Annotated in this window: 47 protein-coding genes; 30 read left to right on the top strand and 17 right to left on the bottom strand. The window is 73.7% G+C overall.

What is annotated here, in order from left to right; translation table 11 throughout:
* A partial coding sequence (locus AC07DA_RS34855; RefSeq protein ID WP_479132254.1) for a thiamine pyrophosphate-dependent enzyme occupies positions 1–366 on the bottom strand: 366 nt, incomplete at its 3' end.
* A gap of 419 nt (positions 367–785) precedes the next feature.
* On the opposite strand from AC07DA_RS34855, the gene AC07DA_RS34850 reads away from it, so the two are divergent.
* From AC07DA_RS34850 to AC07DA_RS34835, 4 genes are all read left to right on the top strand, one after another.
* A complete protein-coding gene (locus tag AC07DA_RS34850) occupies positions 786–1,250 on the top strand; it encodes an FAS1-like dehydratase domain-containing protein (protein WP_479132253.1) in 465 nt (154 codons plus the stop codon).
* Complete coding sequence (locus AC07DA_RS34845; protein WP_479132252.1) at positions 1,247–1,759, top strand: MaoC/PaaZ C-terminal domain-containing protein; 513 nt, start codon at positions 1,247–1,249, stop codon at positions 1,757–1,759. The genes AC07DA_RS34850 and AC07DA_RS34845 overlap by 4 nt, the downstream gene beginning before the upstream one ends.
* Complete coding sequence (locus AC07DA_RS34840; protein WP_479132251.1) at positions 1,746–2,624, top strand: arylamine N-acetyltransferase family protein; 879 nt, start codon at positions 1,746–1,748, stop codon at positions 2,622–2,624. The genes AC07DA_RS34845 and AC07DA_RS34840 overlap by 14 nt, the downstream gene beginning before the upstream one ends.
* Positions 2,625–2,731: 107 nt before the next feature.
* Positions 2,732–3,409, top strand: coding sequence for a 4'-phosphopantetheinyl transferase family protein (locus tag AC07DA_RS34835; protein ID WP_479132250.1), 678 nt, complete (start codon positions 2,732–2,734; stop codon positions 3,407–3,409).
* A 167-nt stretch (positions 3,410–3,576) separates the two neighbouring features.
* On the opposite strand, the gene AC07DA_RS34830 is transcribed toward AC07DA_RS34835, so the two are convergent.
* Positions 3,577–4,245: a helix-turn-helix transcriptional regulator gene (locus AC07DA_RS34830; RefSeq protein ID WP_479132249.1), complete on the bottom strand. Its 669-nt coding sequence runs from the start codon at positions 4,243–4,245 to the stop codon at positions 3,577–3,579.
* Between the two features lie 252 nt (positions 4,246–4,497).
* Positions 4,498–5,712 carry an MFS transporter gene (locus AC07DA_RS34825; RefSeq protein ID WP_479132248.1) on the bottom strand — a complete coding sequence of 405 codons (1,215 nt, stop codon included), beginning with the start codon at positions 5,710–5,712 and terminating at the stop codon, positions 4,498–4,500.
* Between the two features lie 376 nt (positions 5,713–6,088).
* Here AC07DA_RS34825 and asnB point away from each other — a divergent pair, with 376 nt between their 5' ends.
* Positions 6,089–7,936 carry an asparagine synthase (glutamine-hydrolyzing) gene (asnB, locus tag AC07DA_RS34820; RefSeq protein ID WP_479132246.1) on the top strand — a complete coding sequence of 616 codons (1,848 nt, stop codon included), beginning with the start codon at positions 6,089–6,091 and terminating at the stop codon, positions 7,934–7,936.
* 239 nt (positions 7,937–8,175) lie between these two features.
* Here the strand turns inward: asnB and AC07DA_RS34815 are convergent, their stop codons facing one another.
* Both AC07DA_RS34815 and AC07DA_RS34810 read right to left on the bottom strand, forming a co-directional pair.
* Positions 8,176–9,459 carry an acyltransferase family protein gene (locus AC07DA_RS34815; protein ID WP_479132245.1) on the bottom strand — a complete coding sequence of 428 codons (1,284 nt, stop codon included), beginning with the start codon at positions 9,457–9,459 and terminating at the stop codon, positions 8,176–8,178.
* Positions 9,460–9,461: 2 nt separating this feature from the next.
* Positions 9,462–10,619, bottom strand: a complete 1,158-nt coding sequence (locus AC07DA_RS34810; RefSeq protein WP_479132243.1) for an LLM class flavin-dependent oxidoreductase — start codon at positions 10,617–10,619, stop codon at positions 9,462–9,464.
* 376 nt (positions 10,620–10,995) lie between these two features.
* On the opposite strand from AC07DA_RS34810, the gene AC07DA_RS34805 reads away from it, so the two are divergent.
* Both AC07DA_RS34805 and AC07DA_RS34800 read left to right on the top strand, forming a co-directional pair.
* Entirely contained in the window at positions 10,996–11,952 is a 957-nt protein-coding gene (locus AC07DA_RS34805) for a DsbA family protein (protein WP_479132242.1), read from the top strand.
* 76 nt (positions 11,953–12,028) lie between these two features.
* On the top strand, positions 12,029–12,670 hold the full coding sequence (locus AC07DA_RS34800; RefSeq protein WP_479132241.1) for a TetR family transcriptional regulator: 642 nt from the start codon (positions 12,029–12,031) through the stop codon (positions 12,668–12,670).
* Positions 12,671–13,062: 392 nt separating this feature from the next.
* Here the strand turns inward: AC07DA_RS34800 and AC07DA_RS34795 are convergent, their stop codons facing one another.
* From AC07DA_RS34795 to AC07DA_RS34785, 3 genes are all read right to left on the bottom strand, one after another.
* Positions 13,063–13,587, bottom strand: a complete 525-nt coding sequence (locus AC07DA_RS34795; protein WP_479132240.1) for a winged helix-turn-helix transcriptional regulator — start codon at positions 13,585–13,587, stop codon at positions 13,063–13,065.
* A 137-nt stretch (positions 13,588–13,724) separates the two neighbouring features.
* Positions 13,725–15,905: an FtsX-like permease family protein gene (locus AC07DA_RS34790; RefSeq protein ID WP_479132239.1), complete on the bottom strand. Its 2,181-nt coding sequence runs from the start codon at positions 15,903–15,905 to the stop codon at positions 13,725–13,727.
* The gene (locus tag AC07DA_RS34785) at positions 15,899–16,624 is read right to left on the bottom strand and encodes an ABC transporter ATP-binding protein (protein ID WP_479132238.1); all 726 of its coding nucleotides are present in this window, start codon (positions 16,622–16,624) and stop codon (positions 15,899–15,901) included. The genes AC07DA_RS34790 and AC07DA_RS34785 overlap by 7 nt, the downstream gene beginning before the upstream one ends.
* 224 nt (positions 16,625–16,848) lie before the next feature.
* Between AC07DA_RS34785 and AC07DA_RS34780 the strand changes: the two genes are divergently transcribed.
* The 4 genes from AC07DA_RS34780 to AC07DA_RS34765 all read left to right on the top strand — a co-directional run bounded on the left by AC07DA_RS34780 (position 16,849) and on the right by AC07DA_RS34765 (position 21,026).
* Positions 16,849–18,120 (top strand): sensor histidine kinase, encoded by a 1,272-nt coding sequence (locus AC07DA_RS34780; protein ID WP_479132237.1) that lies wholly within the window; start codon positions 16,849–16,851, stop codon positions 18,118–18,120.
* On the top strand, positions 18,110–18,769 hold the full coding sequence (locus AC07DA_RS34775) for a response regulator (protein ID WP_479132257.1): 660 nt from the start codon (positions 18,110–18,112) through the stop codon (positions 18,767–18,769). The genes AC07DA_RS34780 and AC07DA_RS34775 overlap by 11 nt, the downstream gene beginning before the upstream one ends.
* 99 nt (positions 18,770–18,868) lie before the next feature.
* On the top strand, positions 18,869–19,564 hold the full coding sequence (locus AC07DA_RS34770) for a ScbR family autoregulator-binding transcription factor (RefSeq protein WP_479132236.1): 696 nt from the start codon (positions 18,869–18,871) through the stop codon (positions 19,562–19,564).
* Positions 19,565–19,697: 133 nt separating this feature from the next.
* On the top strand, positions 19,698–21,026 hold the full coding sequence (locus tag AC07DA_RS34765; RefSeq protein WP_479132235.1) for a cytochrome P450 family protein: 1,329 nt from the start codon (positions 19,698–19,700) through the stop codon (positions 21,024–21,026).
* On the opposite strand, the gene AC07DA_RS34760 is transcribed toward AC07DA_RS34765, so the two are convergent.
* Both AC07DA_RS34760 and AC07DA_RS34755 read right to left on the bottom strand, forming a co-directional pair.
* Positions 20,971–21,894 carry an NAD-dependent epimerase/dehydratase family protein gene (locus AC07DA_RS34760; protein WP_479132234.1) on the bottom strand — a complete coding sequence of 308 codons (924 nt, stop codon included), beginning with the start codon at positions 21,892–21,894 and terminating at the stop codon, positions 20,971–20,973. The two genes, AC07DA_RS34765 and AC07DA_RS34760, sit on opposite strands and share 56 nt — an antisense overlap.
* Positions 21,891–22,889 (bottom strand): ScbA/BarX family gamma-butyrolactone biosynthesis protein, encoded by a 999-nt coding sequence (locus AC07DA_RS34755; RefSeq protein ID WP_479132233.1) that lies wholly within the window; start codon positions 22,887–22,889, stop codon positions 21,891–21,893. Before AC07DA_RS34755 ends, AC07DA_RS34760 begins: the two co-directional genes overlap by 4 nt.
* Before the next feature lie 159 nt (positions 22,890–23,048).
* Between AC07DA_RS34755 and AC07DA_RS34750 the strand changes: the two genes are divergently transcribed.
* From AC07DA_RS34750 to AC07DA_RS34735, 4 genes are all read left to right on the top strand, one after another.
* The gene (locus AC07DA_RS34750) at positions 23,049–23,807 is read left to right on the top strand and encodes a ScbR family autoregulator-binding transcription factor (RefSeq protein WP_479132231.1); all 759 of its coding nucleotides are present in this window, start codon (positions 23,049–23,051) and stop codon (positions 23,805–23,807) included.
* Positions 23,808–24,030: 223 nt separating this feature from the next.
* Positions 24,031–25,458 (top strand): DUF2252 domain-containing protein, encoded by a 1,428-nt coding sequence (locus AC07DA_RS34745; protein ID WP_479132230.1) that lies wholly within the window; start codon positions 24,031–24,033, stop codon positions 25,456–25,458.
* 53 nt (positions 25,459–25,511) lie between these two features.
* On the top strand, positions 25,512–26,366 hold the full coding sequence (locus AC07DA_RS34740) for a hypothetical protein (protein ID WP_479132229.1): 855 nt from the start codon (positions 25,512–25,514) through the stop codon (positions 26,364–26,366).
* 65 nt (positions 26,367–26,431) lie between these two features.
* Positions 26,432–26,761 carry a rhodanese-like domain-containing protein gene (locus AC07DA_RS34735; RefSeq protein WP_479132256.1) on the top strand — a complete coding sequence of 110 codons (330 nt, stop codon included), beginning with the start codon at positions 26,432–26,434 and terminating at the stop codon, positions 26,759–26,761.
* A 107-nt stretch (positions 26,762–26,868) separates the two neighbouring features.
* Here the strand turns inward: AC07DA_RS34735 and AC07DA_RS34730 are convergent, their stop codons facing one another.
* Positions 26,869–28,002, bottom strand: a complete 1,134-nt coding sequence (locus AC07DA_RS34730) for an acyl-CoA dehydrogenase family protein (protein WP_479132227.1) — start codon at positions 28,000–28,002, stop codon at positions 26,869–26,871.
* A gap of 672 nt (positions 28,003–28,674) precedes the next feature.
* Between AC07DA_RS34730 and AC07DA_RS34725 the strand changes: the two genes are divergently transcribed.
* Genes AC07DA_RS34725 through AC07DA_RS34715 form a run of 3 tightly spaced genes read left to right on the top strand, consistent with a single transcriptional unit; the run spans position 28,675 to position 31,504 of the window.
* On the top strand, positions 28,675–29,559 hold the full coding sequence (locus AC07DA_RS34725; RefSeq protein WP_479132226.1) for a DUF5819 family protein: 885 nt from the start codon (positions 28,675–28,677) through the stop codon (positions 29,557–29,559).
* Positions 29,556–30,767: an HTTM domain-containing protein gene (locus tag AC07DA_RS34720; RefSeq protein ID WP_479132225.1), complete on the top strand. Its 1,212-nt coding sequence runs from the start codon at positions 29,556–29,558 to the stop codon at positions 30,765–30,767. Before AC07DA_RS34725 ends, AC07DA_RS34720 begins: the two co-directional genes overlap by 4 nt.
* Positions 30,764–31,504 carry a TrmH family RNA methyltransferase gene (locus AC07DA_RS34715; protein WP_479132224.1) on the top strand — a complete coding sequence of 247 codons (741 nt, stop codon included), beginning with the start codon at positions 30,764–30,766 and terminating at the stop codon, positions 31,502–31,504. The genes AC07DA_RS34720 and AC07DA_RS34715 overlap by 4 nt, the downstream gene beginning before the upstream one ends.
* A 15-nt stretch (positions 31,505–31,519) precedes the next feature.
* Here AC07DA_RS34715 and paaN read toward each other — a convergent pair whose 3' ends face one another.
* Positions 31,520–33,211 (bottom strand): phenylacetic acid degradation protein PaaN, encoded by a 1,692-nt coding sequence (gene paaN, locus AC07DA_RS34710; protein ID WP_479132223.1) that lies wholly within the window; start codon positions 33,209–33,211, stop codon positions 31,520–31,522.
* 160 nt (positions 33,212–33,371) lie between these two features.
* On the opposite strand from paaN, the gene AC07DA_RS34705 reads away from it, so the two are divergent.
* Positions 33,372–34,889 carry a 3-hydroxyacyl-CoA dehydrogenase gene (locus tag AC07DA_RS34705; protein ID WP_479132222.1) on the top strand — a complete coding sequence of 506 codons (1,518 nt, stop codon included), beginning with the start codon at positions 33,372–33,374 and terminating at the stop codon, positions 34,887–34,889.
* Entirely contained in the window at positions 34,886–35,476 is a 591-nt protein-coding gene (locus AC07DA_RS34700) for a TetR/AcrR family transcriptional regulator (RefSeq protein WP_479132221.1), read from the top strand. The genes AC07DA_RS34705 and AC07DA_RS34700 overlap by 4 nt, the downstream gene beginning before the upstream one ends.
* 73 nt (positions 35,477–35,549) lie before the next feature.
* Here AC07DA_RS34700 and AC07DA_RS34695 read toward each other — a convergent pair whose 3' ends face one another.
* Complete coding sequence (locus AC07DA_RS34695; protein WP_479132255.1) at positions 35,550–36,035, bottom strand: Lrp/AsnC family transcriptional regulator; 486 nt, start codon at positions 36,033–36,035, stop codon at positions 35,550–35,552.
* 189 nt (positions 36,036–36,224) lie between these two features.
* Here AC07DA_RS34695 and pdhA point away from each other — a divergent pair, with 189 nt between their 5' ends.
* The 6 genes from pdhA to AC07DA_RS34665 all read left to right on the top strand — a co-directional run bounded on the left by pdhA (position 36,225) and on the right by AC07DA_RS34665 (position 43,610).
* Positions 36,225–37,364, top strand: coding sequence for a pyruvate dehydrogenase (acetyl-transferring) E1 component subunit alpha (pdhA, locus tag AC07DA_RS34690; protein WP_479132220.1), 1,140 nt, complete (start codon positions 36,225–36,227; stop codon positions 37,362–37,364).
* Positions 37,361–38,365, top strand: coding sequence for an alpha-ketoacid dehydrogenase subunit beta (locus tag AC07DA_RS34685; RefSeq protein WP_479132219.1), 1,005 nt, complete (start codon positions 37,361–37,363; stop codon positions 38,363–38,365). The genes pdhA and AC07DA_RS34685 overlap by 4 nt, the downstream gene beginning before the upstream one ends.
* Positions 38,365–40,014: a dihydrolipoamide acetyltransferase family protein gene (locus tag AC07DA_RS34680; protein WP_479132218.1), complete on the top strand. Its 1,650-nt coding sequence runs from the start codon at positions 38,365–38,367 to the stop codon at positions 40,012–40,014. Before AC07DA_RS34685 ends, AC07DA_RS34680 begins: the two co-directional genes overlap by 1 nt.
* An 85-nt stretch (positions 40,015–40,099) precedes the next feature.
* Positions 40,100–41,086: an NTP transferase domain-containing protein gene (locus AC07DA_RS34675; RefSeq protein ID WP_479132217.1), complete on the top strand. Its 987-nt coding sequence runs from the start codon at positions 40,100–40,102 to the stop codon at positions 41,084–41,086.
* Positions 41,083–42,513 (top strand): molybdopterin molybdotransferase MoeA, encoded by a 1,431-nt coding sequence (locus tag AC07DA_RS34670; RefSeq protein ID WP_479132215.1) that lies wholly within the window; start codon positions 41,083–41,085, stop codon positions 42,511–42,513. Before AC07DA_RS34675 ends, AC07DA_RS34670 begins: the two co-directional genes overlap by 4 nt.
* Complete coding sequence (locus tag AC07DA_RS34665) at positions 42,510–43,610, top strand: potassium channel family protein (protein ID WP_479132214.1); 1,101 nt, start codon at positions 42,510–42,512, stop codon at positions 43,608–43,610. The genes AC07DA_RS34670 and AC07DA_RS34665 overlap by 4 nt, the downstream gene beginning before the upstream one ends.
* 88 nt (positions 43,611–43,698) lie before the next feature.
* On the opposite strand, the gene AC07DA_RS34660 is transcribed toward AC07DA_RS34665, so the two are convergent.
* Both AC07DA_RS34660 and AC07DA_RS34655 read right to left on the bottom strand, forming a co-directional pair.
* Positions 43,699–44,547 carry an ABC transporter permease gene (locus AC07DA_RS34660; protein WP_479132213.1) on the bottom strand — a complete coding sequence of 283 codons (849 nt, stop codon included), beginning with the start codon at positions 44,545–44,547 and terminating at the stop codon, positions 43,699–43,701.
* Complete coding sequence (locus tag AC07DA_RS34655; protein ID WP_479132212.1) at positions 44,544–45,575, bottom strand: ATP-binding cassette domain-containing protein; 1,032 nt, start codon at positions 45,573–45,575, stop codon at positions 44,544–44,546. The genes AC07DA_RS34660 and AC07DA_RS34655 overlap by 4 nt, the downstream gene beginning before the upstream one ends.
* 170 nt (positions 45,576–45,745) lie before the next feature.
* Between AC07DA_RS34655 and AC07DA_RS34650 the strand changes: the two genes are divergently transcribed.
* Positions 45,746–46,735: an NAD(P)H-quinone oxidoreductase gene (locus tag AC07DA_RS34650; RefSeq protein ID WP_479132211.1), complete on the top strand. Its 990-nt coding sequence runs from the start codon at positions 45,746–45,748 to the stop codon at positions 46,733–46,735.
* Here AC07DA_RS34650 and AC07DA_RS34645 read toward each other — a convergent pair.
* Positions 46,732–47,187, bottom strand: coding sequence for a hypothetical protein (locus AC07DA_RS34645; RefSeq protein WP_479132210.1), 456 nt, complete (start codon positions 47,185–47,187; stop codon positions 46,732–46,734). The genes AC07DA_RS34650 and AC07DA_RS34645 overlap by 4 nt on opposite strands.
* 281 nt (positions 47,188–47,468) lie before the next feature.
* Here AC07DA_RS34645 and AC07DA_RS34640 point away from each other — a divergent pair, with 281 nt between their 5' ends.
* Positions 47,469–48,008, top strand: coding sequence for a bacterial proteasome activator family protein (locus AC07DA_RS34640; protein WP_479132209.1), 540 nt, complete (start codon positions 47,469–47,471; stop codon positions 48,006–48,008).
* Between the two features lie 79 nt (positions 48,009–48,087).
* Here the strand turns inward: AC07DA_RS34640 and AC07DA_RS34635 are convergent, their stop codons facing one another.
* On the bottom strand, positions 48,088–49,722 hold the full coding sequence (locus AC07DA_RS34635; protein WP_479132208.1) for a protein kinase domain-containing protein: 1,635 nt from the start codon (positions 49,720–49,722) through the stop codon (positions 48,088–48,090).
* Positions 49,723–50,067: 345 nt separating this feature from the next.
* Between AC07DA_RS34635 and AC07DA_RS34630 the strand changes: the two genes are divergently transcribed.
* Positions 50,068–51,666, top strand: coding sequence for a protein kinase domain-containing protein (locus tag AC07DA_RS34630; protein WP_479132207.1), 1,599 nt, complete (start codon positions 50,068–50,070; stop codon positions 51,664–51,666).
* Between the two features lie 394 nt (positions 51,667–52,060).
* A partial coding sequence (locus tag AC07DA_RS34625) for a thiamine pyrophosphate-dependent enzyme (RefSeq protein WP_479132206.1) occupies positions 52,061–52,522 on the top strand: 462 nt, incomplete at its 3' end.

Genomic DNA, 52,522 nt, shown 5'->3' with positions numbered 1-52,522 from the left:
ATGGTCGACCCCCCGGAACTGGGCCATCATCGCGGCCGGTTCGATGTTGCGGCACCAGGCCACGCCGTGCTCGCGGTAGGTCGGGAAGACGTAGTCGTCGTCGCGCAGCGCCCGGCCCGAGCCGATCTGCGCAGCCTCCTGGCCCAGCAGGGACGGCCACAGGCCCAGCTCGCCCTGGCGCTGCAGGGCGGTGGCCTCGGCGTCGAAGCGGCGGACGAGCACCATGTCGCGGTAGAGACCTCGCAGGTCAGCGGCGGTCACATCGGCCGTGAACCCGTCGTACTCCGCGTTTGGGACTCGTTCACCCTCCGGGGTGAGCAGTTGCACGGCCCGCGGCTCGGTTCCGGGGCACGCCGGTGGTGTCATCTCGTTGGCTCCTTCGGCTGTCGGTCACCACTGCGGCTGTAGGTCGCCGCTCGCGTGCGTTCTGCGCTGTCGGTGGCCGGCGCGTCCGTCCACGCAGTGGGTCGTGAAGGGCCCGGCCGACGTGTCGCTCGTGGCGATCCGGGTGTGAGCCGGCCGGGCCTTGCAGGTACGGGATCGCCGCCGTGCCATGCCTACCAAGGCGGCCGGTTGGTGCGGGAGGCCTGGATGGCCCGCCCGAGCGGGCCGGTCACCCGGTCACCGCTCGGGGGCAAGGGGGGCGCCGATGTGCCAGCCCGGTCGGCGTTGTCGGGACGCCCGGCCGCCCGTGACAGTGGGCACTTCGAGCCGGAACGCGGATCAGGGGGGAGTGCCCCGGTGGACGGAGCGGACCGGCACCGACGACGAGCGACGGAGGAACGATGCTCATCGCCGAGAGACTGGCCGGTCCCCTGCCTGCCTACCGGGTCGACATCGACCGGAACGCCGTCCGGCGTTTCGCCGACGCGATCGGCGCGACGGACAACGTGCACCACGACACGACGGCCGCGCGGGCCGCGGGCCACCGCGACATCCTGGCGCCGCCCACGTACCTGTTCGGCGTCGACCTCGAACGGGGCGATGTGCTGCGCCGGTTGGCCGAGGCGGGCGCCGATCCGGCGGCCTGCCTTCACGTGTCCCAGGAGTTCAGCTACGTGTCGTCCGTCTGCGCCGGTGACACGCTGCTCCTGTCGCCGTCCTTCGCCGTGCCGTCGCTGCCCGCCCGCGGCCCGAGGGAGTTCGTCGCCCGGGACACGCTGGTCCGGCGTCCCGACGGCAGCCGGGTGGCACTACTGCGCCAGGTCGTCGCGATACAGGCGCGGCGGACGGCCGGGATGGCGGCATGACGGCGTACAGCCGGGAGGGCGCCACAACGCGGGACGGCCGGGAGGGCAGCTCCGCACCGGCGTACGGCTTCTCGACGTGTCCCGGGGCTGAACTGCCCCCGCTGCGGCTGCCGGAGGTCACCCCCGAGGTGCTGGCCGGGTTCGCCCGCGCGTCCGGTGACACCAACCCGATCCATCTCGACCCAGAAGCCGCGCGCGCGGCGGGCCTTCCCGGTGTGATCGCCCACGGCATGCTGACGATGGCACTGCTGGGCCGGCTGGTGACGTCGTGGGCGCCCCAGGACCGGCTGCGGTCGCTGCGTACCTCGTTCGTGGCGCCCGTGCCGGGCGGGGAAGCGATCACCTGTTCCGGGACGGTGACCGAGGTGACGCGCACCGGTGGCGAGGGCTGCCGGGCGCTGGTCCGGCTCGTCGCCCGCCGTGCGGACGGTACGACGGTGGCGCGCGGTGTGGCAGAGGTGGACGTCGACGCTGGCCCCGGTGAGGAGGTGCCCGATGCGGCTGCCTGATGTCCGCCGCTACCTCGACCGCTTGCGGACCGACCACACCGGGCGCCCCAGCCCCGAGGGGCTGAAGGCGCTGCACCGCGCGCACGTCGAGCGCATCCCCTACGAGACGCTCGACTTCCAGTTGGGCCGCCGTACGTCGCTCGCTCCGGAGTGCTCGGTGGAACGTGTCCTCAGGGGCCGCGGCGGCTACTGCTTCCACCTCAACGGAGCGTTCGCTCAACTGCTGAGGGCGCTCGGCTACCAGGTGACGTGGCATCGCGGTGGCGTCCAGGCCGACCGGGACACCCCCGCACCCGGCGCGAACGGCAACCATCTGACCCTCACCGTGTCGGTGGGGGACGAGACGTGGCTCGCCGACGTCGGCCTGGGGGACGCCCTGCACGAGCCGTTGCCGCTGCGTGCGGGCGTGCATGAGCAGGGGCCGTTCCGGTACAGGCTCGGGCCGTCGGCGGCGGAACCGGGCGGATGGCGCCTCGACCACCATGCGCACGGCAAGTTCGCGGGCATGGACTTCTCGACTGGGTCGGCCGCCCTGCCGGACTTCCAGACGATGCACCGGGTGATGTCCATGTCGCCGGCCTCGATGTTCGTCCGGATCGCCTCGGTGTACCGGCGGGACGCGGACGGTGTCGACGGCCTGTGCGGGTGCGTACTGAGCCGCGTCGACGGCTCCGGCAGCCGTACGGTGTGCGAACTGACCTCCGCCGACGAGTGGTTCGGCACCGTCGCGGAGGTGTTCGGGCTGACCCTCGACGACCTGGACGCGGGCGATCGTGCACGCCTTTGGGACTGGCTGGCCCGCTCGCACGCGACCAGGATCCGGCTCCGGGCGCAGCGGGAACAGCTCCTGGTCGGCGCCCCATGACGGCCAGGGGGAGCACCGGGACGACGGATCCGTCCGGTCCCGCTGCCGGACGGGTTGCCGCCGGCCGCCCTGACGCCGGACAGGAGGTCGCCGGACGGGTCTACGACGTGGGCGGCACACCGGTCCGGGTCTGGCGGGGCCGACTGGCCGACGAGCCGGCCGACGAGGACCTGCGCCTGCTGTCCAAGGAGGAGTCCGTCCGTTACCGCTCCTTCCACGCCCCTGTCCCGGCCGCCCGGTACGCGGGGGCGCACGCCGCGCTGCGTCGTGCTCTGGCATCCGTGCTCGGCGCGGATCCCGCCGCGATCGAGTTCGGCCGTGACCCGTGTCCCGTCTGCGGTGGGCGGCGGCACGGTCGGCCGGTGATCACGTTCCCGGAGACCGGCCTGGAGTTCAGCCTGTCCCATTCGGGTGCCGCCTGGCTGTGTGCCGCGGCCGACGGCACCGCGGTAGGAGCGGACGTCGAGCGCTTGCGTCCCCAGGCGCCGCCCGGACTGCACGAGGCGGTGCTCAGCGCCGCCGAGCGGTCCTATCTGGCGAGCCGTCCCCATGAGACGTGGCCGGCCGAGTTCGCACGCTGCTGGGCCCGCAAGGAGGCGGTGGTGAAAGGCAGCGGCGTCGGGGTGGCGACCGATCTGCGCCGGGTGGAGGTGCGCCCGGACCGCGCGACAGCGGTGGTGGTGCACCGGGGTGCCGAGGGCGGGCCGGACACCTGGGCGGTGCGGGACCTCCCCGCGGGGCCCGGCCACCGTGCGGCGCTCGCGGTGGCCGTCGTACCGCGCTGAACGCCGTCGTACCGCGCTGAACGCCGTCGTACGGCGACGAACGACGCGGCGGACAACGCCGTACGACGATGAGCGACGCGGCGGACAACGCCGTACGACGATGAACGACGTCGTACGGCGCGGCGGCCGGGAGCTCGGCGCACCGGGTGCCGGCGGCGGGCCGTGGATCAGGCGGGCTCCGGCGCGAGTATGCCCTCCTGCATCGCCCTGACCACCGCCATGGTGCGGTTGGGGCAGTTCAGCTTGGCCAGGATGTTGCTCACCAGTCGCTTCACACCGTGCTCGGAGATGACCAGACGGCGGGCCACCTGCTTGTTGCTGAGCCCTTCGGCGAGCAACTGCAGGACCTCCAGCTCCCGGGGCGTCAGGGTGGAGCCGCGGAAGTCCTGGTCCATGGAGCGTCTCTGGCCGGCCCTGCCGAGCAGGGTCCTGGCCAGGGTGGAGGAGACGTACAGCCGGTCTTCCAGTACGTCGGTGACCGCGGCGGCCAGGGTTTTCGTGTCGAGGTCCTGCTGGTCCACGAAACCCTGCCCGTGGATCTTCGCGGCGCGCTCGACGTCCTGGTCGTCACCGCCGTCGACCAGGACCAGCAGCCGCGTACCGAGGCTGCGAAGCTCCTCGGCGCACTCCGGCCACTGCTCGCCGGCCTCCTTCGCGGCGAGGACGACCAGCTCCGGGGTGTCGGGAAGCCGGGCCAGGACGTCCTGACCGGTGGCGTGGCAGCGGACCGAGCCCTCGTCGACCACGGTCCGGATCATGGCCTCCAGGCCGTAGCGCTGGACCACGTCCTGCAGCACCACGGCGATATGGCGAGCGGTCGGGTACTCGGCGTTCATTTCTCTCCCCCTCGTGCCTGGATGCATGGGCCCGGGGATGTCCCGGCCTGGGCGAGGACGACGTCCCGGAGTCGGAAGGGAACACGGGCATCCAGTTTCCGTGTCCCCTCCAGCATAAAAAAACGAACGATTGGTTTTCAATATCCCAATCACTCGATGAGACGACCGCCACACACGCTGTGGCCGCCGGACCCGTAGGTCCGGCGGCCACAGCGGAGACAGCGCGATCAGTGCGGTCTGGCGACAGCGCGATCAGTGCGTCTGAGGGGCTGCCGCGTGCTCGGACGGCGCGGTGCCGGCATGGGCACCCTGCGGCTCGGGCGTGCCCCGGCCCGCAGTGGCGATCAGGAGGACGACGAGCACCGTCTCCACCACCGCCAGCACGGGCAGCGCTCCCGGGCCGGACAGGGCGAGCAGCAGGCCGCCCAGGACGCCGCCCAGGGACGTGCCGAGGTACATGACGCTGGCGTTGAGTGCCATCACCTCGTTGCCGGAGGCGCCGGCGCGGCTCAGCAGCCAGACGGCGAGCGGCGGGTTGAGCATGCCGATCGCGAAGGCCATGATCATGACCAGCAGGACCAGCAGCCAGAAGGGGGTCTCGCCCCACAGGACCGAGCCGGACAGGCCGGCCATCGCGACAACGAGTGTTCCGGCGCCGATGAGGACGGTGCGCAGGGGGCCCAGCTTGTCACTCGCCGTGCCACCGATCTGGGTCGCGACGAGACCGGCGAAGCCGGCCGCGACGAACAGCGCCGCGATGCCCTTGGTGCCGACGCCGCCCGAAGCCGAGGTGATGGGGGCGATGTACGTCATCATCATCATGCTGCCCGCGGACAGCATCATCATCGCGCTGAGCCCCCTCAGAACGGGGCCGCGGGTGACCGGGGCGAGCCTCTCGCGCAGGGTCATGGCCGGCGGCAGCTCCAGCGGCGGAAGCAGCGCGAGCATGCTAACGAAAACGACCGCGCCGAGCGCCACGCACATCCAGAAGGCGGCCTGCCAGCCCCATGTGCCGCCGAGCCAGGTGCCGATCGGCACGCCGAGGAGCTGGGCCAGCATGATGCCGCCGCTGAGCAGGCCGAGCGCCTTGCCGCGCTGCCCCTCAGGCGGGACGGTGCCAGCGGCGGCGAAGCACATCGGAGTCACCACGGCGGCGGCCACGGCGCTCAGCACGCGGGAAGCGAGCAGTACCTCGTAGGAACCCGCGGTCGCGGCGACGACATTGCCGAGGATGAACAGCGCGACCGCCCAGGCGGCGAGTGTGCGGCGGGGCACGCGGGCGGTGACCACGGCCGCGAGGGGCGCGCAGACCGCGTAGACGATCGAGTAGACGGTCACCAGCTGGCCCGTGGCCGACTCGCTCGTTCCGAGGCCCTCGGCCAGTTCGCGCAGGATGCCCGCGACGACGAAGTCGGCGGTGCCGAAGGTGAAGAGTGCCAGCACCAGTGGTGCGAGCCAGAGTCCCATGAGGTCCAACCTCTCGGTGTGCAGGGGGAGATGCGGGGGGAGGCCGCTGCCCGGGCCGTCAGGATAGCCAACAGGCGACTACTAAACAACGCGTGTCGATTAGAGGCCTCCATCGCGCAGGATCGGTGCCGCAGGTGGGCCACTCGCAGCGTTCCACGCACGGCGCCGAATCCGGATGCCCGAAGGGGCGGCACGAACGAAGGGCTCGTCGTGCGCCGTCCGGAGTGCTCGTTCGTGCAGGGCGTCAGGGCTCGGACGGACCGCCGTCGGGTTCGTACGATCCGGCGGATCCCCGTTTCTTCCGCGCCCCCGCCCCGATCCGCGCTGCCGCGCGCCCGGGCGGGCGTGCGGCCACTTCTCCGGAGGCAGAGAACCGATGTGCGGCATTACCGGCTGGGTGTCCTTCACCCAGGATCTGGCCCACCACGTGGACACCGTGGAAGCGATGAACGCCACCATGTCGTGCCGCGGTCCGGACGCCCATGGCGTCTGGACCGGCCGCCACGCCGCCCTGGCGCACAGCCGGCTCGCCATCATCGACCTCGAGGGCGGGCGGCAGCCCATGTCCGCGGCGCTCCCCGACAGCGAGGTCGTCATCACCTACAGCGGGGAGGTCTACAACTATCGGGAACTGCGCGAACTCCTCACCGGTCGCGGGCACACGTGGACGACCCGGAGCGACACCGAGGTGGTGCTGCGCGCCTACCTGGAGTGGGGCGAGGCGTGCGTCGAGAAGCTCGACGGGATGTTCGCCTTCGCGATCTGGGACTCCCGGTCGGAGCGGCTGCTCCTGGTCCGGGACCGTGCCGGGGTCAAGCCGCTGTTCTACCGGCCGACCGCCGACGGCGTCCTGTTCGGTTCGGAGCCCAAGGCCCTGCTCGCCCACCCGGACGCCGACCGGACCGTCGACGCCGACGGTCTGCGCGAGATGTTCCTGTTCACCCGGACTCCGGGACAGGCGATCTGGCGGGGCATGCGCGAAATGCGCCCCGGCACCCTGGTGACCGTCGACCGGACCGGTGTGCGCGAGCGCGTGTACTGGAAGCTGGAGGCGCGCGAGCACACCGACGACCTGGCGACCACGACGTCGCACATCCGGGAGCTCCTGGAGGACATCGCCGCCCGGCAGATGGTCTCGGACGTGCCCCGGTGCGTGCTGCTGTCCGGAGGACTCGACTCCAGCGCACTCACCGCGCTGGCCGCCGCCGGGCTGCGCCGCGACCGCGGGACCGAACGCGTCCGCACCTTCGCGGTGGACTTCGCCGACGGCGCCGAGACGTTCCGGGCGACGGAGTTGCGTGAGACCCAGGACGCGCCGTACATCCGCGAGGTCGTCGCCCACGTGGGCACCGACCACCACGACGTCGTCCTCGACTCGCGCGCCATGGCGGACCAGCAGGTGCGCCGGGCCACCGTCCGCGCCCGCGACCTGCCGGGTGTGCACGGTGACATGGACCTCTCGCTGTACCTGCTGTTCCGCGCCGTGCGGGAGCGATCGACCGTCGCCCTGTCCGGCGAGGCGGCCGACGAACTCTTCGGCGGTTACCTGTGGTTCCACCACCCCGCCGCCCAACAGGCCGAGACCTTCCCCTGGACGGCCATCTTCGGGGACGCCGAGCAGGAGGCGCTCAAGCTGCTGCGTCCCGAGGTCAGGGAGCGGCTGCGGCTGGTCGAGTACGCGCAGGACCGTTACGCGGACGCCGTCGCGGAGGTGCCACGGCTGCCCGGGGAGGACGGTCTGGAGGCGCGGATGCGCCGGATCAGCTATCTCAACCTCACGCGGTGGATGCCGTCGCTGCTCGAACGCAAGGACCGGATGAGCATGGCCAACGGCCTGGAGGTCCGGGTGCCCTTCTGCGATCACCGGCTGACCGAGTACGTGTTCAACACACCGTGGAGTCTCAAGACCTTCGACGGCCGGGAGAAGAGCCTGCTCAGGGCCGCTGTCCGGGACGTGCTGCCGGCGTCCGTGGCCGAGCGCAGGAAGAGCCCCTACCCGTCCACTCAGGACCCGTTCTACCAGCATGCGCTCCAGCAGCAGGCCAAGCAGGTGGCCGCGGAGTCGAACAGCACGCTCTTCTCGCTGGTGAGCGATGAGTGGCTGGCCCGCGCCGTGGCCACGGACCCTTCCCGGATGGACATTTCCGTCCGGCACGGTCTGGAGCGGGTGCTGGAACTGGCCACCTGGATCGACCTGTACGGACCCGACATCACGATCGACTGATTCCCGCCGAGCGCCACAGCGACGGGCCCGGTGCGCGAGAAGCGCACCGGGCCCGTCCGTGTCGGGGGGAGAGCAGGCTCCATGGGCCGGGAACGGAACCAGGACGCCCCGCACGCCCCGCCGCCCCGCCACCCGACCGTCTCGCGGCGAGTTGGCGAGTCGGCGAGTCGGCGGGGCGTGCGGGGCTGCGGAGCGTGCGGGGGCCAGGACGTACAGTGTGACCACGGCGGCCGTAGGGCTCAGCCGGAAGCGGCAGGCTCCGCGGTACGCGGGCGCAGGACTCGCATCATGGGGCGCTCGACGCCCCTGTACAGCGCCCAGGCCAGCACTGAGCACACCGCGAGGTAGAGCAGGAAGACCGCCAGCCCCAGCCACATAGGGGCGGCCGCCTCCGGCGACGGCAGCAGTCCCAGCTCGTGCAGCCAGCCGCGCAGATGGACACCGGTCCACATCAGGAACACCAGCTGCACCATGTACAGCGCGAACGAGATCTCCCCGAGGAACACCATCGCGCGGCCGCGCAGTGGCGTCCACCGGCCCGTGACGTCCGCCTGCGCCAGCGCCGCGATCAGCAGCGCGAAGGGTACGAAGGTGACCGCCACGCGCTGCAGCGGTTCGGGCGCGTACGTGCCCAGCCAGATGGAGCCGACGGCCAGGACGAGGGCCACCGGCACGCCGGGGCCCCGCCACAGGCCGCGGCGCACCAGGCAGGCGAGCGCGATGCCGCAGACGAACTCGGCGAGCCGCATGAGCGGGAAGACGTAGACGAACCAGTACATGAACGGTCCGCCGATGGACTCGGTGGAAATGCTCTCGGCACCGCCCGGGTGCTTGAGCGTGAAGACACTGGACGCCAGGTACGGCACCACGAACACGGCCACCGCGCACAGGCCGGCCACCCAGCGCAACGTGAGCGCCCGGGCCGATGCCATGGCGGCATACAGGGCCGGGAAGGCGAAGTAGAAGAAGGCTTCACAACTCAGCGACCACGCGACGGGGTTGAGCCCGTAGGACACGGACTGGTCCGGCACCCACGACTGGACCAGGAACAGATGGGTCAGGACCAGCTGCCAGCCGGGCAGCGCGTCCGTGGTGGTCGCGATCCACACGATCGCCAGGAGGGTGGTGGCGAAGAAGACGGGATAGATCTTGGCGAAGCGCCGCTGCCAGAACCTCCGGGCGGTGTCGGCCGGCTTGCGTGACCACGCGAGGACGAATCCGCTGAGGATGAAGAAGCAGCTCACGCCCACGAATCCGGTCCCGAACACCGCGTGCAGCGCGGTGTCCAGCGAGGAGAGGTCGGTAGAGCCCGCAGGTGTGCTCAGCATGAGCTTCCCGGCGTGCTCCCCGAACACCAGGAGTGCCGCCCACCACCGCAGCCCGGTCAGCGAGTCCAGTCTGGAGGGGCCGCCCGCGTCGGCCGTGGCGCCGGTGGGCCCCTGTTCCACGGTGGCGGTGGCGGCCGGTGCCGGGATCTCCGCCGGACGGGACGGGACGGGGGACGCCGTACTTGTCGCACCCATGCTCATATCCCGGATCCGGACGTCGCCTGCTGGAAGGCCGCGACGGCCTTGCCCACGAAGGCGGAACGGTTCTCCTGAACCCACCGGCTGGACCGCCGCGGACCGTCCAGCCGCCCGTCGAAGTGCGGGGCCACATAGCGCGCGAGGAGCTCGAAACTGTGCCGGGTCCGCTCGCGCGATGCCCAGTCGTTCACGGCGACGAGCAGCCTGCCGAAACCGCCGGTCCGCTCCACCAGCCGCTCCACGGCCTCGACGCAGTCGTCGACCGATCCGACGATCGCGGCGCCGGACTCGACCATCGCCGCGATCTCCTCGCCGGCGGGGACTCCGGGGAAGTCGACGGGCAGACCCAAGGTGTCCCGGAAGTACCCGTAGGCGAAACGCTGGAAGCCCTCGCGGACGTCGGCGTACGCCTGCTTGGTGGTCTCGGCCACATGCACCGGAAGGACGATCCGCCAGTCGCTGCGGCACATGGCGCTTCCGACCTCCGCCGCGGCCGTCTCGGCGTGCGCCCACTGGGCCGCCAGGTCGATCGGGGGCGCACCGGGCACGGGCGCGCCGAACGACAGGGGGCTGAGTGCGTACCGTCCGGCGAGGCGCATGCTGACCGGCGACGAGGCGCTGGATATGGCCACTTCCAGATCCCGCGAGTACGGCGTCAGATGCAGCCGCGCGTCGCGAAGTGTGAACCAGTCGGTGGAGCGGGTCACCGTCTCCCCGGCCAGCAAGGGCCGGATGACCTCAAGCGCCTCCGCGGTCATACGGCGGGTGTCGACCGCCTCGACTCCAATCATGTGGGCGTCCGCGGGGGACGACCCCGAACCGACACCGAACATGACCCGTCCGCGGGTCATGTGGTCGAGCTGGACGATGCGGGACGCCGCGTGGAACGGGTGGTGGTACGGCAGGCTCACCACGCCGGTCCCCAGACGTATGTGACGCGTGCGTTCGGCCGCCGCCGCCAGGAAGACCTCCGGCGAGCTGATGGTGCCCCACCCTCCGGAGTGGTGCTCGCCGACCCAGACCTCGTCGAGGCCGAGGTCGTCGAGCCAGGAGATCAGGTCGAGATCGCGCCACATCTGCAGGTCGGGGGCCTCGCCCGGCGGGTGCAGTGGCGAGATGAACGCGCCGAAGCCTACGGCGGCGGGGGATGCGGGCATACGTGTCTCCCTGAAGCATGACGGAAGGTTCGGGCGGACCGGCCGGCCGCGGGCCGCGGGTGCCGGCCGGGGTACGGGCCGTCGGCAGGAGCGGGCAGAGGGGGCCGCGGAGGTCCGTCCTGATGGTGGTGCGGCCACTCCCTCGCTCCGACCGGGCGCACCATCACCTTCCGCGTCGGGCACGTGTGCGGGCAATGCCCATCGCAGGTAGCCGAAGCGCGGTCCCTGCCCTACTCGATCGGCCAGCCCGTACGGGTCTTGGGCGGACAGCGGGGCTCCACGAGGGTGAACGCTGTCCGTCGAGGCGGCCTTCACGCGGGGTGCCGTTAAACGACATGCGTTGCATAGACAACCATCGTCGCCTATCGTTGAGGCCATGCGAATCGAGATCTGGGCAGACGTCGTCTGCGCGTGGGCGTACATCGGCAAGCGCCGCCTGGAGCGCGCGATCGCGGATCGCGACGACGTCGAGGTGGTCTGGCGGCCGTTCCGCATAGACCCGAGCGCCCCCTCCATGGCTGTCCCGATGGACGAGGCCATGCGCGACCCGCTCATGGACGAGGCGCTGCGCGCCTGCGCGCCCGGCCTCAGCCCGGCCGAGAACCGGGTGCGGATCTCGCAGCTCGCGGCCGCCGAGGGGCTCGGCCCCTGGCAGGGTGCCAGTTGGCGCGCCAGCAGCCACGACGCCCACCGGCTCCTCGCGCTGGCACACGAGCACGCCGGTCCGGGGGTGCAGGACACGGTGGCCGAAGGCCTGATGCACGCCTACTTCATCGAGGGGCTGGACATCAGCGACCGGGCGGTCCTGTGTGCCGTCGCCCTGCGGGCCGGGTTCCGCGAGGGGCCGGACCTGCTGGAGACGGACGCCGGTGAACTGCTCGTCCGCGAACTGCTGTTGCAGGGCAAGGCGCGCAAGGTGCGCACGTCACCCTCCTTCGTCGTGGGCAACCAGGCGCTCGCTGGCGCGCAGTCGTCCGAGGCGATCGGGGACTTCCTGGCCGGAATCGGCCCGCAGCCCGACGTACCGGCCGAGGTGAGCCGTATGCGCTGGGCGGAGTCGCTGATGGAGGAGCGGGACCCGCTCGGCGCGGTCACCCTGCTGCGGCCGCTGCTGGCGGACTTCGCCGACGACCCCGGCGTGCGGATCCTCGCGGCCCGCGCCTACTTCGGCTCCGCCCAGCTGAATCGCGCGCGAACGATGCTGGAACCGCTCGTGGAGCAGCGGCCGGACGACTCCTACGTGCGCCTGCTGTACGGGCGAACGCTCCAGCGGCTGGGGCTGGAGGTCCAGGCCCGGCCGCACCTCCGTCTCGCCGTGGCGGCGAGCGACTGAAACCGTCCGAGCAGCCTGGGATCTGGCGTCCCGTCAGGTCCCTGCGGTCCAGGGGAAAGAACGAGAGAGCCGACAGGTGACCAAGCAGGACCGGGCGGCACTGACTCGTGCCGCCCTCATCGAGGCGGCTGCCGAGGAGTTCGAGCGCGACGGTTACGCGGGGGTTTCGCTGGGGCGGGTCTCGCATGCTGCCGGGCTGTCGAACGGGGCGCTGACCTTTCACTTCCGCTCCAAGGCCGATCTGGCGGACGCGGTGGTGGACAGCGCGCTGGGAGCGGTCCAGGCATCGGTCGGTGAGGCACTGTCAGCTGCGCGGACGCCGCTCGACCAGCTCTCCGGGGTGGTCACGGGTATCACGTGCATGCTCCACAAGAACGTGGTGGTGCGCGCGGCCGCCCGCCTGGAACTGGACCAGTCGACCGGTCTGAAGCGCTGGTCCGGCGTCTGGCATCCGCTCGTGCGGCGACTCGCCGAGGACGCCTCCCGGGCCGGCGAGCTGCCCCCCGGCGCGCGTCCGGAGGACGTCTCGGCACTGGCGGTCCTGTTCATCCGCGCGGTCGCTCTCCACACACGAGATCACTGCGCACCCCTCGAGGACTCAGGTGATCAGAAGGACGGCCACGAGTCCCTGGCTCAGCACCTCCGCCTGTGGGCCCTCGCCCGTCGCGGCTTGGTGTCCGCTTCCCCGCCCTCCCTCAAACCACCCGCCCCGCCCTGACGGCGGCCGAGCGGCACTCGCCCAGGATCCCGGCAATGTGCTGGTTGCCGACCGGGGCTGGCCCGCAGAAGAACCGTCCGGCCCGGGCGCCGCGCTGCGGTGAGTCCGAAGGCCGGCACTCACCGCTGTGAGAACTCCCGAGCGTGCCGCTGACCAGGGGTGCGGGAAAGCCGCGGGTGCAGCGTGGGAAACGATCTCCACTGTGACGTGATAGGCCCTGGCCAGCGTATTCCGTCGGTGCCCCCAGACAGCGATGCGGCCCCCGCGGTGACGGAAGTCACCGCGGGGGCCGCGTTCTTTTCCCTGGCCCTTGTGAGGCATCGCACAGCTCGCGGCGGGCGTGCGCCGTCCCGGTCCGTGAGATAGCTCACGGGCGGCGGGACGCCGCCTCGTCAGGCCGGTTCCGGGGTGTCGCCCAGGGGCCGTCCGGTGCCGAAGCGGGCCCGTACGACGGGGCCGCCGAGGAGGTGGTCCGGGTAGCCGGGGCGCGCGGTCACGTCCCGCTGGCCCAGGGGCTCGCCGCAGTGGGAGCAGACGACCCGGGCCTCGGTGTCGTGGCCGCAGGGCGTGTGGCGCAGGACGACCGGGGCGCCCGCGTCGCCGGCCGGCCAGCGGTCGCCCCAGGCGCTGAGCGCGGTGAGCACGCCGAAGAAGTCGCGGCCCTTGTCCGTCAGCAGGTACGCGTGCCGGACCAGCTCGCTCTGGTACGCCCGCCGTTCGACCAGGCCCTCGGCCTCCAGGCGGCGCAGCCGGTCGGTGAGGGTGTTGCGGGCGATGCCCAGGGTGGGGGTGAAACCGTCGAAACGGGACTCGCCGTAGAAGAGTTCGCGCAGCACCAGCAGGGTCCACGCGTCGCCCAGGAGGCCGGCGGCGCGGGCGATCGAGCAGGGCCGGTCGCCGAACGAGGTGCGCCGCATGGCATCCGCTGTAGGGCGGTGCTTCCGGTCGGTCTCATGATGAGACCGACCGGGAGGCCGCGGGGGCGGCCAAGGGATCGACAGGGCATTGATCAGGGCATTGACCAGGGCATTCACTCGGCCGGGGCCCGGCCGGGTCACTCGTGTGTCCCCGCCCGGTCCACCGCCCGGCGGCGCAGGGAGACGGCCGCGGGGACGACCGCGGAGACCACGGCGAGCAGCGCGCAGGCGGCGGCCGTCGTGCCCACGGCCCGCCACGGGAGGGCGGGAGCGGGCGGAGCCGACTGCAGGGCGAGGGCGGCCACCACCCCCGCCAGGTTGACGCCGGCGACCAGCAGGCCGAGCAGGGCGCCCGCCGCCGCGACCGTCAGCGCCTCGGCCCCGGTCAGCCGCAGCAGCTGCCACCGCGTGGCCCCGGCCAGCCGCAGTACGGCCAGGTCCCGCACACGGTCGGACTGTCCCATGGCCGTCGTGTTGGCCACGGAGATGCCGGTGTACAGCAGCGCGATGCCGAGGACCAGCAGGAGTCCGAGGCGGGTGGTGCGGTCGGTGCCGGGGTGCGAGGCGCGCAGCCAGGCGTCCCGGGTGAGGACCCGGCCGGTGCCGGCCGAGGCGCGCAGGGCGTCGGCGACGGCCCGCGGGTCCGCGCCCGGGGTCAGGGCCACGTCGACCCGGTCGACCGGGGCGCCCGGGGCGTTGCGCGGGGTGACGTACGCGCCGTTGCCGCCCGTGCCGGTGGTCATGACCGCGGCGATCCGCAGGGTCCGCCGGGTTCCGTCGCCGAGCCAGACCCGGACCCGTTCGCCCACCCGGTGCCGCCGCCACTCCTCGTTGACGACGATCGAGTCGTCGTCGAGGTCGGCCGGCCGGCCCGCGGCGAGGGGCAGGCGCGCGGTGGCGGCCAGGGCGGCGGTGTCCGCGGCCCGGGCCTCGGAGCGGACCAGGGCCGCACCGTCCTCCAGGACGTGCACGGCCGTGGAGGAGGAGGGCGACACCACGGTGCCCGGCACCGCCCGCAGCCTTCGCAGGGTCGCCGCGTCGAAGCCGGTGCCGTCCGCCGGTGTCACGACGAACGCGGCGGTGGTGCGTTCCCGCGCCTCGGCCGCCTCGGCCCGGTCCAGGGTCGCGGTTGTGCCGAGGAGGGACCCGGCGAGGGCGACCGTGACCAGGACGGGAGCCGCGAGCGCGGCGGTACGGCGGGCCCCGGCGGCGGTGTTCTCGCGCACCAGCAGGGCGCAGACGCCGGGCAGCCGGGTGAGCAGCCCCACCAGGGGGCGCACCAGCGGCGGGGACAGCAGCGCGGCCGCCGTGATCAGCAGCATGGGGCGGCTGACGTAGGTCTTGCGGTGGAGCAGGTCGCCCGGGTCGCCGGTCAGGGACAGGACGAGGGTGACGGCGGCGGTGAGCAGCAGGGCCGTACCGCAGAGCAGACGGCCCCGGGGGATCCCGCCGCGGTCCGCCGAGGCCGTGCGCAGGGCCTCGGCGGGGGCCGTGCGCCCCGCCCGCCAGGCGGCCGCCGCCGCCCCGCACAGCGCGACGAGCAGACCCGTCCAGAACGCCGCGTGGTACGGCCAGACGTGCTGCCCGACGGTGAACCAGTCCGGTGCCAGGTCCTGTTGGACCAGCCGGGCGGCCAACAGCGGCGCGGCGCAGGAGCCCAGGGCGCAGCCGGTGGCGGAGGCGAGGGCGCCGACGGCCAGGGCCTCGGCCAGGACGGTCCGCCGGATCTGGCCGGGGGTGGCCCCGGCCGTGCGCAGCAGCGCGAACTCCCGGCGCCGCCGGTCCACCGCGAAGGCGAAGGTCGACGCCACGACGAAGACCGACACGAAGGCGGCGACCCCGCCCGCGGTGCCGAACAGGGCGTGCAGGGCGGTGAGTTCCTCGCGGTCCCGCTCCCGCCCGGGGTCCGCGAGCCGGCGGGCGGCCCCGGTGAGGACCCGGACGTCACCGCCCACCGCCTCCCGCACGGCCGCCGGGGCCGCCTCAATTCCCAGCCGGTGGACGCCGCCGGCGGGGCGGTCCGTCACCACGGGCCCCAGCTGCCGCAGCCGGGCGACGGTCGCGGCGGGGATCGGGCGCGGGTGGGCGAGCCGGGCCGTGCGCTCGCCGGCCGGGGTCGGCACGCGCAGGGTGTCCTGGCTCGTCACGACGACCGGTGCGGCGGCGAACCGCCCGGGCCCGCGCTCCGGGGCGGACGCCGAGGAGGCCAGGGCCAGGCCCATGACGGTGAGCAGGGCCACGCCCAGGGCGAGCGCGACGAAGCCGCCCGTGAAGGCGGTGCGGCGGGTGCGCAGGCCGCGCAGGGCGACGCTCAGCACGGGACGGCCTCCAGGCGGATCATGCGCGCGGCGACGGTGGCGGCGTCGGCGCCGGTCAGCTCCCCGCCGACCCGGCCGTCGGCGAGGAAGAGCACGCGGTCGGCGCAGGCGGCGGCCACCGGGTCGTGCGTGACCATGACGACCGTCCGGCCCGTCCGGTCGACCATGCCGCGCAGCAGCCCAAGCACCTCGTGGCCGGTGCGGGTGTCCAGCGCGCCCGTCGGCTCGTCGCCGAACAGCACCGCCGGGCGGGTCACCAACGCCCGCGCCAGGGCGACGCGTTGCTGCTGGCCGCCGGAGAGCTCCCCGGGTCTGTGCCGCGCCCGGCCGGCGAGTCCGACCTGCTCCAGCGCCTCGCGGACCCGGGCCTTGGCGACGCGGCGGCCCGCCAGGCGCAGGGGCAGGGCCACGTTCTGCTCGGCGGTCAGGGCGGGCAGCAGGTTGAACGCCTGGAAGACGAACCCGATCCGCTCGCGGCGCAGCAGCGTCAGCCGCCGCTCGCTCAGTCCCGTGAGTTCGGTGCCGTCCACGGTGACCGAGCCGGAGTCCGGCCGGTCCAGGCCCGCCGCGCACTGCAGCAGGGTCGACTTGCCGGAGCCGGACGGGCCCATGACGGCGGTGAAACTCCCGGCGGGCAGCGCCAGCGACACCCGGTCGAGGGCGGTCACCGCCCCGTACGCCCTGGTGACCGAGTCGAGCCGGACGGCGTCGTGCGTCATGGGTCCCCCTCGTGCCGGTGGCACCCGCCGGTGCGGTGCCCCCTCGTGCCGGTGGCACCCGCCGGTGCGGCTGTCACCCCGTGTCGGTGTCGCCTCCACGAAACCGGGCGGGAGCGGTCCGGCGCAGTGCGGCGGGACCCACAACCGGGGTAGGGCCAGGCCTACCCCCGGACCTCCGACCACGCCCATGGCCGGGTCCGGGCCGGGCTCCTACGGTGATCCCCATGCAGCCTTCGAACGTGTGGCAGGCCCTGGCCCGCCCCGGCTACCCGCTGTCGGCGTGGCCCTGGCGGGCGGCCGGTTACCTGCTCACCGGCGCGCTCACCGGGGCCGTCGTCCTCGTGGGGATCGCGCTGTCGGCGGTGACCGGCGGCGTGCTGGCGCTCGCGCTGGTGGGGATCCCGCTGCTGCTCGCCACGGTCCTGGCGGGCCTGCCCGTGGCGGCGGTGGAACGGCTGCGGCTGAAGCTGGTCGATGCCGAGCCGGCGCCCGACCCGCACGAGCCGCCCGGCGCGCCGGGGTTGCGGGCGTGGCTGGCGACACGGCTGCGGGAGCGGGCCACCTGGCGCGAGCTCGGCCACGCGCTGCTGTTCGCGGGCCTGCTGTGGCCGGTGGACGCCTTGCTGCTCACCGTCGGGCTGCTGGCGCCGCTGTCCGTGGCCCTGACGCCGCTGCTGCTGCTCGTCTCCGGCGAGGCGAAGGTGCTCAAGCTGTGGCTGGTCACCGGCTGGCCGGCGGCCTTCGGCTGGGCGGTCCTCGGGCTGCTCCTGCTGGCCCTCGGCGGCTATCTGCTGGGCGTGGCGGCCGGGGCCCGGGCCGGTCTGGCCCGGCTGCTGGTCGCGCCGCGGGAGGCGGGCCTGGGGGCGCGGGTCGTCGAACTGGCCCGCTCCCGGGCGCGGTTGGTGGACGCCTTCGAGACGGAGCGGCGGCGCATCGAACGCGATCTGCACGACGGCGCCCAGCAACGGCTCGTCGCCCTGACGATGACGCTGGGCCTGGCCCGTCTCGACGCCCCGCCCGGCCCCCTCGCCGACCAGCTGGCCGCGGCGCACGAGCAGGCCGGCGCGGCCCTCGCGGAGCTGCGCGAACTCATCCACGGCATCCACCCCAAGGTGCTCGCCGACTACGGTCTCGAAGCCGCCGTCTTCGACGCCGCCGAGCGCTCGGCGGTGCCCGTGGACGTCGACCTGGAGCTGCCCGGGCGCTTCTCCCCGGCCGTCGAGGCCGCCGCCTACTTCGTGGTGTGCGAGGCGCTCGCCAACGTGGCCCGGCACAGCGGGGCGAGCCGGGCGGAGGTCGGCGGCGGGCACCGCGACGGCCGGCTGTCGCTGCGGATCCGCGACGACGGACGCGGCGGCGCGCGGGCCGGCCCGGGCAGCGGGCTGACCGGTCTCGCCGACCGGGTGGCGGTGCTCGATGGCAGACTCTTCCTGTCCAGCCCGCCCGGCGGACCGACCGTGCTGTGTGTGGAGATCCCCTGTGACCCTGCGCGTTGACCGCCCGCTGCGGGTCGTCCTGGCCGAGGACGGCGTGCTGCTGCGGGACGGGCTCGTCGGGCTGCTCGGCCGGTTCGGGCACGAGGTCGCCGCCGCGGTGGGCGACGCCGGGGCCCTGGTCGCCGCCGTCGGGGAGCACGACCCGGACGTGGTCGTCACGGACGTGCGGATGCCGCCGGGCTTCCAGGACGAGGGCCTGCACGCGGCCGTGCGGCTGCGCCGGGAACGGCCCACGCTGCCCGTGCTGGTCCTCAGCCAGTACGTGCAGCGCCGGTACGCCGCCGAGCTGCTCGACACGGGGGACGGCACGGGCGTCGGCTACCTGCTGAAGGACCGGATCGGCCAGGTCGAGGAGTTCGTCACGGCGCTCGGCGCGGTGGCCGGCGGCGGCACGGTCGTCGACCCCGAGGTGGTACGGCAGTTGCTGCGCCGCCGCCGCGACCCGCTGGAGCGGCTCACCTCGCGCGAACGGGAGGTGCTGGCGCTGATCGCCGAGGGCCGGTCCAACGGCGCGATCGCCCGCCGCCTGGTCGTCTCCGAGGCGGCCGTCGGAAAGCACGTCTCCGGCATCCTCACCAAGCTGGACCTGCCCCCGGCCGAGGACACCCACCGCAGGGTGCTGGCGGTGCTGGCGTACCTGCGCGCGTAGGAGCTGCCCCCGAGGGCACCCGACTGGCCGCGCGTTGTGGAAAAACCGGCGACTTGGTTTCATTGCGTCGCCATTCAGAGCCCTGCAGGGGAGCCACGGGTGACCAAACAGGACCGGGCCGTCCGGACCCGTCGTGCGCTGATCCGTTCGGCGGCCGAGCAGTTCGAGGCCCGCGGGTACGACCGGGCCAGCCTGGCGGAGATCAGCGCGGGCGCCGGCGTCAGCTCCGGCGCGCTGCACTTCCACTTCGCCAACAAGGCCGCCGTGGCCGACGCCGTCGAGCAGGCGGCCGCCCGTGCCCTGCGCCGGGCGGCGCTCGCGGGACGGGGCGGCGACGGGTGCGCCCTGCAGCGCCTCGTGGACGTCACGCACCGGGTCGCCCGGCTGCTCCGCGCCGACGTCGTGGTCCGGGCGGGGTTACGGCTCAACGCCGAGGCGGGCGGCGCGCGGACGCGTGACCTGCGCCGGGAGTGGCGGGCGTGCGTGCACGGCCTGCTCGACGAGGCGGAGCGCGGGGGCGAACTCGCCGCCGGGACACCGCCCCACCGCACCGCCGCCGTCCTCCTCGCGGCGACGACCGGCATCGAGGTGCTGGCCCGGGACGACCACGGCTGGCTCGCCCGGCCCTCCCTCACCGACCTGTGGCACCTGCTGCTGCCCTGCGTGGCCGCACCGCACCTCGCGGGCGTCCTGGACGCGGCGGGACGCGAGCCGGACCAGCGGGCCCCGGAGGCGGACCCGGTCCCGGGCGCGGCACGCCGGGAGCCGGCCGCGGCGCCGCTCGCCCTGCGGTAGCGGTCTCCCCGGCAGCCCTTCCCCGGCGGGCACGCCGGGGAGAACGGTGACCAAAACAAACCGGTTGCCAAGTTTTTCCGGCGTCCGGATCGCACGATGGTCTCCCAGCCCCGGGACCAAGGAGCGATGAGTCATGGCACCACAGGCCTGCCCCTTCCTGACGATCGACCCGTCCGGCCGGAACCTCTACGACGAGATAGCCCGGATCCGCGCCCAGGGCCCGGCCGTGGAGGTGGAACTGCCGGGTGGCGTACGGGCGTGGTGGATCAACGGCCTGGAGCTGAACAAGCGGCTCCTGGCCGGACCCGAGACCAGCAAGGACGCCTATCAGCACTGGCCGGCCTGGATCAACGGGGACGTCTCCCGCACCTGGCCGCTGGCCATCTGGGTCTCCGTGCGCAACATGGTCACCGCCTACGGCGCCGACCACAGCCGGCTGCGCAAGCCGATGGCCGCCGCCTTCACCAAACGCCGCGTCGACGCGCTGCTGCCGCGCGTCCAGGAGATCGTCGACCGGGCCCTGGACGGCCTGGAGCGGCTCCCGGAGGGCCAGGTCGTCGACCTGCGGGCGGCGTTCGCGGCTCCGGTGCCGCACGAGGTGGTGTGCGAGCTGTTCGGCGTACCGCACGGCGAGGACGGTCCGCGCCGGGCCCTCTACCGCATCATCAGCCGCTTCTTCGACACCGCGATCTCCCTGGAGGACGCCCAGGCCAACGCGGTCGACCTCTACGCCACGCTGACCGCGTTCCTGCGGCACAAGCGCGCCCACCCGGCCGACGACCTCACGACGGCCCTCATCGCCGCCCGCGACGAAGGCAGCCTGAGCGAACAGGAGTTGATGGACAACCTCATCCTGCTGCTCACCGCGGGCTTCGAGACCACCGTCAACCTCATCGACAACACCGTGCACAGCCTGCTCGCCCACCCCGAGCAACTGGACCTCGTCCGCTCCGGCCGGGTGACCTGGGAGGACGCCCTGGAGGAGTCGCTGCGCCACGAGGCGCCGGGCGCCATGTCGGGCCTGCGCTACGCCGTGGAGGACATCGAGATCGAGCCGGGTCTCACCATCCCCAAGGGCGACCCGGTCGTCGTCTCCTTCGCCGGTGCGGGGCGCGACCCCGAGCGGCACGGGCCCGACGCCGACCGGTTCGACGTCACGCGCGCGACCAGCCGCGACCACGTGTCCTTCGGGCACGGCGTGCACCACTGCCTGGGCCGGCCCCTGGCGATGGCCGAGGCGACGGTGGCGCTGACGTCCCTGTTCGAACGGTTCCCGCGGCTGGCCCTGGCCGATCCGGCGCGCCCGCCCAGGCGGCTGCGCTCCATCATCTCCACGGGCCACGAGGAGTTGCCGGTGCTGCTGCACGGACGCCACGACGGCCCGCGCCCGGAGGAGGAGGCGGCGGTCAGGAAGCCGTCCGGCCCGCGAGGAACGAGCGGTACCAGGGTGCCGCGCGCGTGAACGCGGCCGCGAAGCCGTCCCCGGGCGAGCAGTCGAGGTCCTTCCAGAACGCGTCGTCCACGAACCAGTGGTCGACCGTGAGCATGCCGAGGTGGTGGCGGGCGAGCGGTGAACCGGCGGCCCTGTCCAGGGCGGTGGCGACGTCCACCGCCGCACCGCCGCCGGCCACGCCCAGGTGCTCGCGCACGGCGCCCAGCAGTTCGGGGACCGGCACCGGCTCGGGGTGGCCGACGTAGTGGGCGCCGCCGCCGTGCGCCGGGGACAGCGCCGCGGCCGCGACCGCGCGGCCCAGGGTGGTGACGTCGATCATCGAGTGCAGCGCCGTGCAGCCGGTCGGCGTCGCCCCCAACTCGGCCAGCAGCCAGGCGAGTCCGGGGACGACCCAGCGGTCGCCCTCGCCGTGGACGAGGTGCGGCCGCAGCACCAGGCCGCCCGCGTCCAGGACGTGCCGTTCGGCGGCGGCCCGGGTGCGGCTGGTGGCCGACGCGGGCGCGACGGGGACCTCCCCGGGGCGTACGCCGCGGAAGGGGCCCCGGCCGTGGACGGCGGCCGTGCTCACGTACACGATCCGGCCCACTCCGGCGCGCACGGCCTCCTCGACCAGGGCCCGGGTGCCGTGGTCGTTGACGGCCTCGACGGTGGCGGAGTCGCCGCTGATCCGCGAGGCGCAGTGCACCAGGACGTCGACGCCGGAGCAGGCGCCGCGCAGGGAAGGCGGGTCGCACAGGTCGCCGCGCACGGTGCCGGCCCCGTGCGGGTCCCGCCGGGACAGCAGCCGTACGCGCACGCCGGGACGTTCGCGGGCCGCGGCCGCCACCCGGCTGCCGACGAAACCGCTTCCGCCCGTGACCAGGAAGGTGACCGTCACGGCAGGGACCGTACCGGCCCGGGCCGGGCGCAGGTGAGGTCGGCGGTGAAGACCGGTTCGCCGTCCTGCCGCCCGGCCACCCGGACGGTCACCTCCGCCGGGTTCTCGTCGAGCACCTCGGTCTCCAGGCGGCAGGGGCTGTGCAGTTCGGCGTACCGGGCGAAGGAGGCCGTCAGCACGCGCGGCAGGAAGGGGCGCAGGCCGGTCGCGGCGGTCGCGGCCTGCCGGGCCGCCTCGAACAGGACCATGCCGGGCACGTGGTCGTTGGGGCGGGGGAAGAGGACGGGATGGCCGGTGTCCACGCGCAGGTGCCAGACTCCGGGCCGGTCGCCGGGGGCGAGGACGACGTCCTCGGCGCGGGCCCGGCCGGCGAGCTCCGGGGCGATGCCGGGCAGCAGCGGCACGGGCGTGTCCACGGCGGCCAACTGCCGCCCCCGCAGGCGCCGGTAGGCCCGCGGCGAGGTGCAGCCGGTGCTGCCGGTGCCGCGCGCGACGAAGCGGCCCGCCCGGTGGAACTCCATCGTGGTCCGCATGCCGGCCAGGCCCCGGCCACGGCGGCGTATCTCGGAGCAGACGACGTCGACGACGACCGGCTCGGCGGCGTCCGCCAGCAGCAGCGCCGCGGGCTCGGTGAGGACCGTGAGGTCCCACATGACGAAGTGGGTGTCGGCGGGGGCCCCGAACTCGGCGTGCGCGAGCACCATCGAGGCCTGCCGCAACGTTTCGCCCACGACCATCGGGTCCTGGTGGATCCCGTCCACGGGGCCGAAGAAGCGGTGGGCGGCCGGCCAGTGCGCGACGAACCGGAAGCGGGTGTCGGAGATCCGCCTCCACCGGGCGGGGAAGACGTCGCTTCCCGTGGTGCGGTGGGCGAGTTCCTTCGTGACGGTCGTGTATGGCGCGTTCTCGACGACCGCCGCGGTTCCGTTTGCCGGGCGGCCCTCTCGTCCGGTCTGATCGTCCGTGAGCGCGCTCGAAAGTCCTGTCCGCGGCATGAGAACCCCCAGGATCGGCTGCCTGGCAGCGGTCGACGTTTGACTAAGATACGGACGAGCCGGTTTTTTTCAAAGGGTGAACCACGCCGCTGGGACAGGCTCTCGAGCCCTCCGCGCACAACGAGTTGACAGGGATCGACGCAGATCAGGAGGCACCCGATGGCGCGACAGGAGCGCGCGATCCGCACCCGGCGGACCATCCTGGAGGCGGCCGCGGCCGTCTTCGACGAACGCGGCTACACCTCGGCGACCATCGGGGAGATCCTGGACCGGGCCGGCGTCACCAAGGGCGCGCTGTACTTCCACTTCGGCTCCAAGGAGGAGCTGGCGATCGGGGTGTTCGAGGAACAGCTCGCGATCACGCTCCCGCCGCAGACCTGCAAGCTCCAGGAGCTCGTCGACTCCGGGCTGGTGCTGGCCCGCCGGCTGCGGTTCGAGCCGTTGGTGCGCGCCAGTGTGGGGCTCGCCCTGGACCAGGGCGCCATGGACCTCGACCGCACACCGGCCTTCCAGATGTGGATCGACCGGAACGTGCAGCGGCTGGGCGAGGCGAAGGCACAGGGCGAACTGCTGCCGCACGTCGACGTGGCCGAGACGGCCGAGCTGCTGGTCGGCAGCTTCTCCGGGGTGCAGCTGCTGTCCCAGCTGCGCTGCCAGCGGCAGGACCTGGAGCGCCGTGTCGTGGTGATGTTCGAGCACTTCCTGCCGAGCATCGCCGTCCCCGCGGTGCTGGCCCGCCTGGACATCTCGGTGGACCGCGCGGAGCGGGTGCTGGCACAGGGCCGGGCGGAGGAGCGGGGACCGGAGCATGAGCGGGTGCCGGTGCGGGAGCAGGCGGCCGGGCAGGAAGCGGCAGGGCAGGGAGGGGCCGGGCAGGAGGGGGCGGCTGTGCCGGAGCGGGCGTCCTCGGGGGCGTAGGCCGGGCTCCCCGCGGGTGGTGCGGTGGTGCGTGCGGTGATCGGTGTCCCGGAGGGTGCCGGTGTGAGCGGGCGCGCGGGTCGTCCACCGCTGTGGGACGGTTGCCGGCCCTCTGGCGGTGGTCGCGGCTCCGGAGTTGTCCACAGGGTCTGACGCGTTCCGGCCGCCGGTTGTACCGTCGGCACGAGTTGATGTTCGTGCGCGTACGGGGGAGGCGGCCGGGATGACCGGAACAGCGGCAGGCAAGAGCGGCGGGGACGGGACGGCGCCCAGGCTGCCCCGGGTGCGCGGATTCGCGGAGTGGCCCGACGCGGGCACGCCCAGGGACGAGGGCAAGGCGCTGCGCGAGCGCGTCCCGCGCAGCGCGCACGCCACGTTCGACCCGGACCCCTCCCGGCCCGACGCGGTGAGCGCGGTCGAGGAGTCGGGCCGCGGCCGGCTGCCCGAGCTCACTCCTCTGCGGGTGGGCCGCATGGCCGCCACCCCGTTCACCTTCCTGCGCGGCGCGGCCGGCCTCATGGCGTACGACCTGGCCCGCACCCCCGTGACCCGGATCGGGGCCCAGATCTGCGGCGACGCCCACACGGCCAACTTCGGCCTGTACGGCGACGCGCGCGGCGGCCTGGTCATCGACCTCAACGACTTCGACGAGACGGTGCACGGCCCCTGGGAATGGGACCTCAAGCGCCTGGTGACCTCCCTGGTGCTGGCCGGCCGGGAGGCGGGCGCGGACGAGCACACCTGCCGCACGGCGGCCCACGACACGGCGGGCGCCTACCGCCGCACCATGCGGCTGCTGGCGAAGCTCCCGGTCCTGGACGCGTGGAACGCCATCGCGGACGAGGAGCTCGTCTCCCACACGGACGCCCACGACCTGCTCGGCACGCTGGAGCGGGTCTCGGAGAAGGCCCGCCTCAACACCAGCGGGCGCTTCGCGGCCAAGTCGACCGAGGCCACGGAGGACGGCGGCCGCCGCTTCGTCGACGCCCCGCCGGTGCTGCGACGCGTCCCGGACGAGGAGGCGGCGGCGGTGGCGGCGTCCCTGGAGGCGTACGTCGACACCCTGCCGGAGGACCGCCTGCCCCTGCTCGCCCGGTACGCGGTGCACGACGTGGCGTTCCGCGTCGTCGGCACCGGCAGCGTCGGCACCCGGTCCTACGTCGTGCTCCTGCTGGACCACCGGGGTGAGCCGCTCGTGCTCCAGGTGAAGGAGGCGCGGGCGTCGGCGCTGGTGCCGCACCTGGTGACGGCCGGCTTCGAGCCGCCCGCGGCGGACCACGAGGGCCGCCGCGTGGTGCTCGGCCAGAAGCGCATGCAGGTCGTCAGCGACAATCTGCTCGGCTGGACGACGGTCGACGGACGCCCCTACCAGGTACGCCAGTTCCGCAACCGCAAGGGCAGCGTCGACCCGGCCGCCCTGGCCGCCGACCAGCTGGACGACTACGGCCGCATGACGGGCGCCCTGCTGGCCAGGGCCCACGCCCACAGCGCCGACCCCCGGCTCATCGCCGGGTACTGCGGCAAGAACGAGGAGCTGGACGAGGCCATGGCGGCCTTCGCCGTGGCCTACGCCGACCGCACGGAGGCGGACCACGCGGATCTGGTGGCGGCGGTGCGCGCGGGGAAGGTCGCGGCGGAGACCGGCGTGTGACGCGCGGCGGGCGGGGGCGCGGGTCCGGTCCGGCCGTGGCCTAGGCTGGTCGGGTGACGACCCCGGAAGCTGAGCAGGGTGGTGGCGGCGCCGGTGAGGAACGGGTGACGCCCGAGGACGAGGCGGCGCGGCCCGAGGCACGGCTGGAGCGGGCCGTGCGGGCCGCCGAGCAGGCGCTGATCGAGTACGAGATCGCGGTGGAGACCTTCCGGGTGGAGGTCGAGAACTTCTCCCGGCTCCACGAGCAGAAGCTCGGCCCGCTCTACGCCCGGCTGGAGGAGCTGGACGCCCGGATCCTGGAGGCCCGGGCCGCCCGCAGCGGCGACCCCGAGGACCGCCGCCGGGCGGAGGAGGCCCGCGCCCGGCTCGCGCCGATCCCCGGCGTGGAGGAACTGCTGCACGGCTGGATGGACGACAGCGGCCTGTTCCCCGAGGCCGTGGCCATGCTGACGGACCAGGCGGTCCGGCCCCCGCGGCGCGTCCGCCCCAGCGAGGAGGCCCGCAAGCTCTACCGCGACCTCGCCCGCAAGGCCCACCCGGACCTCGCCCAGGAGGAGAAGGAGCGTGAGCGGCGCGAGGAGTTCATCACCCGCGTCAACGCCGCCTACGCCCGTGGCGACGAGGCGGAGCTGCGCGAGCTCGCCGAGGAGTGGGCCAAGGGGCCCGAGCTGAAGCGGGGCCCGAGCCGTGCCGAGGAGCTGTACGCCCGCCTCGAATGGCTCGCCCAGCGCAAGGAGCTGCTGGCCGTGCTCGCCAGGGAGCTGGAGGACAGCGCCATAGGCCACATGCTCCAGCTGGCCCCGGACGACCCGGACCGCCTCCTGGACGAGATCGGGCAGCAGCTGCTCACGCAGGTCGGTGAGCGCGAGACGGAGCTGGCCGCGCTGCTCGGCGACGGCACGGGCTGATCGGCCCCCGGGCCGCCCGGGGGCCGAATTCGGGTAGCGTCGGAGGTATGAGTTTCGGAGCTGGTGTGCCCACCGTCGCGGTCGCGGACCTCAAGGACGGCGACTTCCTGCTGGACGTCCGGGAGGACGACGAGTGGAAGGCGGGTCACGCCGAAGGGGCGCTGCACATCCCCCTCAGCGAGTTCGTCGCCCGGTACGGCGAGCTGACCGAGGCCGCCCCGCAGGACGGCCGGGTGCATGTGATCTGCCGCTCCGGCGGCCGCAGTGCCCAGGTCACGATGTACCTGGCGCAGCAGGGCGTCGACGCGGTGAACGTCGACGGCGGCATGCAGGTGTGGGAGGCGGCGGGCCGCCCCGTCGTGACCGACGACGGACAGCCCGGGTTCGTCCTCTAGTCCGGTAGTCCGGCCCCAGGACTTCTGGGACCTCCAGGGCGTGCAGGACGTCCGGGGCCCGCACGGCCTCCTGGGCCCGTGCGCGGCCGCGGACGCCGCCGGGGCGGTCAGGCCAGGGGATGCGTCGCCAGCAGATCGCCCAGGGTCTCCTCGTGCGCGGACGCCGGGCCGAGGGACAGTTCCAGGTGCTTGGCCCAGGCGTGGTAGCGGTGCAGCGGGTAGTCGACGTCGGCGCCGAAACCGCCGTGCAGGTGCTGCGCGGTCTGCACGACCCGGCGCACGCCCTCCGCCGCCCACATCTTGGCGACGGCCACGTCACCGGTGGCGGGCAGCGCGCCCGGCGCTCCCGAGGCGATCCGCCACGCCGCCTGCCACAGCGTGGCCTCCATCGCGCGCAGGTCGATGTAGCGGTCGGCCGCCTGCACGGCGACGGCCTGGAAGGTCGCGAGGGGGTGCCCGAACTGCTCCCGCGCGCCCGTGTACTCCGCGGTCATCCCCAGCACCCGCTCCCCGAGTCCGAGCGCCAGCGCGCACGTCCCCGTGGCCAGCAGGTCCCGCAGCCCCTCCCACGCTCCGTCGGCGCCGATCACGTCCCGGTCGGCGAGCCGCGCCGACTCCAGCCGCAGCTCGCCGAGCCGCTCGCCGCTGGTGGAGAACTGCTCGGCCAGGACGACGCCCTCGTGCCCGCGGGGGACCAGGGCCAGCACGGTCCGGCCGGTCCCGGTGCGCGCGGGGACCAGCGTGACGTCCGCGTCGTGGGCCCACGGCACCGCCGTCTGCACACCGTCCAGCACCCACGCCCCGCCGTCCCGCCGGGCGGTCACGGCCTGCTCGGCCGGGTCGTGGCCGGTGCGGCCGTGCGCGGCGACGGTGAGCACGGTCTCGCCCCGGGCGACCCCGGGGAGCAGGGCGGACCTGGTCCGCGCACCGCCGTGGGCCTGCACGGTGGCCGCGGCCGCGCTGCTCTCCAGCAGCGGCACCCGGGCCAGCACCCGCGCCGACTCGCGCAGCACCAGGCAGAGCGCGACGGCGTCCAGGCCCGACCCGCCGTGCCGCTCGTCGAGCAGCAGGCCCAGCAGGTCCGCGCGGGCGAGCCGGGCCCACAGCTCACGGTCGTACGTCTCGGCGACGGCGCCCGGGGTGAGGGCCGGGCTGGGCACGGCGTCGGGAGCGACGCCGGCGAACACCCCCTTCGCCGCCTCGGCCGCCGCCTGCTGCTCCTCGGAGAAGGTGAAGTCCACGGTGCCTGTCCTTCCGGCGGTCCGTTATCTGACGGGGCGTCAAGATAGAACAGGTTCTAGAAGAAGGGAATGGGCGTACGGGCGGGCGCCGTAGGGTGTCACTCCGGCGGACGACCGGCCCGGGCGCCTGTGGATAACCTGCGGGGGTCCCCCGTGGACCAGGGGACCGCGGACCCGGGGAGGCGCGGGGGCCCGTACGGCGACCTCCGGGGTGTGGCGACGGCCACGGCCCGCACCGGTCGGAAGGGGCTGTGCGGGGGTGGGCGGCCTGAGTACCGTGCCGGTGCCGGGGATCGCGCGGTGGCGCGCGTGCGGTGCGACGCCCTCGCGGCCGGGCGGACGGAACGACGGACCGGGATCGTGGAACGGGGCGGAATGGACCAGTACGACGAGGGCTCGACCGCCCGGAACGGCCCGGGCGCGCCGACCCCACCGGGCCGTGCCGCCCGGCCCGACGAGCCCGGCTCGCGGACCGGTGGTTCCGGCTCGCGGTCCGACGAGTCCGGCTCGCGGTCCGGTGAACCCGCCCCGCGGGCCGGTGGTTCCGGCTCGCCGCCCAACGAGCCCGGCTCGCGGGCCGGTGGTTCCGGTTCGCGATCCGGTGAGTCCGGCTCGCGGCCCGACGGGCCTGGCTCGCGGCCCGGTGAGCCCGGACCGCTCCCGGCATCCGGTTTGACCCCGGCGCCGGGTCCGACCCCGGGGCCAGGTCCGACCGTGCCCCCGGCGCCCCCTCCGACCCCCGCGCCCGGTCCGCTCCCGGCATCCGGTCCGACTCCGGCGCCAGGTCCGACCCCGGCGCCAGGTCCGACCGCGCCCCCGGCGCCAGGTCCGACTCCGGCGCCCGGTCCGACCCCCGCGCCCGCTCCGGCTCCGGCATCCGCTCCGCCCGGCGAGCCCCGTGCCGGGATCGCCGGGCTCTCGCTGCGCTACCGGATCGTCGTCGCGCTCGCCCTCGCGGTCGTCGCGGCCGGGGTCTGCGTGCACCTCGGGATGACGTTCCTGCACGTCGCGCCGGCGAACACCGTCACCAAGGAGCACGGCGAGGCGGTGGACGAGTGGATCTACCCGGAGTTCGAGCAGAACTGGAAGCTGTTCGCCCCCAACCCGCTGCAGCAGAACATCTCGGTCCAGGTCCGGGCCTCGGTGCGCGGCACGGACGGCATGACCCTGACCAGCGGCTGGTACGACCTGTCCGCCGAGGACGGCCGGGCGATCGACGGCAACCCGCTGCCCAGCCACACCCGGCAGAACGAGCTGCGCCGCGCCTGGGACTTCTTCGTCGCCACCCACGACAGCCGGAACCGCCCGGTGGGGATGCGTGGCGCGCTCTCCGAGGCGTACCTGCGGCGGATAGCGGTCCTGCGCCTGGACCGCAACGACGCGGTGCGGGCCACGACCGGGGGCGGCGGTGTCCTGGAACGGGTGCAGGTGCGCTCGCGCACCAGTAACGTGCCCCCGCCGGAGTGGAGCCGCGAGAAGGTCTCCACGACGCCCTCCTACCGTGAGCTGCCGTGGTGGAAGGTGCCGCGCGACGAGGCCCTGGGAGGCGTGCGGTGAACCGCTACTCCCTGGCGCTCTCACAGGGTATCGCCCGCGTCACCGAGGCCGCCCTGGGCCCCCACCAGACCGCCGTCGTCCGCATCGGCTTCAGCGCCACCTGGCTGCTGTTCCTGCTCCGCGAGTTCCCCCACCGCCAGGAGCTCTACGGTCCCGACGGCCCCTGGAGCCGGGACCTCGCCGAGCAGCTGATCGGCACGAACGGCGCCTTCACCGCCCTGATGTGGTTCGACGGCCGCGTCTGGTTCGAGGCCGTCTACGCGCTGGCGGTCCTCACCAGCGCCCTGCTGCTGCTGGGCTGGCGCACCCGCACCATGTCGGTGCTGTTCATGGCCGGCGTGCTGTCGCTGCAGAACCGCAGTGTCTTCATGGGCGACGGCGGCGACAACGTACTGCACCTGATGTCGATCTACCTGGTGTTCACGCGCTGCGCCCAGGTGTGGTCACTGGACGCCCGGCGGGCCGCGCGGGACCGCGCGGCCCGGGCCCGCGGCGAGCGGGTCACCGACCGGACCGGACCGGTCCTGTGGGCGGTGCTCGGGTGCGTGCTGCTCGCGGTGACCCTGGCGGGCCGGATGCAGGGCGACTGGCTGATCCCGGCCCTGCTGTGGACCGTGTGGGCGGCGCAGGCCCTGTGGTGGTTGGTCGGCCGCCGCACCCGCTCGGACGAGCCGCGGATCGCGCTCGACGTCGTCGCGAACGTCGTGCACAACGGCGCGCTGCTCGTGATCATGGCCGAGGCGTGCCTGATCTACGCGACGGCGGGCTGGTACAAGATCCAGGGCTCCCGCTGGCAGGACGGCACCGCCGTCTACTACCCGCTCCACCTGGAGTCCTTCTCGCCCTGGCCCGCCCTCGCGGACCTGCTGTCCGCCAGCGGCACGCTCGTGATGCTCATGACCTACGGGACCGTCCTGGTCCAGGTCGCCTTCCCGTTCACGCTGTTCAACCGGCGGGTGAAGAACGTCCTGCTGGCCGTCATGATCACCGAGCACGCCGTGATCGCCGTCGTGCTCGGCCTGCCGTTCTTCTCGCTCGCGATGATCGCGGCGGACGCGGTGTTCCTGTCGACGGCGTTCCTGCGCCGCCTGGGCGGCCGGACGGCCCGCGCGCGGGACCGCGTGCTGCGCCGCCCCGAGCGCCCGCGGCTGCCCGGGCAGCGCGGCCGGGAGAGCCCCGAGGTCACGCACGTAGGCTTCGGGGCATGACCGATCCCGTCGCCGACTGGCACCGGCTCGCCGCGACCACCGTCCTGCTCGACGGCTTCCACGCCCTCAAGCACGCCCTGCGGTTCGGCGCCGAGGTGCCGGTGGCGGTCACCGCCGACCGGGCGGCCGCGCTCGCCCTGGCGGACGAGCTGGCCCCGGACGTGCGGGACGCCCTGGCCGCGCTGCTGACCGAGGTCCCGCACGGGACGTACACCTCGCTCGTGCCGCGCCCGCACCCGACGGCCGTGGCCGCCCTGGCGGTACGGCCTCCGCGCGCGTCCAACCTGGCGCGGCTGGCCCACACGCCGCGCACGGCTCCGGTCGTGGTCCTCGACGACCCCCGCAACCTCGGTAACGCGGGCGCGGTGATCCGCCTGGCCGCCGGTTTCGGAGCGACGGGCGTGGTGACGACCGGGACGGTCGACCCCTGGCACCCGGCGGTCGTGCGCGGCGGGGCGGGCCTGCACTTCGCGACGGCGGTGGAACGCCTGACCGTGGCGGAACTGCCCTCCGGCCCGCTGTTCGCCCTCGACCCGGAGGGCGACGACATCCGGGGCGTCAAGCTCCCGGACGACGCCGTCCTCGCGTTCGGCTCGGAGCGCGCGGGCCTGTCGGCGCACCTGCGCGCGCGTGCGGACCACCTGCTGTCCCTGCCGATGCGCCCCCAGGTCAGCAGCTACAACCTGGCGACCAGTGTGGCGATGACCCTCTACCACTGGAGTTGTGGCGGGGCGTAGGGGCTCGGGGTCCGCCTAGGCCTCCCGCCGCACCTCGACCACCCGGAAGCGGTTGGCGACGAACGCCCCGTCGCACAGCGCCGCGCTGGCCGCCGGGTTGCCGCCCGAGCCGTGGAAGTCGGAGAACGCGGCCGTCTGGTTCACGTACACCCCGCCGGTCAGGTTCAGCGACAGCTGCGCCGCCTCCTCCAGGCACACCTCCTGCACGGCCCGCTCGACCTCGGGGTCGGTGGTGTACGCGCCGACCGTCATCGCGCCCTTCTCGCGGATGGTCCGGGCCAGCAGCTCCACCGCGTCCGTGACCGAGTCGACGGCGACGGTGAAGGACACCGGCCCGAAGCACTCGCTCATGTACGCGGCCTCCGCGTCCGGCTTGGCCCCGTCCAGCTTCACGATGACCGGCGTGCGCACGACCGCCCCGGGGAAGTCCGGGTTGGTGATCTCGCGGGAGGCCAGGGCGACCTCGCCCAGTCCCGCCGCGGCCTCCAGCCGGGCCTTCACGTCCGGGTTGACGATCGCGCCGAGCAGCGCGTTCGCCCGGGCGTCGTCGCCCAGCAGCCCGTCGACCGCCCGGGCGAGATCCGCGACGACCTCGTCGTACGACTTGGGGCCCTGGTCCGTGGTGATGCCCTCGCGCGGGATCAGCAGGTTCTGCGGGGTGGTGCACATCTGGCCGCTGTACAGGGACAGCGAGAACGCCAGGTTGGACAGCATGCCCTTGTAGTCGGACGTGGAGTGGACGACGACCGTGTTGACGCCGGCCTTCTCCGTGTAGACCTGCGCCTGGCGGGCGTTGGCCTCCAGCCAGTCGCCGAACTCGGTCGAGCCCGTGTAGTCGATGATCCGGATCTCGGGGCGCAGCGCGAGCGTCTTGGCGATGCCCTCGCCGGGCCGCTCGGCGGCCAGCGCCACCAGGTTCGGGTCGAAGCCCGCCTCGGTGAGCACCTCGCGGGCGACCTGCACGGTGAGCGCGAGCGGGAGCACCGCGCGCGGGTGCGGCTTGACCAGGACCGCGTTGCCGGTGGCGAGGGAGGCGAACAGGCCCGGGTAGCCGTTCCACGTCGGGAAGGTGTTGCAGCCGATCACCAGGGCGATGCCGCGCGGGACCGGCGTGAACTGCTTGGTCATCGCCAGCGGGTCGCGCTTGCCCTGGGGCTTGGTCCACTCGGCGTTGTCGGGCGTGCGCACCTGCTCCACGTACGCGTACGCCACCGCTTCCAGACCCCGGTCCTGGGCGTGGGGGCCGCCCGCCTGGAACGCCATCATGAAGGCCTGGCCGGAGGTGTGCATGACCGCGTGCGCGAACTCGTGCGTGCGGTCGCTGATGCGCTTGAGGATCTCCAGGCAGACCACCGCGCGCTGCTCGGCGCCCGCGTCCCGCCAGGCCCGCTGACCGGCCTTCATGGCGGGCAGCAGCACGTCGAGGTCCGCGTGCGGGTACGTCACGCCCAGGTCGATGCCGTACGGGGAGGTCTCGCCGCCCACCCAGTCGTCCGTCCCGGGCTGGCCGAGGTCGAGGCGGCTGCCGAGCAGGGCGTCGAAGGCGGCCTTGCCCGCCGCCGCGTCCAGGCTGCCGTGCTCCCCGTAGGCCTTCGGGTGCTCGGGGTGCGGGGACCAGTACGCGCGCGTGCGGATCGCTTCCAGCGCCTGGTCGAGGGTGGACCGGTGCCGGGCGATCAGCTCGTGCGCCGAGAGTGCGGCGGTCATGGGTGACCAACTCCTCGTCTCAAGAACTCCTCGTCGAGTTCATGACCTGGGCAGAAACCTGGGCGGGAACACTCGGACAGAGCTAGAGTAACCGAACGATCGGTCGGTTCAAGGGGGTCCGCCGCATCTGTGGAAAACCCCGTGCGGGAGGATCGCGCCCATGACAGCACTGGACCTCAGCAGCCCCGTGGCCGTCGTCGGCACCGGCACCATGGGCCAGGGAATCGCCCAGGTCGCGCTGGTCGCGGGCCATTCCGTACGGCTGTACGACGCCCTGGAGGGACGGGCGCGGCAGGCGGCCGACGCGATCGGGGCCCGCCTGGACCGGCTCGTCGAGAAGGAGCGGCTGACCCCCGCCGACCGGGACGCCGCCCGGGCCCGGCTGCTGCCTGCCGGGACCCTCGCCGAGCTCGCCGACTGCTCCCTGGTGGTGGAGGCGGTCCTGGAGCGGCTGGACGTCAAGCAGGAGCTGTTCCGCGAGCTGGAGACCGTCGTCGACGACGACTGCCTGCTCGCCACCAACACCTCCTCGCTGTCCGTCACCGCCATCGGGGGCGCCCTGCGCGTCCCCGGCCGCTTCGTCGGCCTGCACTTCTTCAACCCGGCCCCGCTGCTGCCGCTGGTCGAGGTCGTCTCCGGGTTCGCCACCGACGTCACGTACGCCACGCGCGCGTACGAGACCGCCCGCGCCTGGGGCAAGACGCCGGTCGCCTGCGCGGACACCCCCGGCTTCATCGTCAACCGCATCGCCCGGCCCTTCTACGCCGAGGCCTTCGCGGTGTACGAGGCGCAGGGCGCCGACCCGGCCACCATCGACGCCGTGCTGCGCGAGTCGGGCGGCTTCCGGATGGGCGCCTTCGAGCTGACCGACCTGATCGGCCAGGACGTCAACGAGTCCGTCACCCGGTCGGTCTGGGAGTCCTTCTTCCAGGACGTGCGCTTCACCCCGTCCCTCGCCCAGCGCCGCCTGGTCGAGTCCGGCCGGCTGGGCCGCAAGACGGGGCAGGGCTGGTACGACCACCGGGACGGCGCCGAACGGCCCGAGCCGGACACCGCCGAGCAGCGGCAGCCGCCCGCGTACGTGGTGGCCGAGGGGGACCTGGGCCCCGCCGCCGACCTGCTCGCGCTGATCCGCGAGGCGGGCGTCCGGGTCCGCGAGGAGGACGAGGACAACGGCACCCGGCTGGTCCTGCCGAGCGGCGGCCAGCTCGCCCTCGCCGACGGGCAGACCTCCGTGGAGTTCCGGGACGTCGTCTACTTCGACCTGGCCCTGGACTACCGCAAGGCGACCCGGATCGCCCTGTCCGCCTCCCAGGACACCGCACCGCAGACGCTCGCCGAGGCCGTCGGCCTCTTCCAGGCGCTCGGCAAGAAGGTCACCGTCATCGGCGACGTGCCCGGCATGATCGTCGCCCGCACGGTCGCCCGGATCATCGACCTCGCGCACGACGCGGTCGCCAAGGGCGTCGCCACCGAGGAGGACGTCGACACCGCGATGCGCCTCGGTGTCAACTACCCTCTGGGTCCCTTCGAGTGGAGCCGCAGGCTCGGCCGCTCCTGGGCCTACGCGCTCCTGGACGACCTGCACCTGCGCGACCCCTCGGGGCGCTACGCGCCGTCCCTCGCGCTGTACCGCCACGCCCACGCCTCCGACCAGCGGGAGGGCAACGCCTCATGACCACCGCCAGGCGCGACACCTACACCCCGGACACGCTGCTGTCCGTCGCCGTCCGGGTGTTCAACGAGCGCGGCTACGACGGCACCTCCATGGAGCACCTGTCCAAGGCGGCCGGCATCTCCAAGTCCTCGATCTACCACCACGTCACCGGCAAGGAGGAGCTGCTGCGCCGGGCCGTCAGCCGCGCCCTGGACGGCCTCTTCGGCATCCTCGACGAGGAGCCCGCGCGCGTGGGGCGCGCCGCCGAGCGCCTGGAGTACGTCGTGCGGCGCATGGTCGAGGTCCTGATAGCCGAACTGCCCTACGTGACGCTGCTGCTGCGGGTGCGCGGCAACACCGGCACCGAGCGCTGGGCCCTGGAGCGGCGCCGCGACTTCGACCACCGGGTCGCCGACCTGCTCAAGGCGGCGGCGGCCGACGGGGACGTGCGCGGCGACGTGGAGGTCCGGCTGGTGACCCGGCTGGTCTTCGGGATGATCAACTCGATCGTCGAGTGGTACCGGCCGGACGGGCGCGGGATGAACGAGCGCGAGGTGGCCGACGCGGTGGTGCAGCTGGCGTTCGGCGGGCTCCGCAAGAGCGGCTGAGCCCGCAGAACCCCGGGGTGCAGTCCCGATGGCGGAGCCCCGGCCGGGGCTGACCCCGCGAGCGCGGCCGGTTTCAGCCCTGCGGCTCCAGGTCCTCCTCCTCGAACACCAGCAGCGTGCGCGTGCTGAGCACCTCCGGGATCGCCTGGAGCCGGGTGAGCACCAGCTCGCGCAGCGACCGGTTGTCGGAGACGTGCACCAGCAGCAGTACGTCGAAGTCGCCGCCCACCAGGGCGATGTGGGAGGCGCCGGGCAGCTGTCTGAGCTGCTCGCGCACGGTGCGCCAGGAGTTCTGCACGATCTTCAGCGTGATGTACGCGGAGGTGCCCTGTCCGGCCCGCTCGTGGTCGACGCGGGCGCCGAAGCCGCGGATGACGCCGTCCTCGACGAGCCGGTTGATCCGGGCGTAGGCGTTGGCGCGCGAGACGTGGACGCGTTCGGCGACCGACCGTATGGAGGCGCGCCCGTCCGCCTGGAGCATGCGCAGGATGTCCTGGTCGACGGCGTCCAGCGGCCGGGCCGGCGGCAGCGCGCCGCCGTCGTCCCGGCTCTCGGCCATTTGTTCAGATGCCACCCGCGCCACCCTCCCCGCCATGGACGTCCTGCGTCCATCACAGGCTGTGGAGAACCGTTTGTCCACAGCCTGGGGTCACCCGTAGCCAAAATGTGCCGACGACCGAACAATCGGTAGGTGAGGCGGGTCACAGCCGACGCGCCTCCGTAGCCGCTCCCACGAGGAGGTGCCGTCATGACGGTCATGGAGCAGCGGGGCGCGTACCGGCCGGCCCCGCCGCCCGCCTGGCAGCCGCGTACCGACCCCGCACCGCTGCTGCCCGACGCGGAGCCGTACCGCGTCCTCGGCACCGAGGCGGCCGCGAAGGCCGACCCGGAGCTGCTGCGGACGCTGTACGCCCAGCTGGTCCGCGGCCGCCGCTACAACGCGCAGGCCACCGCCCTCACCAAGCAGGGCCGCCTCGCCGTCTACCCCTCCACCACCGGCCAGGAGGCCTGCGAGGTCGCCGCCGCGATGGTGCTCCAGGAGCGCGACTGGCTCTTCCCGAGCTACCGCGACACCCTCGCCGTGGTCGCCCGCGGCGTGGAGCCGGCCCAGGCGCTGACGCTGCTGCGCGGCGACTGGCACACCGGCTACGACCCGTACGAGCACCGGGTCGCCCCCCTGTCCACCCCGCTCGCCACGCAGCTGCCGCACGCCGTGGGCCTCGCGCACGCCGCCCGCCTCAAGGGCGACGACGTGGTCGCGCTGGCCATGGTCGGCGACGGCGGCACCAGCGAGGGCGACTTCCACGAGGCGCTGAACTTCGCGGCCGTCTGGCAGGCCCCGGTCGTCTTCCTCGTGCAGAACAACGGCTTCGCGATCTCCGTCCCGCTCGCCAAGCAGACCGCGGCCCCGTCGCTGGCCCACAAGGCCGTCGGCTACGGCATGCCCGGCCGGCTGGTCGACGGCAACGACGCCGCGGCCGTCCACGAGGTGCTCTCCGACGCCGTGCGCCACGCCCGCGCGGGCGGCGGCCCCACCCTCGTCGAGGCGATCACCTACCGCATGGACGCGCACACCAACGCCGACGACGCGACCCGCTACCGCGGCGACTCCGAGGTCGAGGCCTGGCGCGAGCACGACCCGATCGTTCTGCTGGAGCGCGAGCTGACCGCGCGCGGCCTGCTCGACGAGGCCGGCATCGAGGCCGCCCGCCAGGACGCCGAGACCATGGCCGCCTCCTTGCGCGAGCAGATGAACCAGGACCCGGTCCTCGACCCGATGGACCTGTTCGCCCACGTCTACGCCGAGCCCACGCCCCAGCTGCGCGAGCAGCGGGAGCAGCTGCGGGCCGAGCTGGAGGCCGAGGCCGAGGAGGGCACGCACCGATGACCACCGTCGCCGTCAAGCCGGCCACCATGGCGCAGGCCCTCACGCGCGCGCTGCGCGACGCGATGGCCGCCGACCCCGCCGTGCACGTCATGGGCGAGGACGTCGGCACCCTGGGCGGCGTCTTCCGCGTCACCGACGGACTCGCCAAGGAGTTCGGCGAGGACCGCTGCACGGACACCCCGCTGGCCGAGGCGGGCATCCTCGGCACGGCCGTCGGCATGGCCATGTACGGTTTGCGCCCGGTCGTGGAGATGCAGTTCGACGCGTTCGCCTACCCGGCGTTCGAGCAGCTGATCTCGCACGTCTCCCGGATGCGCAACCGCACCCGCGGCGCGATGCCCCTGCCGATCACCATCCGCGTCCCCTACGGCGGCGGCATCGGCGGCGTCGAGCACCACAGCGACTCCTCCGAGGCGTACTACATGGCGACCCCGGGGCTCCACGTCGTCACGCCCGCGACCGTCGCCGACGCCTACGGGCTGCTGCGCGCGTCCATCGCCTCCGACGACCCGGTCGTCTTCCTGGAGCCCAAGCGGCTGTACTGGTCGAAGGACGCCTGGAACCCGGAGGAGCCCGCGCCCGTTGAACCCATCGGCCGCGCGGTGGTGCGGCGCTCGGGCCGGAGCGCCACGCTCATCACGTACGGGCCGTCCGTACCCGTCTGCATGGAGGCGGCCGAGGCGGCCCGGGCCGAGGGCTGGGACCTCGAAGTCGTCGACCTGCGCTCCCTGGTGCCGTTCGACGACGAGACGGTGTGCGCCTCGGTACGGCGGACGGGACGCGCGGTCGTGGTCCACGAGTCGGGTTCCTTCGGGGGCCCGGGCGGGGAGATCGCGGCCCGGGTCACGGAGCGCTGCTTCCACCACCTGGAGGCGCCGGTGCTGCGTGTCGCCGGGTTCGACGTGCCGTACCCGCCGCCGATGCTGGAGCGCCACCACCTGCCCGGTGTGGACCGGATCCTGGACGCCGTGGGGCGCCTGCAGTGGGAGGCCGAGAGCTGATGGCACAGGTGCTGGAGTTCAAGCTGCCCGACCTCGGTGAGGGGCTCACCGAGGCGGAGATCGTGCGCTGGCTGGTCGAGGTCGGTGACGTCGTCGCCATCGACCAGCCGGTGGTCGAGGTCGAGACGGCCAAGGCGATGGTCGAGGTGCCCTGCCCCTACGGCGGTGTGGTCACGGCCCGCTTCGGCGAGGAGGGCCAGGAGCTGCCCGTCGGAGCCCCGCTGATCACGGTGGCGGTGGGGGAGCGGACGCCGTCCGGCGGCAGCGCGGACCCCGGCGCCGACCGTCCGTCCGGGAGCGGTGGCTCCACGGCGCCCGGAGCGGGGGCCCCATCCGGGACCGGCGCCGGGAGCCCGTCCCGCGACGGCGGCCAGGGCGCGTCCCGTGACGGCGGCCAGGGCGCGTCCCGTGACGGCGGCCAGGGCGCGTCCCGTGACGGTGGCGGCAGTTCGGGCAACGTCCTCGTCGGTTACGGCACGTCCGAGGCACCCGCACGGCGCCGCAGGGTCCGGCCGGGGCGGCCGGTGACCGGGGTCTCCGCGAGGACCGAAGCCGGTGGCGCGCGTCCCGACGCGGCGGGGAACGGCCGGGCCGGGGCGGCCCCGGGCGACGGGGCCGGCGCGGCCGGGCGGGCGGCGGCCGGTGACCCGGGCGGTCCGGTGAACGGGCAGGCGGGCGGCGTCGCCGTCGACGACGGACCCGTCCCGGTCATATCCCCCCTGGTCCGCAGGCTGGCCCGGCAGAACGGCCTCGACCTGCGCGAGCTGACCGGCTCCGGCCCGGACGGGCTGATCCTGCGCGCCGACGTGGAGTACGCGCTGCGCGCGGCGGGCCGCGGCGCCCCGGCCGCCCCGGCGGAGCCGCACGCGCCCGTGCCGCAGGCGGCGAGCGCGGCCGGTGCCGCCCGTGCCGCGGGCCCGGCCGCCCCCGTGACCCGGTCCTTTGCGACCACGGCCCCCGGCGAGATCCGCACACCCCTCAAGGGCGTCCGCGGCGCCGTCGCCGACAAGCTGGCGCGCAGCCGCCGGGAGATCCCGGACGCGACCTGCTGGGTGGACGCGGACGCCACGGAGCTGATGCGGGCCCGCGCGGCCATGAACGCGGCCGGAGGCCCCAAGATCTCCCTCCTGGCCCTGCTGGCCCGGATCTGCACCGCCGCTCTCGCGCGCTTCCCGGAGCTCAACTCCACGGTGGACACGGAGGCCAGGGAGATCGTCCGGTTCGACCACGTGCACCTGGGCTTCGCGGCGCAGACCGACCGCGGGCTCGTCGTGCCGGTCGTACGGGACGCGCACGCGCGGGACGCCGAGTCGCTGACGGCCGAGTTCGCCCGGCTGACCGAGGCGGGCCGGGCCGGGACGCTGACACCGGCGGACCTGACCGGCGGGACCTTCACGCTGAACAACTACGGCGTCTTCGGCGTCGACGGCTCCACGCCGATCATCAACCACCCCGAGGCCGCCATGCTCGGCGTCGGCCGCATCGTCCCCAAGCCCTGGGTGCACGAGGGCGAGCTCGCGGTGCGCCAGGTCGTCCAGCTCTCGCTCACCTTCGACCACCGGGTGTGCGACGGTGGCGTGGCCGGCGGTTTCCTCCGCTACGTGGCGGACTGTGTGGAACAGCCGGCGGTGCTGCTGCGGACGCTGTGATTCCTGTTCCTCCGCGAGCCGCTGCCCGTGATCGTGTCGCTTCCCCCGCGTTCCGTGTGATCGCGGGGGCACGCATACTCGGGGGGTGACCGCACACCAGTACCCCGGCGCGCCCGGTGCCACGACCGGCCCCGGGCAGCGAGCCGAGCCGGCCGCGTACGACGCCGTCGTGCTCGCGGGCGGCGCCGCCCGGCGTCTGGGCGGCGCGGACAAGCCCGGCGTGCGCGTGGGCGGGCGGCCCCTGCTCGACCGGGTGCTCGCGGCCTGCGCGGGCGCCGGCACCACCGTCGTCGTCGCCGCGCCCCGGCCGACCGCGCGGCCGGTGACCTGGGCCCGCGAGGACCCGCCCGGCGGCGGCCCGCTCGCCGCGCTCGACGCCGGACTGCGGCACACCACCGCCGAGCACGTCCTGGTGGTCTCCGCCGACCTGCCGTTCCTCGGCGAGCGGACCGTGGGGCGGCTCCTGGACACGCTCCGCGCGAGCGACGCCGACGGCGTGCTGCTGACCGATCCCGACGGCCGCGACCAGCCGCTCGTGGCCGCGTACCGCGCGCCGCGCCTGCGCGGGACGCTCGCGCGCCTCACCGCCCGGCACGGCTCCGCGCACGGTCTTGCGCTGCGGCGCCTCGTCGCCGAGCTGCACCTCACCCGCATCGCCGACCCCGTCGCGTCCTTCGACTGCGACACCTGGGACGACATCGCCACCGCCAGGGCACGCATCAGGGAGCATGGGCACGTGTTGGATGAATGGATTTCCGCCGTCAAGGACGAACTGGGCATCGACCTCGACGTCGACGCCCGGGGCCTGCTCGACCTCGCCCGCGACGCCGCGCACTCCGTGGACAGGCCCGCGGCGCCGCTGACCACCTTCCTCGTCGGCTACGCGGCCGCACGGGCGGGCGGTGGCCCGGAAGCGGTCGCCGAGGCCGCCCGCAAGGCCGCGGCGCTCGCGGCGCGCTGGGCCGAGGAGACCACCGCCGACGCCGCGTCCTCCGCCGCCACCGCGCCCCCTGCCGCCCGGGCCGACGTCGCCCCCGACGCCACCCCCGACACCAGGCCGGACGCCGGATGACCCCGCCCGGCAGCCGCACCGGTGAGGACGCCGAGGACCTCGACGTCGAGGAGGTGCTCGCCCTCGTGAACGACAGTCACGGCCACCACGCGCGCGGCCCCGCCGGCCGGGGCGATACGTACGGTCCCGCCGCCTCCCACCGGCAGGACAGCACCGCCCACCGGCAGGACACCCCTGTCCCCCACCGGCAGGACTCCCCCGCCGCCTCCGACCGCCACCGCGCCACCCCCTGGCCGGAGGCCCGCGCCGTCGCCGAACGGGCCGCGCGCGGTGCCGTCCGGGCCGCCCGCCGCGCCCCTGTCTCCGTGCCGCTGGGCGCCGCCCTCGGCCTCACCCTGGCCACCCCGCTCGACGCCCTCACCGACCTCCCCTCCTTCGACACCTCCGCGATGGACGGCTGGGCGGTCGCCGGTCCCGCCCCGTGGGCGGTCCGGGAGGAAGGCGTCCTGGCCGGGCAGACCGGCCCGGCGCCCCTCACCGACGGCGAGGCCGTACCCATCGCCACCGGCGCGCGCATCCCCCCGGACACCACCGCCGTCCTGCGCTCCGAGCACGGCCGCACCGACGACAAGGGCCGCCTCTACCCGACCCGGGACGTCATGACCGGCCAGGACATCCGCCCGCGCGGCCAGGAATGCCGCACCGGTGACCAGCTCCTGCCCGTCGGCACCCTCGTCACCCCGGCCGTGCTCGGGCTCGCCGCGGCGGCCGGATACGACACCGTCACCGCCGTCCCGCGCCCCCGGGCCGACGTCCTGGTCCTCGGCGACGAGCTGCTCGCCGAAGGGCTGCCGCACGACGGGCTGATCCGGGACGCCCTCGGCCCGATGCTGCCGCCCTGGCTGCGGGCGCTCGGCGCCGAGATCACCGCCGTACGGCGCGTCCGCGACGACGCCGACGCCCTGCACGAGGCGATCGGCACCTCCGAGGCCGACATCGTCGTCACCACCGGAGGCACCGCTGCGGGCCCCGTCGACCATGTCCACCCCACCTTGCGCCGGCTCGGCGCCGAACTCCTCGTCGACGGCGTCACGGTGCGGCCCGGGCACCCCATGCTGCTGGCGCGCACCACGGAGACCCAGCACCTCGTCGGGCTGCCGGGCAACCCGCTCGCCGCCGTCTCCGGGCTGCTGACGCTCGCCGAACCGCTGCTGCGGATCCTCGCCGCCCGCCCGGCCCCGGAGACCTACACCCTGCCGCTGCGGGACGGCGTCCAGGGCCACCCGTACGACACGCGGCTCGTCCCCGTCGCCCTGCGCGGCGACCAGGCGGTGCCGCTGCACTACAACGGCCCGGCCATGCTGCGCGGCATCGCCGCTGCCGACGCTCTGGCCGTCGTGCCGCCCGGCGGCGCACGTCCCGGGCAGGAGACGGAACTGCTGGACCTGCCCTGGGCGTCCGCAGGAATCGGGGTGTGTTTCACGTGAAACTTCCGGGCCAGGACGCGATCGCCCGCCAGGCCGACGAGCATCTGGTGACCCATCGGGTGAGCCTTCCGAGGAAGGTGGTGGAGCATCCGCTCCGCCAGGTCTCCAAACGGCTCTCCATCGCCCTGCTGGTCCTGATCGCGACCGCCCTGATCGTCTACGCCGACCGCGACGGCTACAACGACAACGCGGGCGGAGGGATCAGCCTCCTCGACGCGTTCTACTACGCGACCGTCACCCTCTCCACCACCGGATACGGTGACATCACGCCGGCCAGTGAAAGCGCCCGGCTCACCAACATCCTCGTCGTCACGCCCCTGCGCGTGCTCTTCCTGATCATCCTGGTCGGTACCACCCTCGAAGCCCTCACCGAGCGCACCCGTGAGGAGTGGCGACTGACCCGCTGGAGGTCCACCTTGCGCGACCACACCGTCGTCATCGGCTTCGGCACCAAGGGCCGGTCGGCGATCCAAACCGTCTGCGCGACGGGGCTGAAGAAGGAACAGGTGGTCGTGGTGGACCCCAGTTCCAAGGTGATCGACGCGGCGACCGCCGAGGGGTACGCGGGCATCGTCGGGGACGCGACCCGCAGCGAGGTGCTGAAGCGGGCCGAGGTGCACAAGGCGCGCCAGATCATCATCGCCACCCAGCGCGACGACACGGCGGTGCTGGTGGCGCTGACGGCCCGGCAGCTCAACCGCGGGGCGAAGATCGTGGCCGCGGTGCGCGAGGAGGAGAACGCGCCGCTGCTCAAGCAGTCCGGCGCCGACGCCGTCATCACCAGCGCCAGCGCCGCCGGCCGGCTGCTCGGCCTCTCCGTGCTGAGCCCTTCCGCGGGCATGGTCATGGAGGACCTCATCCACCAGGGCAGCGGCCTCGACATCGTCGAACGCCCGGTCGTCAAGGCCGAGGTGGGCAAGACGCCGCGCGAGGTCGCCGACCTGGTGGTCAGCGTGATACGCGGGCACCGGGTGCTCGGGTACGACGACCCGGCCGTGGGGAAGCTGGAGCTGACCGACCGTCTCATCACGATCGTCCGCAAGACACCGGCGACCCAGGTCACCCCCGACATCAGGCCCATGCACCGCGGCGGCTGACGGCGACCGACGGCGCCCCCGGCACCGGACACGCGACCGGCCCCCGCGCACGAGGTGCGTGCGCGGGGGCCGGCCGCGTGTCCCGGCGTCACTTCCGGTTGTACAGCCGCATCGTGACCGGCCCGAAGACCAGCACGAACAGCCCGGCCCAGCCCAGCGTCCAGGCGACCTCGCCGGCCGGCCAGTCGCCGGCCATCAGCCCCCGCACCGCCGACGCCAGGTGCGTGACGGGGCTGTTGTTGACGAACGCCTGCAGCCAGCCCGGCATCGTCCTCGGGTCGACGAAGACGTTCGACAGGAAGGTGAGCGGGAAGATCACCATCATGCTGACGCCCATCACCGACTTCTCGGTGCGCAGCAGCAGCCCGAACATCGTCCAGATCCACGAGAAGGCGAACGAGAACAGCACCAGCAGCGCGATCCCGGCGAGTACGCCCCCGACCCCGCCGTCCGCCCGGTAGCCGAGGATCATGCCGACGGTCAGCATCACGACCGAGGCGATCGTGTACCGCAGGGCGTCGCCGAGGAGGTAGCCGACCATCGTCGAGGGCCGCCAGATCGGCAGGCTGCGGAACCGGTCGAAGACGCCCTTCTCGATGTCGGTGTTCACCGAGACGCCCGTGTACATCGTGATCATCACGACCGACATCACGAGGATGCCCGGCAGCAGGAACTGGATGTACTCCTGCGGCGAGCCGGCCAGCGCCCCGCCGAACAGGTACGTGTACATCAGCACCATCATGATCGGGAACGCCGTGACGTCGAAGAGCTGCTCCGGCACGTGCTTGATCTTCAGGATGGCCCGCCAGCCGAAGGTCATCGACGCCGACCAGGCGCTGGGGCGCGGCGGCCGCTCCCTGGCGATGAGCAGCGCGGCGAGGGACTCGGTGCTGACGGGGGCGAGTTCCTTGCTCTCTGTGGTCGTCGCGGTGCTCATGCCGCCACCTCGTCCTTCGGGTCGGTGGAGTGGTCGCCGGGGTGCCCCGGCGAGTCGTGCGTGTCGTGCCCGGTGAGGGCGAGGAACACCTCGTCCAGGCTGGGCTGGCCCAGGGAGAAGTTGTCGACCGTGATCCCGGCGCGGGCCAGCTCGCTCAGCGCGCGGGCGGCCTGCTCGGCGGCGGAGTCGTCGCTCGCCGCCGTGCCGAGGCGGGCGGTCAGGGCGACCTGGTCGGGCTCCAGCTGCACCCGCGCGTCGAGGGTCCGGCGCAGCAGGTCGGCCGCGAGGGGCCGCTGGCCGGCCTCGCGCAGCCGCAGGTGGACGGATCCGGCGCCCACGGACGACTTGAGCTCGCCCTTGGTGCCCTCGGCGATCACCCGGCCGCGGTCGATGACGGCGATCCGGGACGCCAACTGGTCCGCCTCGTCCAGGTACTGCGTGGTCAGCAGCACGGTGGTGCCCTGGGCGACCACCGCCCGCACGATCTCCCACACCTGGTTGCGGCTGCGCGGGTCCAGGCCGGTCGTCGGCTCGTCCAGGAAGAGCAGGTCGGGGGTGTTGAGGATGGACGCGGCGATGTCGATCCGGCGCCGCATACCGCCCGAGTACTGCTTGACCTGCTTGCCCGCCGCCTCCGTGAGCCCGAAGGCCTCCAGCAGCTGTGCGGCGCGGTCCCGGGCGGCCTTCTTGTGGTGGCCGAGGAGCCGGCCCAGCAGGACCAGGTTCTCCGTGCCGGTGAGGTCCTCGTCGACCGAGGCGTACTGGCCGGTGAGGCTCACCCGGCCGCGCACCTCGTCGGCCTCCCGGACGACGTCGTGCCCGAAGACGTGCGCCTGCCCGCCGTCCGGTCGCAGGAGGGTGGCGAGCATCTTCACGGTGGTGGTCTTGCCGGCGCCGTTCGGGCCGAGGACGCCGTAGACCGTGCCCGCGGGCACGGCCAGGTCGACTCCGTCTACGGCCCTCGTCTCGCCGAACGTCTTCACCAGCCCCGCGGTCTCGATCGCCAGGCCGGACGTCTGCGTGCTCATGCTTCGGGTCCTTCCGTGCACGGTGGCTACGCATGGGGAGACCTTCACGGTGGCGCAAACTCATCGGTCCCGCACACCGGTTTTCGCGAGGACCGGACCAACGACCCAGCCGGCACCGGTCCCGGGACGGACCGGACTCGGTCCCGGGACCTGGGGGTAGCGTCCCCTTCATGTATGCGATCACGATTCCCGAACCCGGTGGTCCCGAGGCGCTGGTCTGGGACGAGGTCCCCGATCCCGTGCCCGGCGAGGGCGAGGTCCTGGTCGAGGTGACGGCCGGGGCCGTCAACCGCGCCGACCTCCTGCAGCGGCAGGGCTTCTACGACCCGCCGCCCGGCGCGTCCCCGTACCCCGGCCTGGAGTGCTCCGGGCGCGTCGCCGGGCTGGGCCCCGGCGTCTCCGGCTGGAACGTCGGCGACGAGGTGTGCGCGCTGCTGGCCGGCGGCGGCTACGCCGAGAGGGTGGCCGTCCCGGCCGGGCAGCTGCTGCCCGTGCCCGAGGGCGTGGACCTGAAGCAGGCCGCGGCGCTGCCCGAGGTGGTCTGCACGGTCTGGTCGAACGTCTTCATGGTCGCCCACCTGCGCCCCGGCGAGACGCTGCTCGTGCACGGCGGGTCCAGCGGCATCGGCACCATGGCCATCCAGCTGGCCAAGGCCGTCGGCGCCCGGGTCGCCGTCACGGCCGGCACCGAGGAGAAGCTGGAGCGGTGCGCCGAACTGGGCGCGGACATCCTGATCAACTACCGCGAGCAGGACTTCGTCGACGAGGTCAGGAAGGCCACGGACGGAGCCGGGGCCGACGTCGTCCTCGACAACATGGGCGCCAAGTACCTGGAGCGCAACGTCAGGGCGCTCGCGGTCAACGGCCGGCTGGCGATCATCGGCATGCAGGGCGGCGTCAAGGGCGAGCTGAACATCGGGGCCCTGCTCGCCAAGCGCGCCGCCATCACCGCCACGTCGCTGCGGGCCCGGCCGAAGGAGGAGAAGGCCGCCATCGTCGCGGCCGTCCGCGAACACGTCTGGCCGCTGTTCGCCACGGGCCGGGTGCGCCCGGTCGTCGACCGGGAGCTGCCGATGCCGCAGGCGGCCGCCGCCCACCGGATCGTGGAGGAGAGCGGCCACATCGGCAAGGTGCTGCTGATCACGCCGCAGGGCGCCTAGAAGGGCCCCGGGCGCCGCAGCCGGAGGCCGACGAACGCGAGGGCGAGGCCGAGGCCGATCAGCACCAGCCCGCTGCCCAGCGGCAGGATCCGCAGGACCGGGCCGACGGGACGGTCGGCGCGGGCGGCGGCGGCCTCCCGCACGGGCGGCTCCGCCGGTGATGTGGGCAGCGGGAGGGCCTCCCGGGGCGGCTCGGGCGCGGTGGCCCGGTCGGTGGCGTCCGGCTCCTCCCCGGTGCTCTCCGGCCGCCCCGGCCGCTGCCGCCCCTCGCCCGCCCGGCTGCCGGCCCTGGAGGGCTCCCCCGTCCCTGACGGGGCGGACGGGGCGGCGACGGCTCCCGCCCCGGCCTCCTCGCCGTACGCCGGGACGGCCCCGTACGGTGAGACGAGCGCACCCGCCCCCAGGGCGACCACCAGTCCGGCCGTCCGCAGTGCGCGTAGCCATGGAGTCACGGGGGTGACCCCCTCCCGCCGTGCCCGGTGGGGCGGAAACGGCACGTTCGGTCATGTCGAGGCCATCAGCCTCACACCGCCCCGCCCGCGCGGCACTCCAGGTTCGGCCGACGGGCGGAATCGCGGGCGGTGCGCCGGGGTTCCGGCCCTCACCCGGGAGGGGGAACCGTTCGCCGGGAAGCAACCCGGCGCCCGGGCGGCACGTCTCCTCCGACACGGTGGATCAGCCTCAGCCGGGGGCACCACACAGGTGAGGTGCAGGCGTGCGAGAGAATGGCGGCATGGAGATGCCGAGGAAAGAAAGGTCGCCGGAGAACCCGCAGATCCTGGTCGTGGGCCAGGACGGCATGGCGCTCGGTGGCGGCTCAGACGAGGACTCCCGCGAGACCCCGGTCACGGAGCAGGTGGAGCAGCCCGCGAAGGTCATGCGGATCGGCAGCATGATCAAGCAGCTGCTGGAGGAGGTGCGCGCGGCTCCCCTCGACGAGGCCAGCCGGGTCCGGCTCAAGGAGATCCACGCCAGCTCGGTGAAGGAGCTGGAGGACGGTCTGGCACCCGAGCTGGTCGAGGAGCTGGAGCGGCTTTCCCTGCCCTTCACGGACGAGGCGACCCCCAGCGACGCGGAACTGCGCATCGCGCAGGCCCAGCTGGTCGGCTGGCTGGAGGGTCTCTTCCACGGGATCCAGACGACGCTGTTCGCGCAGCAGATGGCGGCGCGCGCCCAGCTGGAGCAGATGCGCCGCGCCCTCCCGCCCGGCGTGGTGCACGAGGGCCTCGACGAGCAGCACCCCGGCGGCCGGTCCGGCGGCCCGTACCTGTAGACCTCCGGCATAGCTCCACGGACGAAAGGGCCCGGCGGCCGGAGCCGCCGGGCCCTTCCTCGTGTCCGTACCGCCCGGGTCAGGACGGGGGGTTGCCCGTCGAGACGTTCAGCTCGATCGTCGGCATGTCGTCCGGGTCGACGTCGGTGCCCTTGGACGGGAACTGGTTCATGACCGTCCCCTCGCCGTAGGTGTTCTCGTCGACGTTCTTGGTGTCGATCTGCCAGCCGGCCGCCTGGGCGCAGGCCTTGACGGACTGGATGTTCTTGAACTTGAAGTCCGGGACCTCGATCTTCTCGGGGTCGTTGTACGACTCCCGCGGCTCCGTGCACTCCTCGGGCTCGATCGTCTTGGTCGGGTCCGGGCCGCGGTAGCCGGGCTTCTTCTCCGCGGACGCCGACGCGCTGGGGCTGCTGCCGCCGCCCTTGTCGTCCTCGCCGCCGCCGGTCAGGAGCAGCGCCGTGACCAGGCCGCCGACCGCGAGGACGGACACGACGACCGAGCCGATGACCACCGGCTTGTTGCTCCGGCCGTCGCCCGAGGACGCGGTCCCGGACTGGGGCGTCAGGTTGTACGGCGGCGGCGTCGACGGCCCGGGCTGCGGGGAGTACGCGGCCGGGTTCGGCGTCGGGTAGCCGCCCTGCTGCGGGTAGCCGTAGGCCGGGGAGGGGGCCGGGGTGCCGTACGGGTTGGGCGGCGGGGCCGGCTGGTACGGCGTCTGCACCTGGCCCGAGGGGGCCGGGGTCGCCTGGTCGACCGGCGGGAACACGGCCGAGCCGACGCCCGCGCCGCTCGGGGCCTGCGCGCCCGGCACGATGCTCGGCGGCGCGGCCTGGAAGGACGCCGCCACCCGCAGGCACTCGCCGCGCATGGCCTCCGCGCTCGGGAAGCGCTCGTTCGGGTTCTTCTTCAGCGCGCGGGCGATCAGCGCGTCCACGGCCGGGGGCAGCGCGCGGTTGACCGAGGAGGCGACCGGCGGCTCCTCCTGGACGTGCGCGTACGCGATGGCCAGCGGCGAGTCGGCGTCGAACGGCAGCCGCCCGGTGACCAGCTGGAACAGCATGATGCCGACCGAGTACAGGTCGGAGCGGGCGTCGACGCCGCGGCCGAGGGCCTGTTCCGGCGAGAGGTACTGCGGGGTGCCGACGACCATGCCGGTCTGCGTCATCGACGTCACACCGGACTGCATGGCGCGGGCGATGCCGAAGTCCATGACCTTGACCACACCGCGCTTGGTCATCATCACGTTGCCCGGCTTGATGTCCCGGTGGACCAGGCCCATCTCGTGGCTGATCTCCAGGGCCGCGAGCACGTCGGCGGTGATCTTCAGCGCCTTGTCGGCGGGCATCGCGCCCTGCTGCCGGACGTCCTCGTCGAGCACCGAGCCGAGCGGACGGCCCTCGACGTACTCCATGACGATGTACGGCGTCGTCATGCCGTCGAGGGTGTCCTCGCCGGTGTCGAAGACCGAGACGATGTTGGTGTGCGTGAGCTTGGCCACGGACTGGGCCTCGCGGCGGAACCGCTCGCGGAAGGCCTGCTCCCGGCCGAGGTCCGTGTGGAGTGTCTTGATGGCGACCTGCCGGTCGAGCACGCTGTCGTACGCGAGGTGCACCGAGGCCATGCCGCCCTGGCCGAGCAGGTCACGCAGCTGATAGCGGCCGTTGGCCAGCGCCCGTCCCGTGTACTGGCCCTGTGCGCCGTCCTGGCTCATGTTCCCCGTCCCCCGTAGCCCCTGCAGGCGCCGCCGCTGTCGCTGATCCGTCGTTGATCCAAACCGCCATTCCCGGCCAAGTCTGCCCCAGGGCACTGACACGTCAAGCTCGGTGCCCGTTCCGTGACCGTACGCGAAAGAAGCGTCGCGGAAGCGTTACAGCGGGCGTACGGCCGGTACACGGAATTTGCACGACAGTACGGAGTGAAGGTTTCATGGCCCGTCCGTCTCGTGCCGGTCCTGCCACCCGTCCCGGACCGGAGGCTTGCGCAGAGGCTGTAGCGTGGCCGACGGAGACCGTAACAACACCGCGCGCACCGCGGGCAGAAACGACGGCGAGGACTGATGGCACAGCAGCAGCGCGCTCAGGGCCCGTCCGACCCCGAGGCGACTGGCGGCGGCATGTCGGACGCGCCGGAGTCCTGGGGGAACGGCGGGCTGGTCGGGGACGGCCGGTACCGGCTGACCCGCAGACTCGGCCGGGGCGGCATGGCCGAGGTGTTCGCCGCCGAGGACGTCCGCCTCGGGCGCACCGTCGCCGTCAAGCTGCTCCGCTCCGACCTCGCCGAGGACCCGGTGTCCAAGGCGCGCTTCACGCGCGAGGCCCAGTCGGTCGCGGGCCTCAACCACCACGCGATCGTCGCGGTGTACGACTCCGGCGAGGACTTCGTCGGCGGCCAGTCCGTGCCGTACATCGTCATGGAGCTGGTCGAGGGCCGCACCATCCGCGACCTGCTGATGAACGCCGAGGCGCCCGGCCCCGAGCAGGCGCTGATCATCGTCTCCGGCGTCCTGGAGGCGCTCGCGTATTCGCACCAGCACGGCATCGTGCACCGCGACATCAAGCCCGCCAACGTCATCATCACGCACAACGGCGCCGTGAAGGTGATGGACTTCGGCATCGCCCGCGCCCTGCACGGCGCGTCCACGACGATGACGCAGACCGGCATGGTCATGGGCACCCCGCAGTACCTCTCGCCCGAGCAGGCCCTCGGCAAGGCCGTCGACCACCGCTCCGACCTGTACGCCACGGGCTGCCTGCTCTACGAGCTCCTCTCGCTGCGCCCGCCCTTCACCGGCGAGACCCCGCTGTCGGTGGTCTACCAGCACGTCCAGGACATCCCGACCCCGCCGTCCGAGGCCTCCGACGCCTGCCCGCCGGAGCTGGACGGCCTGGTCATGCGCTCCCTCGCCAAGGACCCCGACGACCGGTTCCAGACGGCCGAGGAGATGCGCGGGCTGGTCCAGTACGCGCTGCAGATGCTCTACGACCAGGGCGGCCACACCGGCACCTGGAACACCGGGCCGGTCGACATGCACGAGGGCCGGCACACCCCCTCGGCCGGTTTCGCCGGCACGGCCGTGATGGGCCACCCCGGGGACGCCTCCGGCACCACGCAGATCCCCTCGCCCATCCTGCCCGCGGGCTACGGCAACGGCGACGACGGCGGCTTCGAGGGGCAGGGCAACCGGGGCGGCGGCCGGGGCAAGCTGTGGATCCTCGCCGTGCTCGCGGTGATCGCCGTCGCCGCGGGCGTCGCGCTGGCCCTGCAGACCACCGGCGACACCAAGGACGACCCGAGCAAGAAGCAGTCGCCGACCTCCTCGCAGACGACCGAGGACAAGACGCCCAGCGAGACGCCGAGCGACGAGGCGACCGACGAGCCGACCGACACGTCGCCGGACGACGGCACCGGCACGGGCAACGGCAACGGCAACTGGACGCCGTCGTACACCCCGTCCTACACGCCGTCGCAGAGCGCCCCCCAGTCGCCGACCGGCGAGCCGACGCGCGAGCCGACCAGCGAGGAGCCGACGGGCGAGCCGACCGACGAGGAGCCCACGGACCCGGGCGGCACACCGACCGGTGACGCGGCGGGCGGCACCGACGCCGGCACCACGACCGGCGTCGTCGGCGGCCCGGGCGGCGAGGGCGGCGGCTGACCGCCGGGGGAAAACGCATGATCCACGCGCGCGTGGGGCCCGGCGACGGGACCCACGCGCGCGTGCCGTTCGGGCACGCGCGCAGAAGAACTCTTCCCGTGACCTGGGTCACCGGGTTAACGTGCGGTAGCTCCGGCCTCCTGCAAGGCTGTGACCAGGGCCCCTTCGCCGCCTTCCCGATTTACTTGGATATCCAAGCAAAATCGCAGGTCAGAGGGGGTTTCACAGAAATGTGGCGCACTGGGTAACGTGCTTTCTGCAGGGCGCTCGCCGGGGCACCTGTCACGCCTGTTCCCGGCCGAGTGGCACCCACCCCGTGTCCCGTGGGCCGAGAACAGGTGAGCCGCACTGGCCTACCGGCAACCCCGGGGGCCGGACCGACGGAGGAGCACACGTGACCGTGGAGAGCACTGCCGCGCGCACACCGCGACGCAGCGCCGGAAGCAAGGCCGGCGCCACCGGCACCAAGCGCACCACCCGCACCACCGCCAAGAAGGACGCCGGCGCGAAGGACACCGAGCCCCAGCTCGTGCAGCTGCTGACGCCCGAGGGCGAGCGCGTCAAGAACGCCGAGTTCGACACGTACGTCGCCGGTGTCACCCCGGAAGAGCTCCGCGGCCTCTACCGCGACATGGTGCTCACCCGCCGCTTCGACGCCGAGGCCACCGCCCTGCAGCGCCAGGGCGAGCTGGGCCTGTGGGCCTCGCTGCTCGGCCAGGAGGCCGCCCAGATCGGCTCCGGACGGGCCCTGCGCGACGACGACTACGTCTTCCCGACCTACCGCGAGCACGGCGTCGCCTGGTGCCGCGGGGTGGACCCGACCAACCTGCTCGGCATGTTCCGCGGGGTGAACAAC

The organism is Streptomyces sp. NPDC044921, from assembly GCF_056432865.1.
Note: the sequence above shows the minus strand (reverse complement) of the source record. Positions and strands in the feature narration are given on the sequence as shown.

Coding starts and splice junctions, on each gene's coding strand:
- AC07DA_RS34845 (WP_479132252.1), top strand. CDS start 1,247: ATGACGGCGTACAGCCGGGAGGGCGCCACAACGCGGGACGGCCGGGAG.
- AC07DA_RS34780 (WP_479132237.1), top strand. CDS start 16,849: ATGCAGCCTTCGAACGTGTGGCAGGCCCTGGCCCGCCCCGGCTACCCG.
- pdhA (WP_479132220.1), top strand. CDS start 36,225: ATGACGGTCATGGAGCAGCGGGGCGCGTACCGGCCGGCCCCGCCGCCC.
- AC07DA_RS34795 (WP_479132240.1), bottom strand. CDS start 13,587: ATGCGGCGCACCTCGTTCGGCGACCGGCCCTGCTCGATCGCCCGCGCC.
- AC07DA_RS34840 (WP_479132251.1), top strand. CDS start 1,746: ATGCGGCTGCCTGATGTCCGCCGCTACCTCGACCGCTTGCGGACCGAC.
- AC07DA_RS34805 (WP_479132242.1), top strand. CDS start 10,996: ATGCGAATCGAGATCTGGGCAGACGTCGTCTGCGCGTGGGCGTACATC.
- AC07DA_RS34850 (WP_479132253.1), top strand. CDS start 786: ATGCTCATCGCCGAGAGACTGGCCGGTCCCCTGCCTGCCTACCGGGTC.
- AC07DA_RS34670 (WP_479132215.1), top strand. CDS start 41,083: ATGACCCCGCCCGGCAGCCGCACCGGTGAGGACGCCGAGGACCTCGAC.
- AC07DA_RS34825 (WP_479132248.1), bottom strand. CDS start 5,712: ATGGGACTCTGGCTCGCACCACTGGTGCTGGCACTCTTCACCTTCGGC.
- AC07DA_RS34785 (WP_479132238.1), bottom strand. CDS start 16,624: ATGACGCACGACGCCGTCCGGCTCGACTCGGTCACCAGGGCGTACGGG.
- AC07DA_RS34815 (WP_479132245.1), bottom strand. CDS start 9,459: ATGGGTGCGACAAGTACGGCGTCCCCCGTCCCGTCCCGTCCGGCGGAG.
- AC07DA_RS34715 (WP_479132224.1), top strand. CDS start 30,764: ATGACCGATCCCGTCGCCGACTGGCACCGGCTCGCCGCGACCACCGTC.
- AC07DA_RS34700 (WP_479132221.1), top strand. CDS start 34,886: ATGACCACCGCCAGGCGCGACACCTACACCCCGGACACGCTGCTGTCC.
- AC07DA_RS34745 (WP_479132230.1), top strand. CDS start 24,031: ATGACCGGAACAGCGGCAGGCAAGAGCGGCGGGGACGGGACGGCGCCC.
- AC07DA_RS34640 (WP_479132209.1), top strand. CDS start 47,469: ATGGAGATGCCGAGGAAAGAAAGGTCGCCGGAGAACCCGCAGATCCTG.
- AC07DA_RS34705 (WP_479132222.1), top strand. CDS start 33,372: ATGACAGCACTGGACCTCAGCAGCCCCGTGGCCGTCGTCGGCACCGGC.
- AC07DA_RS34630 (WP_479132207.1), top strand. CDS start 50,068: ATGGCACAGCAGCAGCGCGCTCAGGGCCCGTCCGACCCCGAGGCGACT.
- AC07DA_RS34830 (WP_479132249.1), bottom strand. CDS start 4,245: ATGAACGCCGAGTACCCGACCGCTCGCCATATCGCCGTGGTGCTGCAG.
- AC07DA_RS34680 (WP_479132218.1), top strand. CDS start 38,365: ATGGCACAGGTGCTGGAGTTCAAGCTGCCCGACCTCGGTGAGGGGCTC.
- asnB (WP_479132246.1), top strand. CDS start 6,089: ATGTGCGGCATTACCGGCTGGGTGTCCTTCACCCAGGATCTGGCCCAC.
- AC07DA_RS34655 (WP_479132212.1), bottom strand. CDS start 45,575: ATGAGCACGCAGACGTCCGGCCTGGCGATCGAGACCGCGGGGCTGGTG.
- AC07DA_RS34685 (WP_479132219.1), top strand. CDS start 37,361: ATGACCACCGTCGCCGTCAAGCCGGCCACCATGGCGCAGGCCCTCACG.
- paaN (WP_479132223.1), bottom strand. CDS start 33,211: ATGACCGCCGCACTCTCGGCGCACGAGCTGATCGCCCGGCACCGGTCC.
- AC07DA_RS34650 (WP_479132211.1), top strand. CDS start 45,746: ATGTATGCGATCACGATTCCCGAACCCGGTGGTCCCGAGGCGCTGGTC.
- AC07DA_RS34635 (WP_479132208.1), bottom strand. CDS start 49,722: ATGAGCCAGGACGGCGCACAGGGCCAGTACACGGGACGGGCGCTGGCC.
- AC07DA_RS34750 (WP_479132231.1), top strand. CDS start 23,049: ATGGCGCGACAGGAGCGCGCGATCCGCACCCGGCGGACCATCCTGGAG.
- AC07DA_RS34765 (WP_479132235.1), top strand. CDS start 19,698: ATGGCACCACAGGCCTGCCCCTTCCTGACGATCGACCCGTCCGGCCGG.
- AC07DA_RS34755 (WP_479132233.1), bottom strand. CDS start 22,889: ATGCCGCGGACAGGACTTTCGAGCGCGCTCACGGACGATCAGACCGGA.
- AC07DA_RS34695 (WP_479132255.1), bottom strand. CDS start 36,035: ATGGCCGAGAGCCGGGACGACGGCGGCGCGCTGCCGCCGGCCCGGCCG.
- AC07DA_RS34660 (WP_479132213.1), bottom strand. CDS start 44,547: ATGAGCACCGCGACGACCACAGAGAGCAAGGAACTCGCCCCCGTCAGC.
- AC07DA_RS34810 (WP_479132243.1), bottom strand. CDS start 10,619: ATGCCCGCATCCCCCGCCGCCGTAGGCTTCGGCGCGTTCATCTCGCCA.